At 64.3% G+C, this 56,574-nt stretch carries 59 protein-coding genes and 1 pseudogene (1 of these 60 only partly in view); 35 read left to right on the forward strand and 25 right to left on the reverse strand.

Translation table 11 applies throughout. The features are described from left to right. The first annotated feature begins 294 nt into the window (after window positions 1-294). The 11 genes from TL10_RS21335 to TL10_RS21385 all read left to right on the forward strand — a co-directional run bounded on the left by TL10_RS21335 (window position 295) and on the right by TL10_RS21385 (window position 8,875). The gene (locus TL10_RS21335) at window positions 295-846 is read left to right on the forward strand and encodes a YaeQ family protein (protein WP_043398062.1); all 552 of its coding nucleotides are present in this window, start codon (window positions 295-297) and stop codon (window positions 844-846) included. A 166-nt stretch (window positions 847-1,012) separates the two neighbouring features. Continuing rightward, window positions 1,013-1,582 (forward strand): DapH/DapD/GlmU-related protein, encoded by a 570-nt coding sequence (locus TL10_RS32030; RefSeq protein WP_043397942.1) that lies wholly within the window; start codon window positions 1,013-1,015, stop codon window positions 1,580-1,582. Between the two features lie 103 nt (window positions 1,583-1,685). Next, the gene (locus TL10_RS21345) at window positions 1,686-2,336 is read left to right on the forward strand and encodes a TetR/AcrR family transcriptional regulator (RefSeq protein WP_081936756.1); all 651 of its coding nucleotides are present in this window, start codon (window positions 1,686-1,688) and stop codon (window positions 2,334-2,336) included. Beyond that, window positions 2,329-3,216, forward strand: coding sequence for a metal-dependent hydrolase (locus TL10_RS21350; protein WP_043987214.1), 888 nt, complete (start codon window positions 2,329-2,331; stop codon window positions 3,214-3,216). The genes TL10_RS21345 and TL10_RS21350 overlap by 8 nt, the downstream gene beginning before the upstream one ends. 74 nt (window positions 3,217-3,290) lie before the next feature. Beyond that, the gene (locus TL10_RS21355) at window positions 3,291-3,500 is read left to right on the forward strand and encodes a hypothetical protein (protein ID WP_043397938.1); all 210 of its coding nucleotides are present in this window, start codon (window positions 3,291-3,293) and stop codon (window positions 3,498-3,500) included. A gap of 471 nt (window positions 3,501-3,971) precedes the next feature. Further along, window positions 3,972-4,658 (forward strand): class I SAM-dependent methyltransferase, encoded by a 687-nt coding sequence (locus TL10_RS21360; RefSeq protein WP_043397936.1) that lies wholly within the window; start codon window positions 3,972-3,974, stop codon window positions 4,656-4,658. A gap of 12 nt (window positions 4,659-4,670) precedes the next feature. After that, on the forward strand, window positions 4,671-5,039 hold the full coding sequence (locus TL10_RS21365; RefSeq protein ID WP_131630783.1) for a tyrosine-protein phosphatase: 369 nt from the start codon (window positions 4,671-4,673) through the stop codon (window positions 5,037-5,039). Between the two features lie 30 nt (window positions 5,040-5,069). Further along, a complete protein-coding gene (locus TL10_RS21370) occupies window positions 5,070-6,320 on the forward strand; it encodes a serine hydrolase domain-containing protein (RefSeq protein WP_234711507.1) in 1,251 nt (416 codons plus the stop codon). 218 nt (window positions 6,321-6,538) lie between these two features. Beyond that, the gene (locus tag TL10_RS21375; RefSeq protein WP_043397931.1) at window positions 6,539-7,000 is read left to right on the forward strand and encodes a MarR family winged helix-turn-helix transcriptional regulator; all 462 of its coding nucleotides are present in this window, start codon (window positions 6,539-6,541) and stop codon (window positions 6,998-7,000) included. Further along, window positions 6,997-7,986 carry a zinc-binding alcohol dehydrogenase family protein gene (locus TL10_RS21380; protein ID WP_081936755.1) on the forward strand — a complete coding sequence of 330 codons (990 nt, stop codon included), beginning with the start codon at window positions 6,997-6,999 and terminating at the stop codon, window positions 7,984-7,986. The genes TL10_RS21375 and TL10_RS21380 overlap by 4 nt, the downstream gene beginning before the upstream one ends. Before the next feature lie 79 nt (window positions 7,987-8,065). Further along, complete coding sequence (locus TL10_RS21385) at window positions 8,066-8,875, forward strand: LLM class F420-dependent oxidoreductase (protein WP_043397928.1); 810 nt, start codon at window positions 8,066-8,068, stop codon at window positions 8,873-8,875. Window positions 8,876-8,895: 20 nt separating this feature from the next. Here the strand turns inward: TL10_RS21385 and TL10_RS21390 are convergent, their stop codons facing one another. From TL10_RS21390 to TL10_RS30295, 3 genes are all read right to left on the reverse strand, one after another. Beyond that, entirely contained in the window at window positions 8,896-9,390 is a 495-nt protein-coding gene (locus TL10_RS21390) for an FBP domain-containing protein (RefSeq protein ID WP_043397925.1), read from the reverse strand. Window positions 9,391-9,641: 251 nt separating this feature from the next. After that, window positions 9,642-10,397 carry an amino acid ABC transporter ATP-binding protein gene (locus TL10_RS21395; RefSeq protein ID WP_043397922.1) on the reverse strand — a complete coding sequence of 252 codons (756 nt, stop codon included), beginning with the start codon at window positions 10,395-10,397 and terminating at the stop codon, window positions 9,642-9,644. Next, window positions 10,394-11,848 (reverse strand): ABC transporter permease subunit, encoded by a 1,455-nt coding sequence (locus tag TL10_RS30295; protein ID WP_318259822.1) that lies wholly within the window; start codon window positions 11,846-11,848, stop codon window positions 10,394-10,396. Before TL10_RS30295 ends, TL10_RS21395 begins: the two co-directional genes overlap by 4 nt. 151 nt (window positions 11,849-11,999) lie before the next feature. Between TL10_RS30295 and TL10_RS21410 the strand changes: the two genes are divergently transcribed. From TL10_RS21410 to TL10_RS21425, 3 genes are all read left to right on the forward strand, one after another. Then, the gene (locus TL10_RS21410) at window positions 12,000-13,136 is read left to right on the forward strand and encodes a beta-propeller fold lactonase family protein (protein ID WP_051954968.1); all 1,137 of its coding nucleotides are present in this window, start codon (window positions 12,000-12,002) and stop codon (window positions 13,134-13,136) included. A gap of 7 nt (window positions 13,137-13,143) precedes the next feature. Further along, window positions 13,144-14,829, forward strand: coding sequence for a GMC family oxidoreductase (locus TL10_RS21415; RefSeq protein ID WP_043397919.1), 1,686 nt, complete (start codon window positions 13,144-13,146; stop codon window positions 14,827-14,829). Between the two features lie 732 nt (window positions 14,830-15,561). Then, window positions 15,562-16,581 carry a magnesium and cobalt transport protein CorA gene (locus TL10_RS21425; RefSeq protein ID WP_043397916.1) on the forward strand — a complete coding sequence of 340 codons (1,020 nt, stop codon included), beginning with the start codon at window positions 15,562-15,564 and terminating at the stop codon, window positions 16,579-16,581. Window positions 16,582-16,603: 22 nt separating this feature from the next. Here TL10_RS21425 and TL10_RS21430 read toward each other — a convergent pair whose 3' ends face one another. The 4 genes from TL10_RS21430 to TL10_RS21445 all read right to left on the reverse strand — a co-directional run bounded on the left by TL10_RS21430 (window position 16,604) and on the right by TL10_RS21445 (window position 19,914). Further along, a complete protein-coding gene (locus TL10_RS21430) occupies window positions 16,604-17,206 on the reverse strand; it encodes an LGFP repeat-containing protein (protein WP_043397911.1) in 603 nt (200 codons plus the stop codon). 109 nt (window positions 17,207-17,315) lie between these two features. Beyond that, the gene (locus TL10_RS21435; RefSeq protein WP_043397909.1) at window positions 17,316-18,062 is read right to left on the reverse strand and encodes a dienelactone hydrolase family protein; all 747 of its coding nucleotides are present in this window, start codon (window positions 18,060-18,062) and stop codon (window positions 17,316-17,318) included. Window positions 18,063-18,298: 236 nt separating this feature from the next. After that, on the reverse strand, window positions 18,299-19,183 hold the full coding sequence (locus tag TL10_RS21440; protein WP_043987218.1) for a TIGR03560 family F420-dependent LLM class oxidoreductase: 885 nt from the start codon (window positions 19,181-19,183) through the stop codon (window positions 18,299-18,301). Next, window positions 19,180-19,914 (reverse strand): hypothetical protein, encoded by a 735-nt coding sequence (locus tag TL10_RS21445; protein WP_192830279.1) that lies wholly within the window; start codon window positions 19,912-19,914, stop codon window positions 19,180-19,182. Before TL10_RS21445 ends, TL10_RS21440 begins: the two co-directional genes overlap by 4 nt. A gap of 81 nt (window positions 19,915-19,995) precedes the next feature. Between TL10_RS21445 and TL10_RS21450 the strand changes: the two genes are divergently transcribed. The 6 genes from TL10_RS21450 (at window position 19,996) to TL10_RS21475 (ending at window position 25,068) form a co-directional block, all read left to right on the forward strand. After that, window positions 19,996-20,490 carry a MarR family winged helix-turn-helix transcriptional regulator gene (locus TL10_RS21450; RefSeq protein WP_043987220.1) on the forward strand — a complete coding sequence of 165 codons (495 nt, stop codon included), beginning with the start codon at window positions 19,996-19,998 and terminating at the stop codon, window positions 20,488-20,490. A gap of 78 nt (window positions 20,491-20,568) precedes the next feature. Further along, window positions 20,569-20,787 (forward strand): three-helix bundle dimerization domain-containing protein, encoded by a 219-nt coding sequence (locus TL10_RS32120; RefSeq protein WP_051954965.1) that lies wholly within the window; start codon window positions 20,569-20,571, stop codon window positions 20,785-20,787. Between the two features lie 14 nt (window positions 20,788-20,801). Then, entirely contained in the window at window positions 20,802-21,785 is a 984-nt protein-coding gene (locus TL10_RS21460) for an inorganic phosphate transporter (protein ID WP_234711508.1), read from the forward strand. Then, on the forward strand, window positions 21,782-22,396 hold the full coding sequence (locus TL10_RS21465) for a hypothetical protein (RefSeq protein ID WP_043987221.1): 615 nt from the start codon (window positions 21,782-21,784) through the stop codon (window positions 22,394-22,396). Before TL10_RS21460 ends, TL10_RS21465 begins: the two co-directional genes overlap by 4 nt. Before the next feature lie 154 nt (window positions 22,397-22,550). Beyond that, window positions 22,551-23,615: a cupin domain-containing protein gene (locus tag TL10_RS21470; RefSeq protein ID WP_043987223.1), complete on the forward strand. Its 1,065-nt coding sequence runs from the start codon at window positions 22,551-22,553 to the stop codon at window positions 23,613-23,615. A gap of 136 nt (window positions 23,616-23,751) precedes the next feature. Continuing rightward, entirely contained in the window at window positions 23,752-25,068 is a 1,317-nt protein-coding gene (locus TL10_RS21475) for a cytochrome P450 (RefSeq protein WP_043987224.1), read from the forward strand. Between the two features lie 57 nt (window positions 25,069-25,125). Here the strand turns inward: TL10_RS21475 and TL10_RS31010 are convergent, their stop codons facing one another. The 4 genes from TL10_RS31010 to TL10_RS21495 are packed head-to-tail and all read right to left on the reverse strand — an operon-like array spanning window position 25,126 to window position 27,902. After that, window positions 25,126-26,037, reverse strand: a complete 912-nt coding sequence (locus TL10_RS31010) for a GNAT family N-acetyltransferase (protein WP_131630785.1) — start codon at window positions 26,035-26,037, stop codon at window positions 25,126-25,128. Window positions 26,038-26,086: 49 nt separating this feature from the next. Then, window positions 26,087-26,752 carry a nucleoside/nucleotide kinase family protein gene (locus tag TL10_RS21485; protein ID WP_192830280.1) on the reverse strand — a complete coding sequence of 222 codons (666 nt, stop codon included), beginning with the start codon at window positions 26,750-26,752 and terminating at the stop codon, window positions 26,087-26,089. A 33-nt stretch (window positions 26,753-26,785) separates the two neighbouring features. Then, window positions 26,786-27,265 (reverse strand): GNAT family N-acetyltransferase, encoded by a 480-nt coding sequence (locus TL10_RS29750; protein ID WP_051954964.1) that lies wholly within the window; start codon window positions 27,263-27,265, stop codon window positions 26,786-26,788. A gap of 46 nt (window positions 27,266-27,311) precedes the next feature. Next, window positions 27,312-27,902 carry a GNAT family N-acetyltransferase gene (locus TL10_RS21495; protein ID WP_043397890.1) on the reverse strand — a complete coding sequence of 197 codons (591 nt, stop codon included), beginning with the start codon at window positions 27,900-27,902 and terminating at the stop codon, window positions 27,312-27,314. Window positions 27,903-28,035: 133 nt separating this feature from the next. Here TL10_RS21495 and hppD point away from each other — a divergent pair, with 133 nt between their 5' ends. The 3 genes from hppD to fahA are packed head-to-tail and all read left to right on the forward strand — an operon-like array spanning window position 28,036 to window position 31,876. After that, the gene (hppD, locus tag TL10_RS21500; RefSeq protein ID WP_043987226.1) at window positions 28,036-29,253 is read left to right on the forward strand and encodes a 4-hydroxyphenylpyruvate dioxygenase; all 1,218 of its coding nucleotides are present in this window, start codon (window positions 28,036-28,038) and stop codon (window positions 29,251-29,253) included. After that, on the forward strand, window positions 29,253-30,566 hold the full coding sequence (hmgA, locus tag TL10_RS21505) for a homogentisate 1,2-dioxygenase (RefSeq protein ID WP_043987227.1): 1,314 nt from the start codon (window positions 29,253-29,255) through the stop codon (window positions 30,564-30,566). Before hppD ends, hmgA begins: the two co-directional genes overlap by 1 nt. Beyond that, window positions 30,563-31,876: a fumarylacetoacetase gene (fahA, locus tag TL10_RS21510; RefSeq protein ID WP_043987228.1), complete on the forward strand. Its 1,314-nt coding sequence runs from the start codon at window positions 30,563-30,565 to the stop codon at window positions 31,874-31,876. The genes hmgA and fahA overlap by 4 nt, the downstream gene beginning before the upstream one ends. Here fahA and TL10_RS21515 read toward each other — a convergent pair. From TL10_RS21515 to TL10_RS21525, 3 genes and pseudogenes are all read right to left on the reverse strand, one after another. Then, window positions 31,863-32,762 carry a phenylalanine 4-monooxygenase gene (locus tag TL10_RS21515; protein WP_043987230.1) on the reverse strand — a complete coding sequence of 300 codons (900 nt, stop codon included), beginning with the start codon at window positions 32,760-32,762 and terminating at the stop codon, window positions 31,863-31,865. The genes fahA and TL10_RS21515 overlap by 14 nt on opposite strands. A gap of 120 nt (window positions 32,763-32,882) precedes the next feature. After that, window positions 32,883-34,202: pseudogene (locus TL10_RS21520) on the reverse strand (cytochrome P450); the annotation flags it as partial. A 189-nt stretch (window positions 34,203-34,391) separates the two neighbouring features. After that, a complete protein-coding gene (locus tag TL10_RS21525) occupies window positions 34,392-34,595 on the reverse strand; it encodes a hypothetical protein (protein ID WP_043987232.1) in 204 nt (67 codons plus the stop codon). Window positions 34,596-34,723: 128 nt separating this feature from the next. Here TL10_RS21525 and TL10_RS21530 point away from each other — a divergent pair, with 128 nt between their 5' ends. Together TL10_RS21530 and TL10_RS21535 are read left to right on the forward strand one after the other, a co-directional pair. Next, on the forward strand, window positions 34,724-35,395 hold the full coding sequence (locus TL10_RS21530) for a tyrosine-protein phosphatase (RefSeq protein WP_052506492.1): 672 nt from the start codon (window positions 34,724-34,726) through the stop codon (window positions 35,393-35,395). Window positions 35,396-35,465: 70 nt separating this feature from the next. Further along, window positions 35,466-36,476, forward strand: coding sequence for an AraC family transcriptional regulator (locus TL10_RS21535; RefSeq protein ID WP_043987233.1), 1,011 nt, complete (start codon window positions 35,466-35,468; stop codon window positions 36,474-36,476). Window positions 36,477-36,521: 45 nt separating this feature from the next. Here TL10_RS21535 and TL10_RS21540 read toward each other — a convergent pair whose 3' ends face one another. Next, a complete protein-coding gene (locus tag TL10_RS21540) occupies window positions 36,522-37,496 on the reverse strand; it encodes a prenyltransferase/squalene oxidase repeat-containing protein (protein ID WP_043987234.1) in 975 nt (324 codons plus the stop codon). 15 nt (window positions 37,497-37,511) lie between these two features. Next, entirely contained in the window at window positions 37,512-37,940 is a 429-nt protein-coding gene (locus TL10_RS21545) for a cellulose-binding domain-containing protein (protein WP_043987236.1), read from the reverse strand. A gap of 161 nt (window positions 37,941-38,101) precedes the next feature. Here TL10_RS21545 and TL10_RS21550 point away from each other — a divergent pair, with 161 nt between their 5' ends. Continuing rightward, window positions 38,102-39,286, forward strand: coding sequence for an MFS transporter (locus TL10_RS21550; RefSeq protein ID WP_043987237.1), 1,185 nt, complete (start codon window positions 38,102-38,104; stop codon window positions 39,284-39,286). Here TL10_RS21550 and TL10_RS21555 read toward each other — a convergent pair. Then, a complete protein-coding gene (locus tag TL10_RS21555) occupies window positions 39,255-39,809 on the reverse strand; it encodes a TetR/AcrR family transcriptional regulator C-terminal ligand-binding domain-containing protein (protein WP_043987271.1) in 555 nt (184 codons plus the stop codon). The two genes, TL10_RS21550 and TL10_RS21555, sit on opposite strands and share 32 nt — an antisense overlap. A 93-nt stretch (window positions 39,810-39,902) precedes the next feature. Between TL10_RS21555 and TL10_RS21560 the strand changes: the two genes are divergently transcribed. From TL10_RS21560 to TL10_RS21570, 3 genes are all read left to right on the forward strand, one after another. Beyond that, window positions 39,903-40,973 carry a saccharopine dehydrogenase NADP-binding domain-containing protein gene (locus TL10_RS21560; protein ID WP_043987239.1) on the forward strand — a complete coding sequence of 357 codons (1,071 nt, stop codon included), beginning with the start codon at window positions 39,903-39,905 and terminating at the stop codon, window positions 40,971-40,973. Beyond that, window positions 40,970-41,884, forward strand: a complete 915-nt coding sequence (locus TL10_RS21565) for an alpha/beta hydrolase (protein WP_052506494.1) — start codon at window positions 40,970-40,972, stop codon at window positions 41,882-41,884. The genes TL10_RS21560 and TL10_RS21565 overlap by 4 nt, the downstream gene beginning before the upstream one ends. Window positions 41,885-42,051: 167 nt before the next feature. Continuing rightward, window positions 42,052-42,753: a class I SAM-dependent methyltransferase gene (locus TL10_RS21570; protein WP_043987240.1), complete on the forward strand. Its 702-nt coding sequence runs from the start codon at window positions 42,052-42,054 to the stop codon at window positions 42,751-42,753. A gap of 30 nt (window positions 42,754-42,783) precedes the next feature. Here the strand turns inward: TL10_RS21570 and TL10_RS21575 are convergent, their stop codons facing one another. Beyond that, on the reverse strand, window positions 42,784-44,550 hold the full coding sequence (locus tag TL10_RS21575; protein ID WP_043987242.1) for a GNAT family N-acetyltransferase: 1,767 nt from the start codon (window positions 44,548-44,550) through the stop codon (window positions 42,784-42,786). Window positions 44,551-44,639: 89 nt separating this feature from the next. Here TL10_RS21575 and TL10_RS21580 point away from each other — a divergent pair, with 89 nt between their 5' ends. The 3 genes from TL10_RS21580 (at window position 44,640) to TL10_RS21590 (ending at window position 49,274) form a co-directional block, all read left to right on the forward strand. Beyond that, complete coding sequence (locus TL10_RS21580) at window positions 44,640-45,419, forward strand: alpha/beta fold hydrolase (protein WP_043987243.1); 780 nt, start codon at window positions 44,640-44,642, stop codon at window positions 45,417-45,419. A gap of 95 nt (window positions 45,420-45,514) precedes the next feature. Continuing rightward, window positions 45,515-47,692: a glutamine synthetase III family protein gene (locus TL10_RS21585; protein ID WP_043397845.1), complete on the forward strand. Its 2,178-nt coding sequence runs from the start codon at window positions 45,515-45,517 to the stop codon at window positions 47,690-47,692. A 112-nt stretch (window positions 47,693-47,804) separates the two neighbouring features. After that, the gene (locus tag TL10_RS21590) at window positions 47,805-49,274 is read left to right on the forward strand and encodes an FAD-dependent oxidoreductase (RefSeq protein WP_043987246.1); all 1,470 of its coding nucleotides are present in this window, start codon (window positions 47,805-47,807) and stop codon (window positions 49,272-49,274) included. A gap of 24 nt (window positions 49,275-49,298) precedes the next feature. On the opposite strand, the gene TL10_RS21595 is transcribed toward TL10_RS21590, so the two are convergent. Then, window positions 49,299-49,781 (reverse strand): DinB family protein, encoded by a 483-nt coding sequence (locus TL10_RS21595; RefSeq protein ID WP_043397840.1) that lies wholly within the window; start codon window positions 49,779-49,781, stop codon window positions 49,299-49,301. Between the two features lie 166 nt (window positions 49,782-49,947). On the opposite strand from TL10_RS21595, the gene TL10_RS21600 reads away from it, so the two are divergent. Together TL10_RS21600 and TL10_RS21605 are read left to right on the forward strand one after the other, a co-directional pair. After that, the gene (locus TL10_RS21600) at window positions 49,948-50,304 is read left to right on the forward strand and encodes a YciI family protein (RefSeq protein ID WP_043397837.1); all 357 of its coding nucleotides are present in this window, start codon (window positions 49,948-49,950) and stop codon (window positions 50,302-50,304) included. 17 nt (window positions 50,305-50,321) lie between these two features. Next, window positions 50,322-51,539 (forward strand): RNA polymerase sigma factor, encoded by a 1,218-nt coding sequence (locus TL10_RS21605; RefSeq protein ID WP_082068037.1) that lies wholly within the window; start codon window positions 50,322-50,324, stop codon window positions 51,537-51,539. Between the two features lie 14 nt (window positions 51,540-51,553). Here TL10_RS21605 and TL10_RS21610 read toward each other — a convergent pair whose 3' ends face one another. After that, window positions 51,554-52,219: an alpha/beta fold hydrolase gene (locus TL10_RS21610; protein ID WP_043987249.1), complete on the reverse strand. Its 666-nt coding sequence runs from the start codon at window positions 52,217-52,219 to the stop codon at window positions 51,554-51,556. 11 nt (window positions 52,220-52,230) lie between these two features. After that, window positions 52,231-52,965, reverse strand: coding sequence for a cutinase family protein (locus TL10_RS21615; protein ID WP_043987251.1), 735 nt, complete (start codon window positions 52,963-52,965; stop codon window positions 52,231-52,233). A gap of 176 nt (window positions 52,966-53,141) precedes the next feature. On the opposite strand from TL10_RS21615, the gene TL10_RS21620 reads away from it, so the two are divergent. After that, window positions 53,142-53,384, forward strand: coding sequence for a hypothetical protein (locus tag TL10_RS21620; protein WP_043397825.1), 243 nt, complete (start codon window positions 53,142-53,144; stop codon window positions 53,382-53,384). Window positions 53,385-53,401: 17 nt separating this feature from the next. Here TL10_RS21620 and TL10_RS21625 read toward each other — a convergent pair whose 3' ends face one another. The 4 genes from TL10_RS21625 to TL10_RS21640 form a co-directional block, all read right to left on the reverse strand. Next, window positions 53,402-53,863: a QcrA and Rieske domain-containing protein gene (locus TL10_RS21625; protein ID WP_043987252.1), complete on the reverse strand. Its 462-nt coding sequence runs from the start codon at window positions 53,861-53,863 to the stop codon at window positions 53,402-53,404. Between the two features lie 6 nt (window positions 53,864-53,869). Then, entirely contained in the window at window positions 53,870-54,187 is a 318-nt protein-coding gene (locus TL10_RS21630) for a hypothetical protein (RefSeq protein ID WP_131630786.1), read from the reverse strand. 106 nt (window positions 54,188-54,293) lie between these two features. Continuing rightward, on the reverse strand, window positions 54,294-55,703 hold the full coding sequence (locus TL10_RS21635) for a WS/DGAT/MGAT family O-acyltransferase (protein ID WP_082068034.1): 1,410 nt from the start codon (window positions 55,701-55,703) through the stop codon (window positions 54,294-54,296). Between the two features lie 62 nt (window positions 55,704-55,765). Beyond that, on the reverse strand, window positions 55,766-56,574 hold the 3' portion of the coding sequence (locus TL10_RS21640; protein WP_043987275.1) for an FMN-binding glutamate synthase family protein. Its footprint extends 715 nt past the window's final position; only the last 809 of its 1,524 coding nucleotides appear in the window; the start codon falls outside the window, past its right edge — the gene reads right to left on this strand; it ends in the stop codon at window positions 55,766-55,768.

Here is a 56,574-nt window from a genome sequence, read left to right on the forward strand (position 1 = left end):
GCCCAAAGGGCTTGCCAAGTGTGAGTCCATCACAGCTGCTGCCAGCCGCCCATCCCGAAACTGCCGACCCTATCGATATCAACAATCACCGGATTACGGCTGAATCGAATACTGAGGGTTACCAGTAATTTGGGGAGAAAGTGCTGCCCCCGAATCGCTTTCGCATTGGCCTGTCCTCCGCGGGCGCGAGGAAGACGACGGGCCCCGACGTCGGCTGCGACTCGAACTGACGGCTGGTGACCACTCAACGCGGCCCGACTGCTCGGGAGGCACCGCGTGGGTGGACACTATGACGTGGCCCTTTCTGCAACAGTATTCAAAGTCGAACTTGGCGTCTCCGATGTTGATCACGGTTACTACGCCGATCACGCGCTGACCGTGGCCCGTCATCCCAGTGAGACCGATGAGCGGATGGTGGTGCGGTTGTTGGCTTTTGGGCTTCGCGCACACCGGCTCAGCGACGTCGACGGCGAGTTGGCGTTCGGGCCAGGCCTGTCCTCCCCTGGTGTACCGGACTTGCGGCTCGCCGACTACACCGGACGGACCCTGGAGTGGATCAACGTCGGCCAGCCCGACGAACGCGCCTTGGGCAAGGCGGCCAGCCAGGCCGACCAAGTGCTGCTCTTCCCATTCGCCGCCGGCGTGGCCACCTGGTGGCGCACCGTCGGCCCCAAGGTGGCGGGACTGCCGAACCTGTCGGTGGTGCAGATACCGCACGCACCGGTGCAGCAACTGGCCCAGACTGTCGATCGGCGGGTCTCGGCGCAGGTGATGGTGATCGAAGGTCAGGTGACGATGACCGTGGGCGGAGTCGACGTCACCTTCACGCCCGAGCCATTGGAGTGACCGTCTGAGCCCGAGGTGCTAGTCGATGGCGTTGCCAGGTCTCATCGTTTTCGGTTGCCGTGTAGCGCTTTCCATCTACCACCACCGACGGTCGTTGTCACATAGCGGTATAGCAGTGAGGCGAGTCGCCACACGGGATGTCCGCGGCCGGTGCCAGGATCGAGACATGAAGAAGAACTCGGCGCGGTTGATCCCCAGGGGTACCGACGAATCGCGCCATGTGGTGGAACGGGTGCAGTTTGTCATGGACCTGACGTCGCAGCTGAATGTCCTCCGGCACTCCGATGTCGATGGTCGCAACTCCCTGCTGAAAGAAATCCTGGGGCAGCCGCTGCCTGAGACCTGCACAATCTACCCGCCGTTTTATTGCGACTACGGCCTAAACCTGCGTCTGGGTGATCGCGTCTTCGTCAACCAGAATTGCTCATTTTATGACCTTGGGGGCATCACAATCGGAGACCGCACAATGATCGGGCCAGGCGTCACGCTCTGTACCGCCGGCCATCCGGTCGACCCGGCGGAGCGGTTCGATGGCATCACTGTCTCCCCGATCAATATTGGGTCAAATGTGTGGATCGGGGCCAATGCAACTATCGCTCCTGGTGTCACAATCGGTTCAGGATCGGTCGTTGCCGCGGGCGCCGTCGTGGCAACGGATGTTCCGCCCGACTCACTCGTTAGCAGCGCTGGTCACATACATCGACGCGATCTTGGCGATGGCACCCGTTACGTGTGAGGGCTGGAACCCTGAACCGATCGTGGCGACCGTGCGGCTGAGCATCAAGATGATTTCACAGGCAGGCTTGCCTGTTTGTTGATTCGGGTCTACCGTCCCCCGTATGACCGCGAGAACGCGACGGCGGCACTCCAGCGAGCGGGTTCGAATCCCTCGTGCGGAGCGGGTGGAGACGATGCGGTTGCGACTCCTGGAGGCCACGCTGTGGTGCATCGTCGACAAGGGCTACGCGGCCACCTCCACGAATGACGTCGTGCGGCGAGCCGGGGTGTCTCGGGGCGCTCTCGCCCATCACTTCCCCACCAAGGCTGCGCTGGTAAGTGCTGCCGCCGGCCACCTGGTGGCCAAGCGCACTGTCGAATTCGAGTCGCGGATGGCCGGACTCGACCCGCAGCAGCGCACACCGGCCGCCGCGCTCGACATCCTGTGGTCGTTCTACGAACAGCCCGAATGCCGTGCCTTGGTGGAACTTTCGATCGCGGCCCGGCACGACGCCGAATTGCGTGCCTTGATGGCGAGGTGGGACGACAAGTACATCGAGATTCTGCACGCGTCGGCCACCGAATTCTTCGGCGAAGCAACCGCAGAGCCGTCGTTTGGGGTGCTGCTGCGCACCATCACCGCGCTCTTCGACGGTCTCGGTCTCTACGACATGACCCAGAGCGACCAGCGCCAGAAGGTCGCCGAAGTGCGGGCCTTCTTCACTGCAATGTTGACTCAATTGGCACCAACCATGGGGGAAGCACATGCCTGACACCGCGACACGGCCCGTCCGCGCCCGGCGCATCCACTTCAACTACCCCGAGGGTGGCCTCGAAAGACACTACGTCCAGGGCGATCTGGTCATGAGCCACGTCCTGGCGTATCTGTCCTCGACGTTCCCCGAGGGCGAGGATTTCTTCGTCCGGTCCGTGCGCCACTATGCCGATCAGGTCACCGACCCGGTTCTCAAAGAGCAGGTCAAGGGCTTCATCGGCCAGGAAGTGACGCACAGTCGTGAGCACGTCGCGCTCAACGAGCGCCTCGAGCAGATGGGCTATCCGACCCGGTACAACGACCGGTTCACCGCAAGGTCACTGCGTTGGGATGAGCGCCGATTCTCCCCGCTGACCTGTCTGGCGATGACGGCCGCATTGGAGCACTTCACCGCTGTCTTCGCCGAGTCGTTACTCGGCGACGAGGACGCCCAAGCCCTGCTCGGGTCGACCGAGGTGCGAAAGATGTTGCTATGGCACGCTTATGAGGAATCCGAACATCGTGCGGTCGCATTCGACGTGTACCGGACGGTGGGCGGCAGCGAGCGACGCAGGATCTGGACCATGCGCATGGTGACGCTCACCTTCTTCGGCAGCATCGTCGCGTTCACCACGCTGTCCATGCTCAGGGACCGCGCGACCTACAATCCCGTGCGCCTGTTCGGCAGCCTGTGGCGTCTGCGCCGCTCTCCCTTTCTGAAACGATCTGTGCTCCAACGGTTTCGGAAGTACAACACCGTAGGATTCCATCCGAACGATGTCGACAACACTGCGCTGCTGGAGCGTTGGCAACCGGAGCTATTCGGCGAGACCGGCCAACTGGCCCACAACATGGCCGACGCCGCGGTGTCTGCGCACTACAAGTCGGTTGAGAAATGACCGAGTCACGTGGCGCTGACCGATCCGAACTGACTGACGGAGTGATGCTTCCGTTCGCGCAGTAGGCTCACGGCGTGCACAACGTGACCTTGGCCAACGCCGCGTCGACGGCCACGCTGACGGTGGGGCTGGCGGTCTATGCAGCATTGATTTTGGCCGGCATTGCCGTGGCGATCTACGACGCTCGTCGGCACCGGCGGCGCCGGGCGATCGCCGCCGCGGTGATGGTCGGGGTGCTGACCCTGGGCGGGCTGGTTATCGCGATCGCCAGCAGTGTCGCGTGAACCGTCACAACGCGGCGGCGTGACCACCGGGCGGTTGGTGGGGTCGGGCAACTCTCGGCAATAGTCCTTCAAAGACAGTCCCCCACGACGCGTCGATTCCGCGAGCGACCCCCAGCGACCCTCAGACCGAAGAACCGGGCCGATGTTCTCTCCCTCAAATCCGCTGCGTCGATAGCCGAATCACGCATTCGGGGCAATACGGCCGAATCGAATACTGACGTTTGCCGGCAATTCTCGCCGTGTTCTTCCGATAATCGTGAAGATTATTGCACAACAGCGTGTTTCGCACCACGCCTCGGAAATCCGTTGCGCGACATCGATCTACGCACCGCGCTATTTCAAGTGTCGCAACGGATTCTGCGACCCGCCCGGGCAGATATATGACCGCACGCGCAGGCCATCGGCGATAGAAGATTGCCAAATCAGCAAACTGCATTGCCACTTTTGGGCCGACGAAGGGATGCTGAGGATATGAGTGAACGACCGAGCGGCTTCGGAGCCGCATCCCTGGTATCCACGTACGCTGAGCAGGCCCCGCAGACCGTGCCCGGCTATCACGACATCCACACCATGGCGTCGGTGTTGCTAGCCGAGGAAGCACCCGCAGACGCACAGGTCCTAGTGCTGGGCGCCGGGGGCGGTCTGGAGATCAAGGCCTTCGCCACAGCACACCCACGGTGGAAGTTCATGGCCGTTGACCCGTCTGCACCCATGATCGACCTCGCCAAGGACACCCTCGGGCCGCTCGCCGCACGCATGGACGTGCACGAAGGATACGTCGACGACGCCCCCGAAGGGCCGTTCGACGCCGCGACGGCGCTGCTGCTACTGCACTTGACCGAACCGGAGGATCGATTACGTACCGTCGCCGAGGTGCACCGCCGGCTACGGCCTGGCGCACCGTTTCTCGTCATGCACGTCAGCTATCCACAAGAAGACGATGCCAAACGTCAACGGTGGCTTGACAGACACGTCGCCTATCTTCTCGCCGCAGGCAACCAGCCCGCCTACGTCGAGATGGCCAGCGAGATGATCAACCAGCACATGCCTGCGCTGAGCCCAGACGAAGACCGTGCCATTCTCGAACGCGCCGGATTCACCAACGTCACTGAGTTCTTCTCGGCGTTCACTTTCCGCGGCTGGGTCGGCTACGCCTGACCGGACGTGATCGTGCGGTTCGGGTCCACGGGTTACGCCGCGCAGTGGTGGGAGTGCATGGCCTGCGGCGTGGTCGGCTGGGCCAGTGCAGTCCTGCAGACTCTGGTAGGCGTGTCGCCTGCCGACGTGATGAGCGACTACCTGCTCACCAATGAGTACTCAAAGAAGTCCATCGATGCCGGAGTAGCTGCCGCCACTGGGGCGCACGGACCAGAAGCCGGAGCCGGAACTCGGGTGATACTCGGTGTGTTCCCCGAGGCGTTGCAGTCCGGTCTGGACGAGGTGCGCACACGGTACGGCTCGATGGAGCGTTACCTGACCGACGGCGTGGGGCTGAGCCCCGCCACGATCGCAGCGCTGAAGACGACGCTGACCGCCTGACCCGCGCGGGGTGTCCCGCCACGGCGATCGATGGCGGCTCACAACCGGTTTGGACCGCTCGAGCTCAAACGGGTGTGCGGGATCTGCACTCGACCGATACTAGAACGTGTTCTAATTCGGTGCATGTCCGGTTCAGCGGAGGGGCACACTGACCCCGCGTTTGCGGAAGTGAAAGCCGTCTTTGAAGCAGGTTTGGCCAACGGCGATGACCTCGGCGCCTCGGTAGCGGTATTCGTCGACGGCCGTGCGGTGGTGGATCTGTGGGGAGGCATCGCCGACAGGAGGACTGGACGTCCATGGACGCGCGACACCGCTTGTCCGACCTTTTCCTGCACCAAAGGTGTCACGGCGACCGCGGCCCTCATGGTCGCCCAGCAATGCGGCCACGGCCCTGACGAACCGGTGAGCGCTTGGTGGCCGGAATTCGCACAACACGACAAGCACGAGACCACGCTGAGCGACTTGATGTCCCATCGGGCCGGATTGCCCGTGTTGGAGCGCCCGGTTTCGGCGGCCCAAACCACGGATCCTGCTGCGATGGCCGACCTGCTGGCGCGCCAATCCCCTCTCTGGCGGCCGGGGACCGAACATGGTTATCACGCTTTGACTTTCGGGTGGCTGGTCGGTGAATTCGTGCGCCGCCACACCGATATGACAGTCGGCGAGTTCACCCGGCGACACCTGGGTGATCGGCTGCTCATCGGCGCTTCCGGTGCGGCGGCACGCGAGGCTGCACGGATCAGTTCGCCACCGCCCGACCAGCGTGTCTGGAAGGCTGAGAACGCGCCGCCGATACCGGACGATGCAGTCGCCGAGATGGTGGCCGCGATCGCCGATTCGGAATCGCTGTTCATCCGGGCATCGTCGAATCCTGTTGCGTCCTATAATGATCCAGAAGTATTGGCGGCCGGTTGGCCTGCGGCTGGCCTGGTCACCACCGCTCGTGATCTGGCCAAATTCTATGGCGATCTGATCAGCGGAACCCTGATCGCCCCAGGTTCTCTGCGGGAAGCGATCATCGAACGCGTACGCGGCCGCGACCGGGTGCTGCGCTTGGAAAGTGCATTTGGGCTCGGCTACATGCTGCCGTCGCAGAACTTCGTGGTGCCCGAACCTGCGCGATGCACTGTATTCGGTCACCCGGGGGCCGGTGGCTCGGTGGGACTGGCAGATCTCGAACACAAGGTCGCTTTCGCTTTCGTGCCCAATCTGCGCCGAGACTGGCTGGCCGGCGATCGCCGCGCCTATCGGCTCGTCGCCGCGGTCTACGACGCGCTGTGACACCGCGACGCAACTGACGCGCGCGGCGCCCCCACACTCATATCTTTTCCATTCTACGGAAGCGATAACTGCTCGGGGCTACTGCAACAACATCCGACCAATCCGTCCTAGCAAGAGCATGAATCAACCAGGATTCGGCTACGGCCTGCTCCTCAGGGTGCAAGTACCCGTATCCAATAAGCATTACATGGAATGGAAATATCGCGTAGGGTGACATTGTGGCGGATGACGGGCCGGCGGAGGTCTTCGATCGACTGGTGCGGGTGCAGATCTTGCTCTGGAATGGGGTCGATGACCGGCTCCGCGAAGAGCATGACCTGCCGCTGACGTGGTTCGAGTTGATGCGCGTCGTCGCTCGGCTCGACCAGGCTCGCGTTCGCGACATCGCCGAGGCGTTGATCATCACCGAGGGCGGTGCAAGCAAGCTGGCCGACCGCATCCAAGCCGCCGGTTACCTAAGCCGGCAACAACACCCGGTGGACGGCCGTTCCTCGCAGGTCGTGCTGACCCCTGTGGGACGAGAAGTCCTGCGAGCGGCGGCAGCGACCCTCGACGACGAACTCAGCGACCGCATCGGAGCGGTCCTCACGAGCGATGTCATGGCGCGATTCAACGCCACCCTCGAACTGCTGCGGGTATCTAACCTGAGCAGCGACGAAACCAGGAGTGCATATCAATGACCGACCTACCTGACACGATGCGCGCGGTAGTCCTGGCTGCTCCCGGGCCACCCGAGGCACTGCACCTGCGCGAGCTACCGATCCCGACACCCGAACCCGGCCAGGTCCTGATCCGAGTAAAGGCCTTCGGGCTCAACCGATCCGAACTCCACACCCGACTCGGCCTGGCCGACGGCGTCACCTTCCCCCGTGTGCTGGGCATCGAGGCCGTCGGAGTGGTCGCCGCCTGCCCCGGCCGCGAGGTGGCCGTGGGGCAACAGGTGGCCGCCATGATGGGCGGGATGGGTCGCACCTACGACGGCGGCTACGCCGAATACACCTGTGTGCCCGTCTCGCAGGTCATTCCGTTCACCAGCACTCTGGACTGGGCAACACTCGGCGCGGTCCCGGAGATGCTGCAGACCTCGAACGGCTCGCTCACTGTCGGCCTCGACGCCCAACCGGGGCAATCGATCCTGATCCGCGGCGGCACTTCCTCGGTCGGCATGACCACCGCCATCCTCGCCAAAGGCCGCGGCATGACGGTGCTCGCCACCACCCGCAACCCTGACAAGTCCGGGGCGTTGGAACAGATCGGCGTCGACCACATCCTCATCGACACCGGCGAGATCGCAACACAGGTGCGCGAGATCATCGACGGCGGCGTCGATACCGCTCTCGAACTCATCGGCACTCCGACGCTGCCGGACACGCTGCGCGCCACCCGAATCCACGGCGTCGTCTGCTTCACCGGCATGCTGTCCAACCAGTGGATAGTCGACCAGTTCTACCCCATCGACTATCTGCCGCGCGGCGTCCGGCTGACCGCCTACGGCGGCGACGCCAACGACCTCTCCCCCAGAGTTCTGCAGGATTTCCTGGACGCCGTCGCCGCCGGTACGGCGATCGTCCCCGTCCACCGCATCTTCGGCCTCGACCAGATCGCAGAGGCTCACGCATACATGGAGTCCGGCAAGGCAACCGGCAAGCTCGTCGTTACGACCTGACACCGGACCGAACAAGGAATAACCCCGCCCGCGACGGACTTGCCTCAAGAGTCATCCTTTCCCTGACTCAGGAGCATCCATGACTCGTCCCGTCCGCGTCGCTGTGCAGATCCAGCCCGGCGGCACGCCTGACTACGCCACGTGGCGCGACGCCGTCCTGGCCGCCGACGACCTCGGCGTCGACGTGATCTTCGGCTACGACCACTTCCACCGCCCGGCGATGCAGGCCATCGTCGACGGCAAGCCCGTCCTCGAAGAGGAGCAGCCCGACGTCGCCAACTTCGAAGGTTGGACCGCACTCGCGTCATGGGGTGAGATCACCTCGCACGCCGAGATCGGCCTCCTCGTCACCGGCGTCGGCTACCGCAACGCGGACCTGCTCGCCGACATGGCACGTACCGTCGACCACATCAGCGGCGGCCGGCTCATCCTCGGCCTCGGTGCCGGGTGGTACGAAAAGGACTACACCACTTACGGTTACGACTTCGGCACCTTCGGCTCCCGCTTCGATCTGTTCGACGAGAGCCTGATCCGTATCGAGAATCGGCTTGCCGCATTGATTCCGCCGCCCATCCGGGAGATACCGATCCTCATCGGCGGCACGGGGCCCAAGCGCTCGCTGCCTGCCGTTGCCAAGCATGCCGACATCTGGCACGCATTCCAGGACCTCGATGCGTTCCGCAGGGCCAGCGACCGGGTCGACGAATTGGCGGCGACGTTCGGCCGCAACGGCGCCGACATCGAACGCTCGACGCTCTGGGCGAATGCCGAAACCGCTGACACTTTCCGCGAAGCAGGCGTCACGCTGTTCCAGACCGAACTCACCTCCGACAACGGCTACGACCTGGCGTCTCTCAAGGAGGTTGTCGCCTGGCGGGACAACGGGTGACGACGATCCCCCGCCTGGCTTCAAGCCTCGGTTGAGAGCACCTCATTGACGAATCCGTGCACCTTGCGCCGCAGCTCGCCAACTCGCTGTTCGCGAAGGCCGGCGAGATCGGTCCCCCGGTGATACGCGGGCGGTAGCCGCCGGACGTTTCGGGAACATTCGAAGTTCTCGCAGATCAGGGCTCCGATGGTGTCCCCCTTACGCCCTGCGGCACCGCCCCGGCGCACGGTGTACAGAACTGCCTCATCGGTGAGGTTCACATCGTTGCACCACGCGCACATGGCTCGGGCGCGTGGTTTCACCGCGGCCCTGTTCAAAAGTAGCGCGACTGGCCCCTCGGGTCGGTCGATGAGCACGTAGGCACGGCGCGGGATTTTCGGATCGGTCCAGCCGTAGAAGTCGAGCTTGTTGAAGTCGACGGCGTCGAAGTTCGCGGCGAAGGTGACCTTCTTGACCTCGCTGCGGGTGGCACCTCGAAAGGCGCCGAGGATCTGGTCGCGGGTGTAGGAGTCCATCGGTGAATCCATCCTGAAAAACGGAGCGCACGACGTGCGCACCGGCGAGTGAGGGCATGACTGTGCCGCCGACCTGAATGGGTCGGCGACGGAGCGCGGTCATCTGATGTCGGCGCGAGCGCCGACGACCTCCTCGACTCGGATGTTCACACCGGTGACGATAGCGGCACGACAGCGATGCGCGCCACTGCATTTCGGCGCACCTCGGTCCATCATCACTGAAACCCGCTCTGCGAGAGTATCTCTCACACCTAGAGCGGGTTGAGAATACGATCCAGGAACTGTCGCGTGCGCTCTTCCTTCGGGTCGCCGATCACCTCGTCCGGAGTGCCCCGCTCCAGGATGATGCCCTGGTCGGTGAACAGCACCTGATTGGAAACCTGTCTGGCGAACTGGATTTCGTGGGTGACGATCACCAGCGTCCAGCCTTCCACCGCGAGATCCTTGATCACAGAGAGCACTTCGCCGACGAGTTCGGGATCCAGCGCCGATGTCGGCTCGTCGAACAGCACCAACTTCGGCTTCAAGGCCAGCGCGCGGGCGATGCCGACGCGCTGTTGTTGCCCGCCGGATAGTTGATACGGGTACTGGTCCTTCTTGGCAGCGAGCCCCACCTGGTCGAGCAGCGCGAGGGCTTCGGCCTCAGCCTCATCTTTCGGCCGCTTCTGCACGATGACCGGCCCCTCGGTGACGTTCTGCAGGACCGTCTTGTGCGGAAACAGATTGTGGCCCTGAAAGACGAAGCCGCTCCGCGACTGGAACCTGCGCACCTCGGGTTTGGGTGTCGGCGTGGAGAAGTCGATCTCGATATCGTCCACACGGATTACCCCGGCGTCGGCCCGGTCGAGCGCGTTCAGCGTGCGCAGTAGCGTCGTCTTGCCGGACCCGGACGGCCCGATGATGGCCGTTGCCGTCCCCTGCTCGACGGTGAACGAAACACCCTTGAGCACTTTGTTGTCGCCGAAAGCTTTGTGGACGCCCTCGGCCACCACACGGTTCTCTGTCATCGCGCCACGTACCTTTCCAGTCGGCGTTCAATGCGACCCTGACCGAACGAGAGCGCCAGGCAGATGACCCAGTAATACACAGCGGCGGTGCCGTACAACGCGAAGAACTCGAACGTCGGCGCCGCGATGATCTGGGCTTGCCGCAGCAGTTCGGTGACCAAGATCGTCGAGGCGAGTGACGTGTCCTTCACCAGCGAGATCAACGTGTTCGAGAGCGGCGGCACCGCCACCCTGGCGGCCTGCGGCAAGATGATGCGCCGAAGCGCGCCAACATAATTGAAGCCGATCGTCTCGGCCGCCTCCCACTGACCCTTGGGGATGCTCTGGATGGCCGACCGGATGATCTCCGCCGCATAGCCACCAACGTTGAGCGAGAACGCGATGATGGCCGCGGGAAACGGATCGATCTTCACCCCCAGTTCCGGCAGCGCGTAGAACACGATGAACAACTGCACCAGCAGCGGGGTGCCGCGGATGACCGAGATGTAGAACCGCGCCACGTTGGTGAGCACCACATTCGACGACAGCCGTGCCAGCGCCACCGCGAGCGCCAGCACCAGGCCGATCGCGAAGCTGATGACCGTCAACGGGATCGTCTTGGTGATCGCGGCCTTCGCCAACGGTGCGAGGCTGTCCCCGATCAACTTCCATGTCGACCGTGGCGCATGCTGCGCCCCGTCGGCGTCCGGCCCGCCAGATGCGTTGGCCTTCAAATACTTCTGCGAGATGCTGGCCAGCGTGCCGTCGGCGCGAAGCGCATCGAGGGCCTTGTTCAGGTCGGGCAACAGTCCGCTGTTCTTGCGGGCCGCAAAGCCCTGCTCGCTCTTCTCGCCGGTGTTGGCGGCAATCTTGACTGACTTGTCCCCCGTCTCGGCGAGGTAGGCGTACACCGGGATGCTGTCGTTGATCACCACGTCGACGCGACCCTGGTTGAGCAGCTTGATGGCCTGGGTGAAGCCTTCGACAACCTCAACCTTCGCGCCGTGGTCGCGAGCGACCTGCGCCCAGTTGCTGGTTGCTGTTTCGCCCGCGACCTTGCCCTTGATGTCGTCGAGCGACTTGACGGCGTTGTCGTCGGCCCGAGTCACGATGACGCCCTCGCCGACCGAATACGGCTCGGACAGGTCGTACCTGGCCTTGCGCTCGGCATTGATCGTCACTTCGTTGGCGACGACGTCGAATCGGTTGGCCTCGAGCGCCGCGAAGATCGAATCCCATGGCGTCTCGACGAATTCGACTCTCACACCGACCTTGGCGGCGACCGCCTTGGCGACGTCGACGTCATATCCGACCAGTTCGCCCGTCGCAGGATCGTGATAGCTGAACGGTGAGTAGACGCCTTCGGTACCGACGCGCAGCACGCCCGCCGCCTTGACCGGGTTCTCGCCGTTGTTGCTGCCCGACGACCCGCATGCCGCGAGCAGCAGGGCGAAGAGCAGCAACACCGACACTCTGGCTCTTCGTGTGTAGCGCACTGGCGGAAGTTAGCAAGTCCCTGGCCGGTCACCAAGGGTTCTGCTCAATGCGGCTGATACGCCGTCGCCCTGTTGTAGCTTGGCTGCTGCTGGGTCAGGTCAATTTGATGCGACCGGAGGGCACACCATGGCGCTCGAAGTTCTCAAAACCATCCATGTTGGCGGTTCCCCGAGCCGGCTGGCAGTCACTCCCGATGGCGGCCGCGTCTACGTCCTCAACGGTGGCGGCGACACCATCTCGGTGATCAACACCTCGACCAACACGGTCATCGCCACCATCCCCGTCGGCGACCTCCCCGACTCGGTGGCGATCTCCCCCGACGGCGCGCGTGCCTACGTCACGATCGAGAACGCAGGCACGGTCTCGGTGATCAGCACCGCCACCAACACGATCACCGCGGACATTCCGGTCGGCGACTTCGCGGGCGGAATCGCGTTGACTCCCGACGGCACCCGTGCGTACGTTGCCGCGGCCAATAGCCCAGCCACGTCAGGAAACGTGGTGGTACTCGACACGGCCACCAACACAGTCAGCGCGACCATCCCCGTCGACGGACATCCCAACGCCGTCGCTGTCAGTCCGAACGGCACACGCGCCTACGTCACGAACTGGAATCTCGACGGCACCGTCTGGGTGATCAACACCGCCACGAATACCGTGATCAAGACCGTCCAAGTCGGCGATTTGCCCAGCGGTGTTGCGGTAAGCCCCAACGGCTCTCGCGTCTACGTCACCAATGCCGCGCCCAACGGCACGGTCTCGGTGATCAACGGGACGACGAACACCGTCACCACGACCATCTCGGTCGGCAACTCGCCGATCGGTGTCGCAGTCAGCGCCAACGGCGTCCACGTCTACATCACCAACCGTGGCTTCCCCGGGCCCGGCTCATTGCAGGTGATCAACGCCGCTTCCAACGACGTCACCACGACAATTGAAGTCGGCGAAGACGCGTGGGATGTGGCGGTGAGTCCTGACGAAAGCCGCATCTATGTGGCCAATCTCGGCGATGACTCCGTGTCGGTGATCGGTGAGAGCGTTCACCACATGCCCCATGTACCCGACCTGGTGGGTGAGATACTGGGCGGCGTCGCCGGCGACGGCGGCGGATGGCTGATCATCGGCAACCACTTCTACAAGATCCCGCCACGCCCCCTTGCGGTGGTACGGATCGCGCGGGCCATAGCGCCTTTCCTCGGTCGCCCGATCGAGAACCGTGAATTGGCCAAGCAACTGCGCAACACCCTGAATCGAGGCAGATAGCCCCCGCATGAGCCCCGCCACCGAATTCGACTTCATCATCGTGGGAGCCGGCAGTGCCGGCTGCCTGCTGGCCAATCGGCTCAGTGCCAACCCCGACCACCGGGTGCTGCTGATCGAGGCCGGCGGCAAGGACAACTGGTTCTGGATCAAGGTGCCGGTGGGCTATCTGTACACGATCGCCAATCCCCGCACCGACTGGTGCTTCGCCACCGAGGCCGACCCAGGTCTGGCCGGCCGCAGCATTCACTATGCGCGGGGCCGCGTGATCGGCGGCTGCTCGTCGATCAACGCCATGATCCACATGCGCGGGCAGGCAAGCGATTACGACCTCTGGGCGCAGGCCACCGGTGACGAGCGCTGGCGTTGGGGTGGCGCCGACCGTCCGGGCGAGACGCTGTCGATCTACAAGGAGTTGGAGGACTACTTCGGCGGAGCCGACGACTGGCACGGCGCCAGTGGGGAAATCCGTGTCGAGCGGCCCCGGGTGCGCTGGAAGATATTGGACGCCTGGCAGGCCGCCGCTGCGCAGGTGGGCATCGCCCCCATCGAGGAGTTCAACCGGGGCGACAACGCCGGCAGCGCGTACTTCCATGTGAATCAACGGCGTGGTCGCCGCTGGTCGATGGCCGACGCATACCTGCATCCCGTCGCCCGCAGGTCCAATCTGACCGTCTACACCAACGCCCAAGCCATGCAGCTGCTGATGGACGACGAGGTCCGCGAGGATCAGCGTCGCGGGGCCTGGACCACGGCTCAGCACCGCGCCACCGGCGTACGTCTCATCAAGGACGGACAGATGGTCGACGTCCAGGCCCGCCGCGAAGTGATCCTGAGCGCCGGAGCCATCGGGTCGCCGCATCTCATGCAGGTCTCCGGGCTCGGACCGGCCGGGCTGCTTGGCCAACATCAGGTGCCGGTGGCCGTCGACCTGCCAGGCGTGGGCGAAAACCTCCAGGACCACTTGCAGCTGCGGACGGTGTACCGGGTGCAGGGCGCACGCACCGTGAACACGCTGTATCGGAACTTGATCACCCGGGCGGGCATGGGACTTCAGTACCTGCTGCTGCGATCAGGACCCATGACGATGCCGCCCTCCACGTTGGGAGCATTCGCCAAAAGCGACCCTGCACTTGCCAGTCCCGATCTGGAATGGCATGTGCAGCCCTTGTCCCTGCCCAAGTTCGGCGAACCCCTACACCCATTCGGAGCCATCACTCCCTCGGTCTGCAATCTGCGACCGAGCTCGCGCGGCCATGTGCGCATGGCCAGTGCAGATCCGTTGACCTACCCAGAGATTCGCTGCAATTACCTGTCCACTGACGCCGACCTCCGAGCCGCCGTGACCGGCCTGCGGATGACCCGGCAGATCATGGCAGCGCCGTCTTTGGCCCACTACCGCCCAGAAGAGTTGCTGCCGGGCCCGCAACGGGTGAGCGACGACGACCTGCAGCAGGCGGCCCGCGAACTGGGTACCACCATCTTCCACCCGGTGGGCACCTGCGCGATGGGTTCCTTTGACGCACAGGGCCTTCCGCGGTCAGCCGCTACGGTGCTCGACACCGACTGCCGTGTGTATCGCGTCGCCGGCCTTCGCGTGGTCGACGCATCGGCGATGCCCACCATCACGTCGGGGAACACCAATGCGCCGGTGATGCTGATCGCAGAGCGCGCGGCGCGGGCGATCCTGGGATAAGCCGGATGCACCACGACCCGGTCCATGCGATGGTGCTGGCATGACAACTTTCGTCATCGATGCGCCCGTGGCCATCTCTCGCGCCACGAGCGGCGCTGGCGATATCGCTACCGGCAGGGCACCGGAATGAACAAGGACCAGCACATCCCCGGCAGCGGATTGGGAGCAGGACCTGCGGGCGGGTCGTCCTCTGGCGGATTGGGCCCATCCCAAACGTTCTGAGCCACGTTGCCGTGACCGAATTGCACCAAGTAGTAGCTGTGGCAGACGCTTTCGTCCCAAATCACCGGGTTCGTCACATGGTTGCCCGATATCCACATCGAGTCCCCGGGGCACCACCGATGAGGGCCGGTGACGGCCTGAGCGGTTCCGCTGCCGAGCGTCAATCCTGTCAGTGCGACGGCAGCGAAGACCGTTGCCGCAGTGGTCAGCCCGGCGACACCTCGCTTCATCATTTCGGTCCTGTTTCGCTAGTTCCGCCGACCTCATCTAGGGCCGTCGGGTAAACCATGCGCCGACGGGCTTGGCCAATTCTTGGTGAATTTCTTACGTCCTCAACTCGGCGATCGGGCCTGGTCCGTTGCAGCGGTTAACCCTGACGTCGCCGAGATAATTTGCATTCGCGTCGGGGTAGAGAATTCGCAGCCGAGTCACATCCTCCGTACAGGTTCACCGGATTAACTCCGTTCGGCGCCGCACCGGGCGCCGAGGCGAATTCGGTTGGGAGACGGCATGATCGTGGACTGCGCGCACTACCTGGACGGCGTGCGCCAAGGCGAGGCGGCAATGCCCATCGATGACGCGGCACGCCGGTGCCGCGAGGGCGGATTCGTCTGGCTCGGGATGTTCGAACCGACACCCGACGAAATGGCACGCGTCCGAGTCGCTTTCGATCTCCACGAGTTGGCGGTCGAGGACGCCGGGACGTTTCACCTGAGGCCCAAGATCGAGCATTTCGAACCTGACGTGCAATTGGTGATTCTGCGTACCGCCCGCTACGACGATGACCGCGAGGAAGTCGACTTCGGCGAGATCAGTATCTTCGTGGGGCCCAACTTCGTCATCACCGTCCGCCAGGGTGTCGCCAGCGAACTGCACGCGGCCCGGGCGCGCCTGCAGGAGCATCCCGAGCTCCTCAAAGTCGGCACCGCATCGGTGCTCTGGGCCGTACTCGACCAGGTGGTGCGCGCCTACGGTCCAGTGGTCGCGGGCCTCGAACACGACATCGAAGAGGTCGAAGGCACTGTGTTCTCCGGCGCGGTCGCACCCACCGAGCGGATCTACCTTCTGCGCCGCGAAGTGAGCAATTTCTACCGCGCGGTCCATCCACTGCTCTCGGTCCTGACCGCCGCCGAGCGCGATGCCACGGACACGCCCGTGGCGCACTACCTACGCGACGTCCACGACAGCCTCCAACTGATCAACGAAGAGGTGTCGGCGCAGCGCGACCTGCTCGCCACCATCCTGCAGGCCAATATCGCCGTCGTCGCGGTCGAGCAGACCCGAGTCAGCGTGCAACAAAGCAGCACCATGGAACGCCTCACGGTGCTCGCGACCATCTTCCTGCCGCTGACCTTCGTGACCGGGTTCTTCGGACAGAACTTCGACTGGCTCGTCAGCAACATCCAGGGCCCAACACGATTCCTCATCATGGGGATCGGCGGCCTTGTGATCCCACTGGTCGCACTCTGGGCATGGCTGCGGGCCATCCGTAAGCGTGGAAGCCAGAAGGAAGCGAAGGGCTCCGACTAAGGCAGACCGACGTCGCCGATGGCTACAGCCCGGACGGCACGACCTTGCCGTTGACCGTCACCTCGACCTGACCGGTCGTCGAGTTGTAAGCGATCTTGCCGTGTTCGAATGTCGTGACCAGCTGATCGCCGACGGCGTTCTCATCGCTGGTGGGTGCGCCCAGCGGACCTGCCGAACCGTTGGTGCCGGTGATCGCGGGCACGCCGTCCGGATCGCGTTGGATGTTCCACGCCTCCCGGATCTTGCCCGAGATGATGTAGGCGGGCGTACCGGCATCGTCGTTCTTTGCGACGATCGCGCCACCCTGGAACTGTTGGAACACCACACCGCTGTCCCTGGTGCCCGCGTTGTGGTCACCCGTCAACGGCTTGCCGAGAGTCGCCTTCTGGCTGTCGGTCGCCGAGGCGTACTTGGCCGCGATCGGGCCGGTGAGCGTGACCTCGACGTCCCTGTCCCCGATGAGTTTCACTTCGGCGGCCGGCGCCGGGACCTGGGACGTGACGATCAAGGCGACCTGAGGCTGCGCCGAGACATCGACACTCGTGCCACTGCTGCAGCCCGCAGCACTCAATGCGACGGCGGCCAGCCCGACGACTGCCGTGCGGCGATAGGTGCTCGTGCTCATAGGTGTTCCCTTGCGTCTTCCTGTGGTGTGCGTCAAGTTGCGGCTGACCCCCCGACCCGGTCACGACCATAGTCGAGCCGGTTCAGGGGCGCGCCCGACTGATCGACGGTCACTTCGCCCCGGCGGGTCGTCGGTCTGGTATCAGGTGCCGGGCGAAGAAGCGGGCCGCGTCCTCCCCCGCGTACGCCGGGACGCCGGTATGTCCACCCATGTTGGCGTGCAGCGTCTTCTCCGGGGAACCGAAGGCGTCGAACAGCTCCAGTACCTGCTGCCGGTTATCTACTTCGTCGTCCCACTGCAGCAGGACATGCAGCGGGATGGTGACCTCACGCGCTTCGGCGACCATGGCGCGGGGCACAAAACTCCCGGCGAACAACACAGCAGCCACGATTCGCGGTTCGACCACTGCCAGCCGGATACCCACGGCGATCACCCCGCCCGAGAAGCCAATCGGGCCGCTGATCTCAGGACGCGAAAGGAGTGCGTCGACGGTGAACTGCCATTCCGGTACTGCCTTCTCGACCAGGGGGACGACAAGCCGGTCGATGATCTCATCGACCGGCTCGCCGGCCGCCAGCGCGCGATGCAGATCGGCACGGGCCAGCTCTGCATCGGCAGACCGCGGGCGGTCGCCGCTACCGGGCAGCTCGATCGTGGCCGCGGCAAACCCGTCCGCCAGGCAGCGCCGAGCGCGGCTCGCCAGCCGCGGGTACATCGCGCGCAGTCCGCCGGGGTGGCCGAGCAGGATCAGCGGCGCTGGTGTCGAACCGGGCGTCCACAGGATGCCGGGGATGTCGTCAAGCATGAATTCACGTTCGAGGCCGTCCTCGAAACGCCGTTCGGAAATGAAGTGCATGGTCGTGCCTTTCGGGAGTGCTCGTTGAACGGCGCTCCCGGACGACCTATCGCCCGACCGTGACCCCGAACAGGAGCACCCACGTCGATACGTTCACGGGTACCACCTCCTCGCCACTTGCACGGTCTCCCAGAAGGTAACAACGGTCGCTGCCGGCCGCCAACTGTTTTTCAGGCGGGCTCTTCGGCCGGTGTCCGCAATCGAGATGATCTGCGACCCCGACCAGCTCGGGTTCCTCAAAATGACTGCGGTACAACGGACCTGAGTTGGGCCGTGGTGCTGACTAGGACGTCGAGCTCGGCGTGGGTCCACGCACGTCCGCGGGCAATCACCACGATGTGATGAATACCCAGTTCCGCCAACCTGCCGTAACGTTCGACCAACTGATCGGCGGACTCACCGGGCGTCAATGCGGTGGTGACGGTGTGTTCGATCTCCTGTCGCGGCCGCCCGAGCTCATCGCAGTGCCGCCCGAGCGCGTCGAGTTGACGACGAATCACCTGCTCCCCGTTGGGGATATTGAAAAGGTTGCAGGCGTCGGCGTATTCGGCCACCAGGCGCAAGGTTCGGCGTTCACCGGTTCCGCCGATCAGTATCGGCGGCCGGGTGATCGGCGTTGGCCGACCGATGGGGCGTCCGGCGCGATAATAGCGCCCCACGAACGGGGATTCGTCGCCGTCCCACATACGCCGCGCCAGTTGGAGCAGCTCGGCCAGGCGATCGAACCGCTCGCCGGTCGGCGGCAAAAACAGCCCGAGCGCGCTTGCCTCGTCGGCGTTGTAGCCGGCGCCGAGTCCCAACCACGCCCGCCCGCCGGACAGCACGTCCAAGGTGGTGACGGCTTTGATCAACACCGCAGGATCGCGGAACGTCGTTGCAGTTACCAGTGTGCCGAGCCGCAACTTCGCGGTCTTGGCGGCCAGGAATCCGAGGGTGGTGTACGCCTCCAACATCGGCTCATCGAGCCGGCTGGCCGGGTCGGCCTGCAGTAGGTGATCCGCCACCCAGAGGGTGTCAACGTCTGTGCCATCAAGGATTTCGGCCAGCAATGCCAGGTGTGCCCCGATCGCGGCCGTCCCCTCCGGCCACGAAAAGTTGGTGACACTGACGCTCAGCTTCATGCCGGCCCACTGGCGGTTGCGTGCTCCTGCCGGTTCCGGGCGGCACGGCGCTTCGGCAGCAGGACGCCGATGGCGACAAGCCAGATCAGCGCGGAGAACCTGGCGATCGGCAACAAGGGCGCGGCCTGGGGCCAGATGAGCACCACGGTGGTGAGCTCAGCGGCCACCGCGATCCCGAGACCGATCCACGCCAACGCCCGCGGCACCAGCTGCAGGATCAGCGCGGGGACCGCCAGGCCCGCCACCAACAGGCCGAGCATCACGACGTGCGCCACGCCGCCGGTGAGAAACGTCAAGTAGTAGAGCGCGTTGATCAGCGGGCCGTCGGTACTGACCTCGGGCCGCGACAGCGTCCACAGGAGCAGGCTCGAGAGCCCCAGTCCCCCGGCTGCAAGTACGCCGCCCGCGAGCGCGATGGTGGCTCCCGGTGCAGTGACGCCGAGCTGCCGCAGCCGCGCACTTGCCGTGGCCGCATAGATCAACAGTGGGACCGAGGACCCGAATACGAACACTGCACTCACCTGCGTGGCCGACGAATGCGCGCGGAAGTAGTCCAGCACGGCCGCTGAATTCTGGTATGGCAGAGGCGGTGTGCCGCCCAGCGCAGCGAGCATTGTGACGCCGACCAGGAGCAGGCCGAGCGAGATCGTGCCGAGCAGCCACAGCGGTGGCCCACCCGGCTGCGGCGGGCGGCTGCGGGTCGTCGGTCGATCGCCGATGTAATCGTTCATGCGTTGAACGATATTCCTACTGAATCAGATGCGTCAACATCATTCACAAAGAAAACGGTTGCATACGTGTATTGTTTGTCTATGCCGCCAGTGTCCAGTGCCCAGCAGCGGGGCGGAGTCGCGTTCTTGCTCGCTCAGCTCGGTAGCCACGCCGCTCAGTTGTTCGCCGAACGCCTTGCCGCGCTGAAGCTGACTCCCCCACATGCCGGAATCCTGCGCATGATCGCTACCCAGCCAGGACTCAGCCAGCAGGAGCTCAGTGGGCAATTGGGACTGTTACCCAGCCGAATGGTCACCTATCTCGACGAGCTCGAGACACGTGGTGAGGTCGAACGGCGGCGCAACCCGACTGACCGGCGGCTGTACGCGTTGTACCTGACCAAGTCGGGTGAGAAATTGATGCAGACGATTTCCGAGCTTGCCCGCGAGCACGAACAGGCGCTGACCGCCGGCTTGACGGGCCAACAACGCAAGACACTCAACGAGCTGCTCGCCGCCGTCGCCGAGCAGCAGGGCCTGGCGCCGGCGGTGCACCCGGGCTACCGGCAACTAGGCCGCCGACGGGGCGAAGCCTAGACCGTCGGGACTAATGTCCTCTCGCCCGATGCCTTCGGTCCGTGGCGAACGTGATCCTGGGGGCCGAACATTCCAGGTATGGACGCACCGCGAACCGCTTTCGCGGTCGATGAGCTGGATGCGATTTCCCGAACGTTGACCGCACGTTTCCCGGACATCGATCCCGGCGAAGTACGGCGCGTCGTTGACGACACATATCGGCACATTGCTGCCGGGGCGCGAATCTCCGCGCACCTGATTCCTCTGACTCTGCACCGTGCTCGTGAGGTTCTCGCCGGTTCGACAGCGGCGCGATGAGTGCCCTGATTTTCGTGATCGTCCTGGCCTTCGCGTTCGATGTCACGAACGGCTTCCACGACTCCGCGAATTCGGTGGCGGCGCTCATCTCGACTCGGGCCGCTACCGCGGCTCAGGCACTGCTCATCACGGCGCTCGGCAATCTGACCGGTCCCCTGCTGGCAGGTACGGCTGTAGCCAATACGGTAGGCGGAGTCGTCGATGTTCCGCTCGCTGAAACGGTGCCAGTCGTGGGCGCCGCCCTCACCGCCGCGATCCTGTGGAACTTGGTCACCTGGCGGTTGGGGTTACCGTCGAGTTCCTCGCATGCCCTCATCGGCGGCCTCGTCGGCGCCACGCTACTCCGCGGCTGGAATGGAGTCCATTGGGGCGGGTTCGACGGCTGGCGCCCTTATGGCGTCGTGGGTGTTCTTGCGGGCCTTGCGATCTCCCCGATTCTCGGGGCTATTGTCGGCGGCGCTGCGAGCTCAATTGCCTGTCGGGCCTTGCGGCGAACGCGACGAAGGGTGAACTCGGTCATACGGCGTGGCGAATGGGTCACCGCGTCCGCTCTTGCCTTCAGCCATGGCGCCAATGACGCGCAGAAGACCATGGGCGTCGTTGCGCTGCTCTTGGTGGCCACTGGGCATCTCCACCAGTTTTACGTCCCGCTCTGGGTGCGGATCGCCGCGGCTACGGCTTTGACGATCGGCACGATGCTCGGCGGTTGGCGGATCGTTCACACCGTCGGCCACGGCATCTATCGGATGCACCCAATCGACGGATTGGTCAGCCAAGGAAGTTCGGCGGCGGTCATCCTTGCTGCAGCCGCGGTCGGCGCTCCGGTCAGCACCACGCACGTTGTCGCATCCGGTGTCGTTGGCGTTGGCGCGCAGCGACGGTTGCGCCACGTGCACTGGGCTGTTGTCCGCGAAATCGGCGCCGCCTGGGTGATCACACTGCCGGTGACCGCGTTGGCCGCTGCGGCCCTACTGCCCGTCTGGAAGGTCGTGTTGTGAAGCATCTCCGTGCATGGTTTCTCCCACGCAACCTGGACACCCTCGCCACCCTCGTAGCTCAACTCGAAGTGGTTGAGCACATGCTCGCGACGCTCTCAGCGTGGATTCGCGGCAAGCCGTCAGACACGTCGGTAATCGAGTTGCGAGAGTTCGCAGAAGCCGAGCAGAACTTTCGGCGGCAGTTGAACACTGAGGTCAGGCAAAGCTTCAGTACCCCGCTTGAGTCCGAAGACTTGTTTGAATTCGGTGAAGCCCTCGGTGAAATTGCCGCCTGCACGTATGCCCTGGTGCGGGAAGGCGACCTATCAAATACCGGGCCCGACGGGTGTTTGCAGGACATTGTCGAGGCGATCTCGAACGCATTCGTGTCGCTGGCATCGGCGATTCGCGCGTTGCCGCACGCGCGCGCCGCAAAAATGGCGGACGAAACACTGAGACGGTTGACCGTCGTCGAGCACTCGTACCGAGCAGCCATCGAGGATCTGGAGAATGAACCCAACCTGCACCATGAGCTGCGCCGCCGCGAACTCTACCGTCGCAGTGAGCATCTCGCGGCAGCGGTGCAGGCCCTGGCTCGTCGGGTGTCGTACGCGGTATTCAAGACCGAGTGAGTGGCGTGCACGGTGAAACGCATTGCGCGTTACCGCTAGCAGGGGGGACGAAGTAGTGCTGCCGGCAACTCGTGATTGCCGCCGCCGTCCATGACGGCAGCCTCCCAGCCGACGAGACTGACATCTAGCGGCTTGACCAACCAGGAGGCTTCTAATGACCAAGTCCATTGCCCGCAGCAGCCACACCGTTTCACTACTCAACGGCGAGATTGTGGAGGAATCCGAACTGGGCTCGATGCGCCGAGTCACCGTCGATTCCTTGCCGATTCTCAAGAACCTGTCGATCAAGCGCCTATTGCTCAACCCCGGGACCATGCGCACACCACACTGGCACGCAAACGCCAACGAACTCACCTACTGCGTGTCGGGGACCGCATTGGTGTCCGTCCTGGACAACCACAGTGTGTTCTCAAACTTCATCGTCACCGCAGGGCAGATGTTCCACATCGAGTCCGGTGCGCTGCACCACATCGAGAACATCGGTACCGACGTCGCCGAGTTCATCATCGCCTTCCGCAACGAACGTCCCGAGGACTTCGGCCTGGGAGCTACCTTCGGGGCGTTCACCGACGCCGTGCTGGGCAACACGTACGACCTACCGTCTTCCGACATTGCCAAAATCCGCCGCAGCACCGTCGACCACAAACTGGCAGCTCGCAGCGGCAAAGCGGACGTCCCCTCTGCAGCCCATTTCAACAGTCCGCACAAGTTCGACATCGAAGCCCAGGCCCCTGGTCTCAACTTCGCCAGCGGTAATGCCCGCTTCGCCCGCGACCAGTTCTGGCCCGCCCTGAAGGACATCTCGATGTACTCGCTGCGTATCACTGAAAACGGTATGCGCGAACCACATTGGCATCCGGTCACCGCCGAGATGGGCTATGTGCACTACGGCGACGCCCGCATGACCATCATGAACCCGGACGGCACTCTGGACACTTGGAACCTCACCACCGGCGACATGTACTTCATCCCCCGCGCCTATCCCCATCACATCGAGAACATCGGTACCGACGACTGGCATTTCCTGATCTTCTTCGACCAGCCGTTCCCCGCCGACATCGGCTTCAAAGCCTCTGCAAGCGCCTATTCACAAGAAGTCCTCGCCGCCACGTTCAACACCCACATCGATGATCTGCCGACGTTTCCATTCACCCCCGCCGACCCACTGGTGGTCGCCCGTGTCAACCCGGTCGACGCACACGGAGTCGGCCGACTCTGACCGCCGTTAGTGGTCAACCAGGGTATGCCAGCGACAGTTATCACCGCTGAATACCTTCAGAGCGACGCACCCGGTGGGCACAGCCGATATTCACGGCTAGCCTTAGTGCTAGTCAATCCGCCGGGGGGCGAAAATCGTGAATGTGGACATCAAGACTCGGACCCACTGGCTGTTGGGGTACGGACTTCCCCGCGCGACGCTCAAAGTGCTGGCACGTCGCGGCGACCCTTTCGCTCAGCTACTTCTTGATGACGACCAGCATGACCGCGCCTACGACCTGATCGAGCAGATTCGTCAGCAGGGGCATATGTCGACAGTGTTCGGTGGCAACGCGTGGGTGACCGCCGATCTACAACTCGTTCGAGACATATTGCGCGACAGCAGACTCCGCACCGCCAAGCCGTGCGACCGGTCGCCCTTCCGTAGTGTTCAGCGACTGTTCGCCAAAACCAATCCCGGCGTGATCAACCCCGTGGAGCCGCCGTCGCTGCTGATGGTCGACGCACCCGAGCACGTGCGGCTGCGCCGCCTGGTGTCGCGGGCGTTTACCCCGAAAGCGATCGAGGGGCTTCGAAACCGCATTGATGAGGTCGCCGACGGCTTGCTGAACGAGCTGGGCGAGACCAGTAACTGCGATTTGGTCGCGGCCTACGCCTCGAGGATTCCCATCGAGATCATTGCCGAGATGTTGGGCATTCCCCGCGGAGACACGTCCTACCTCTACGGAGTCGGCGAAACGGTCTCCAAGTTGATCACCACGACCGCGCCGTCCTGGCGCAACTTCGCAACCGCGATCGACGGGTTACGTGAGTTCGAAAGCTACCTCGCCACGCATATCGAACGACTCCGGGGCGGAAGCGCCGACGACAGCATCCTGTCCGCCGTTATCCAGGACACCGAACTCTCCGACTTTGAAGTCAGGACCTTCGCCGGTCTGCTCCTGGGGGCCGGATTCATCACTACGGCACATCAATTCGGCACTGCAGTCGTGGCGCTGGTCAATCATCCAGACCAACTGGCCACGCTCCAGGCGCACCCCGAGGGCTGGGCCAATGCCGTGGAAGAGGTGCTGCGCTACGACTCCGTCTCCCAAATCGGAGTCAGGGTGGCCACCGAGGACCTTCAGGTCGGCGGCTACACCGTGCGGGAGGGCGCGGCCGTCTTCCTGCTCCTTGCCGGCGCCAATCGCGACCCGGCGGTTTTCGAGCGCCCCGATGAATTCGACACCGCCCGCGCCAACGCTCGTGAGCACATCAGCTTCGGCACCGGGAGCCACGTCTGCCTGGGCGCTCCGTTGGCCCGCATGGAACTGCAGCTCGGCCTGCAAGCGCTGTTCGACCGGTTCCCCCGGCTGTGCCTGGCAGGCGTTCCGACCATGAACGACAGCACGCTGTTGCGAGGAATCAGCCATCTCCCCGTCGCGCTCGGACCCTCGCGGGTCAGCCCAGGTTGACGTTCGGGCGTTGGTCGGACAGGCGAATCTGGATCGCCTAAGCAGGCGCCGCCCTGCTCACGTGATTTCGATGAGGTAGAGCGGATCATTTCTCACACGAGGTAGGTCAGCCAACACCGGCTGCAGATGCGGATCACTCACGTGCGAGTCGAACGAGACGAGTACGCCGTCGTGGCGTCCGGCTGACCGGATCACCGTCGCAACGGCGTCGGCCACCGCGTCGATTCCGCTAGGTTCGCCACGCCGGATTGTCTCGGCGACCACCTCGATGCCCTCTGCCGACGGATACGCGAACGCCACCGCCGCCAAACGGCCGCCAAACCACGTCCCTGCGCTACAGGTGAGATCGGCCGCTGCCGCCTCCGTCGCCGCGACCTCCAGCAGTAGGCTCTCGTTGGTTATTGGCGACCAAGGGGCATGAATCCATTCGTAGACCGCAGCAAATGCCTTACCCACCTCGGTGAGGTCCATGCCCTCCAGGCTCCGACAATTCTGGACCGATCGTGTTGCGACCCAACGCTGGACGCCAAGTGCCTGGGGATCGACAATAATGCCTGGACTGCATTGGTATTCGCGGCCGCCGACAGTAGACACGAACGCTATTGCGGCCCTGTTTCGCTGCCGCAACTTGGTCGACAACGGCAGCGACCTGTCAGGACGCAACGCTTTCATCTCTTCGGCCAACTTCGTGCCGATGCCGAGCCGGCGCGCGCGGGCGCAAACCTCTACCACGCACGGAAACCGACCACCGTGCAGCAAGCTCTTCGCCACCGTTGCGCAACCAATCATCTGGTCGCTGGCATCAACGGCAACCCGTGTTCGTCGCCATCCGGGGCCGTCGCAATCAGGTCCGTGCAGCGCATGAAACTGCTCTACCCAAACTGGATCCGCATCTGCATCCAACAAGCTTGTCAGCTGCAACGCATCATCCCCTTGCCACTGGCGCAGCCGAACATCCTCGTAGTTCATGCGAATTCTATTACCAATCAACATCTTTGAGTATCGGCAGGAAACACTGCTAGTCAGCCGCGGCTATCGATGGACGGCCGAGCGCGGCGTTGTCGATCAGCATCCTTGCTCGTTCGTGTGGTCTGCATTCTCGGAAATATCGCCGTTGAGCTTCGACGTAGCGCCGCATGCTGGGATGGTCCGGATCCGGGTCAGTTCCGTCTCGCAGCGCCATCCGTCGCGCTGTTTCGATGAATGGAACATCGAGGAAGACCGAGAAGTCCCAGATCGCAGCGAGTTCGTTGCGGTGCAGGAAGATTCCATCCACGATGAGTACGGTCCCCGGCGCCGCTGTGCGTGGTGCCGGGTTCAGAACCGCATCGGTTGTGAGGTCATGAGCGGCGACTCGGTACTCCCGCGATCCGCCCGGCGAGAACGGTGCGAGGACATCCGCGTGGAAGCGTTCGTAGTTGTAAGAGTCCAACCAAAATCCCTCTGGGGAGTCCCGGCCGAGTCGGTAGCGCACGGCCCGAGTGTTGTGGAAGTCGTCGAGTGACACTCGCACCACAGGTCGTTGCTGCGTGCGCAGGAGTGCGGCGAGTTCGTCGGCGAAGTAGGTTTTCCCGGCTCCGTCTGGTCCGTCGATCGCAACCCTCGGGCAACGCCCGTTCTGGGAGGCGGGTATTCGCATGGCGATTGAACACATGACGTCCGCGGGGCCGGCGGTAGCACCCATTCAGCAGCTCCTCCTCAGTCGTCGAGTCGACTATCAGCGCAGAACTTTGACCATTGCCAGTCCGAGCGGACCATGGCCCTGGCCGACCACATGAAATCCTTTGCGCTCGTAGAGGCGTTGGGCTGGGTTGCGTACGTGCACGTTGGTGCACATCGATGCGGTGACATGTTCCAGATCCGCAAAAAGCGCATCCAACAACAAGCCACCAATGCCTGTCCCGCGCCGGCCAGGCACGACACCGATACACAATTCACGCAATGGCACGCCGCGGGCATCGACGCGTAGCGGCGGATCGCTGAGATACGTCCACACTGCACCGACCGGTGCGCCGCTGTGCTCCTCGGCGATGATCGGCACCACACCATGAGGTGGCAGCAGTTCGAGTACTTCTTGGTCATCAGGATCCGGAAGCGGCCAGTCCTCGATGACGCAGGCGTGGCGTGCCATCTCGATGACGAAGCCCGCATCGCCAAAGGTCGCTGCGCGCAACCGCACTGCGGGTTCGGGGGCCATGTTCAGATTCTTCCAGTCGCGATCTGCGAACGCATCAAGATTTCAGTCAGGGCCGTTCGTCGGTCGCTAGCAGCGCGTGGACATGCATGTCGTGCCACCCATCAACGTGCAATGCCGCACTGCGACGGATCCCTTCTTCTCGGAACCCTGATTTCATCGCAACCCGGCACGACGCCTCATTTCTCATCGAGTGATCAACCTCGATCCGATGAAATCCCGCTTCCTCGAATGCCCATCTGCAGACCATCTTCACCGCAGTCGTGCAAAGGCCGCGACCGCGTGCTGCTGGCAACATCCAGTACGCCACCCCAGCCAGTCCGTCGCCGCGGTCCAGCACCTTGATTGATACTCGTCCAAGCAGCTCGTCGCTCTCCATGTCGGCAAGCGCCCAGCTGGCTTGCGACTCCTCGGCCCAGCCGCTCTGACACGCGCTGATCCATTCGTGAGCTTCCTCAAGCGTGTCGACGACGCGAACGTGCCAACGCTGAATGTCGGGATCCGCGAAGGCTTGCATCACCGCAGGCGCGTCGGTGAGTTTCCATGGTCGCAGGACCGCCTCGTGCCCGACGGGGATCGAGGGATGCTCCGACTTGGACAGCGAACCGGGCGCGATGGTCGGCGAGGTCAACGGCGGCACACGAACATCCTCGCGCAGAGCGCTAGTAAGCGACGCTGCTAGATCGCTGGTGTGTTGGACTGCAGATTCGTGAATGCGAACTCGTTGCGCAATCTCAACACCGGGATGATGCGCAAGAGAGAAGAATGTCTCTATGGCGAACCAGAGCGCCCTGACCGACCAGGAGAAGCAGGCCCGGCTCGACGTCAACCAGCTCAAGCAGCTGGTGGGCCTGGTGGAGTACGACCCGAGCGACGATCCCTTCCCGGTAACTGGTTGGGATGCCATCGTTTTCGTGGTCGGCAATGCCACCGAGGCGGCGAGCTACTTCCAGTCCACGTGGGGCATGGAACTGGTCGCGTACTCGGGGCCGGAGAACGGCAACCGCGACCACAAGGCGTTCGTCCTGCGTTCGGGCTCGGTCCGGTTCGTCTTGAAGGGCGCGGTCAGCCCCGAGAGTTCCCTGGTGGCACACCACGCCAGCCACGGTGACGGCGTCGTCGACATCTCGTTGGAGGTGCCCGATGTCGACCGGTGCATCGCGCAGGCCAAGAGCGCCGGTGCCACGGTCCTGGAAGAACCGCACAACCAGTCGGATGAGCACGGCACCGTGCGCGTCGCGGCCATCGCGGCCTACGGGCAGACCCGCCACACACTGGTGCAGCGCGAGATCGCCGGCACCCGCTACAACGGCTCCTACCTGCCGGGCTACGAACCGGCGACGAGCGGCTACGTCAAACGTGACGACGCTCCCCCACGCCTGTTTCAGGCTTTGGACCACGTCGTCGGCAATGTCGAGCTCGGCAAGATGGACGAATGGGTCGGCTTCTACAACCGGGTCATGGGGTTCGTGAACCTGGCCGAATTCATCGGCGACGACATCGCCACCGACTACTCGGCGCTGATGTCGAAGGTCGTGGCCAACGGCAACCATCGGGTGAAGTTCCCGCTCAACGAACCAGCCGTCGCCAAACGCAAGTCCCAGATCGATGAGTACCTGGAGTTCTACCGCGGTCCCGGAGTTCAGCACCTCGCACTCGCCACCAACGACATCCTGAGCAGCGTCGATGAATTGCGCAGAGCGGGAGTGCAATTCCTCGACACCCCGGATGCCTACTACGAGGCACCGGAACTGCGTGCCCGCATCGGTGAGGTGCGCGTTCCGGTGGAGGAACTGCAGCAGCGCGGCATCCTGGTCGACCGTGACGAAGACGGGTATCTACTGCAGATCTTCACCAAACCGTTGGGTGATCGGCCGACGGTCTTCTTCGAGCTCATAGAGCGCCATGGCTCACTGGGTTTCGGGAAGGGCAACTTCAAGGCCCTCTTCGAGTCGATCGAACGTGAGCAGGAAAAGCGCGGGAATCTGTGATGGCCGAATACCAGTCCGGCTTCGGCAACAGCTTCGAAAGCGAGGCGCTGCCCGGCGCGTTGCCTGTCGGCCGCAACTCACCACAGCAATGCGCCTACGGCCTCTACGCCGAGCAGCTCAGTGGTTCACCGTTCACCGCACCCCGCGCCGCCAACAAGCGGTCCTGGCTGTACCGGATTCGGCCGAGCGTGGCCCATTGGGGCCCCTTCACTCCTGTTGACGCCGAAGGGATTTCGTACTGGCGCTCGGCGCCCGACGACGCGCTCCCGGTTCCCATTGCCCAAATACGTTGGAACCCATTGCCGCTGCCGGATCCTGCGGTCGAGGACACCACGTTCATCACGGGCGTACGCACCATCACGACCGGCGGAGACGTCAACACCCGAACCGGATTCGCCAACAGCATCTACTCCATCACGTCGTCGATGGTGGACTCGTACTTCTACAACGGCGATGCGGAGATGCTGTTCGTCCTGGAGCACGGCGATGTGCGGTTCTGCACCGAATTCGGGATCATCGACGTCGAACCCTGCGAGATCGTCGTCATCCCGCGCGGCGTGAAACTGCGCGTCGAGGTGCCTGGCGGTCCGGCCCGCGGCTATCTGTGTGAGAACTACGGCGGTGTTTTCACTCTCCCTGAGCGCGGCCCGATCGGCGCCAACTGCTTGGCCAATTCGCGTGACTTCCTCACCCCCGTCGCGAACTACGAAGATCGCGAGGTCCCGTCGACGATGTACGTGAAATGGGGTGGCACGCTGTGGCAGGCCGATCTGGCCCAGTCACCGCTGGATGTCGTTGCCTGGCACGGAAACTACGCACCATACAAGTACGACATGCGGCGCTTTTCCCCCGTCGGCCCCGTGCTGTTCGACCATGCCGACCCATCGATCTTCACGGTGCTCACCTCGCCCAGCGAGACGCCGGGAACCGCCAACGTCGACCTCGTGTGCTTCCCCGAGCGGTGGATGGTCGCCGAGGACACCTTCCGACCGCCGTGGTACCACATGAACGTCATGAGCGAGTTCATGGGACTTGTGCGCGGTGTATACGACGCCAAACCTGACGGCTTCGTTTCGGGCGGCGTCAGCCTGCACAACTGCATGACCCCACATGGCCCTGACACCAACGCATTTCACGCCGCCAGCACCGAAGAGCTGAAGCCGGTCAAACAGGAGAACACGCTGGCCTTCATGTTCGAAACCCGGTTCCCACAGAAGGTTACGACGTACGCGGCGAATCTGCCCCAGCGGCAACAGGACTACGCAGACTGCTGGAGCGGCCTGATCAAGCGATTCGACCCGGACAAGCCGTGACCGCACTGGATTTCACTCATGACCCGAGCCGGCGAAGTTGGGTCACCACCGCGAAAGCCGGCAGTGGGTTCCCCCTGCAGAATCTCCCGTTCGGCGTGGTGGCGGGTGCCGCCGGCGAACCTCACGGCGTAGTCCGCATCGGAGATGATGTCCTGGATCTGGGCGGACTGGCCACGTCGGGGTTACTCACCGACGAGGCTCACGCGGCGGCCGAAGCGGCCGCACATGGAACGCTGAATGCTCTGTTCGCCTTGGGTTCTGGACCGCGGACCGCGCTTCGCAGGGAGCTGCATGCACTGCTGGCGGAGGGCGCACCGCACCAGCAGACCGTCGCCGGTCTACTCACCCCGCTCAAAGAGGTCGACGTCCTACTGCCCGCCCGGATCGGGGACTACACCGACTTCTATGTCGGCATCCACCATGCCCGCAACATCGGTGCCCTCTTCCGTCCGGACAGTCCCTTGCTGCCCAACTACAAGTGGGTTCCGATCGGCTATCACGGTCGTGCCTCCAGCGTGCGGGTCAGCGGCACCCCGATCACGCGCCCGCACGGCCAACTGAAGGCCGGCGATGCGTCGGCTCCGGAGCTGGAGCCAACCCGGCGAATGGATTTCGAGCTGGAGCTCGGCGTGTGGATCGGTCCAGGAAATCGCCTCGGCGCGCCGGTGAGTCTCGATGATGCCGAATCTCATGTCGCTGGTTACTGCCTGCTCAACGACTGGTCCGCGCGCGACGTCCAAGCCTGGGAGTACCAGCCCCTCGGCCCGTTCCTGGCCAAGAGTTTCGGCACCACGGTCTCCCCCTGGGTGATCACCCCAGAAGCGTTGGCGCCGTTCCGGATTCCGGCTGCGCGCCTTGAGGAGGACCCCGCTCCGCTGCCGTACCTCGACAGTCCCCTGCACCGGGCGCAAGGCAGACTCGATATCGAGCTGCAGGCCCTCATCTGGACGGCGCGGATGCGCGAAGTCGGGGACGCACCGCAGCTGATCTCACGTTCATCGAGCCGTCACATGTACTGGAGCGTCGCGCAGATGGTCACTCACCACACCAGCAACGGATGCAACCTCCAGCCCGGTGACCTGCTCGGCAGTGGCACGCTGTCCGGGCCCACTGCAGGCTCCGAAGGCAGCCTGATGGAAGCCAGCCATGGCGGGAAAGAGCTAATCACCCTGCCCAACGGCGAGACTCGCACGTTTCTCGAAGACGGTGACGAAGTCATGCTGACTGCCAGAGCGCATCGCCCGGGCGCGGCCAACATTGGTTTCGGCGAATGCGCCGGTGTCGTGGAGCCGGCGATCACCTACCCGTGACCTGAGCAGCATCATGCATCAGGCGCTCCACCATATCGTCGTCCACTGTGGCGAAGAACCCACCGACGACGTCTTCGATCTCGTTGAATCCTCTGGCGCAGAAGAGAACTGGCTGATAGTGCGTGATGTCGTAGGTTTGCACACCCATCCGGCCGATGTTCAGTGGCCGGAGGTCGGCCACATCGATCTGCTGAATCTCCCCATATGACGACAGCAGACCGGCGCCGTAGGTCCGCACTTCCCCATGCTCGCGGACCACCCCGAATTCGAGGGAGAACCAGAAGACCTTCGAGACAAATTCCAGCGCCTCAGTCGTTTTCACGCGCTGCGCCGCCTGGCCGGCCAACCGGTACAACGCCGCGAAACGATCGTGTGCCAGGCAATTGCCGTGGCCGACCACCTCGTGGATCAGGTCGGGCTCGGGCGTGTAAAGCGGCACGGAGTGGTGCCGGATGTACTGGGTGGAGTGGAAGATGCCGTCCGCGAGCAGTCCGTAGAACTCGCGCAGTGGCACCAACCCGGCGGCCGGCACGTACTGAAAGCCGGTGAGCGGCCCCAGTAATTCGTTGACCTCGACGAGCTGCGGGATGCGGTCCTCGGGGAGCCCGAGCCGCTCCCGTCCCTGCAGATACACGGCGCACGCCCGGCGCTGGTGTAGCCGGTGCAGCTCGGCGCACGCGATGCGCCAGACCTCCTGCTCGTCGTCGGTGTAAGACGCGATGGGTGGTGGTGTTCCGGGCTGCCAGTCGATGGCGAGCGCGGCTATCGCGTTGCGGCGGGCGCGGTATTCCGGATCGACGGCACCGGGATGGTCGGCAGCGAGGTGAACGGTGACGCCGTCTTCCGAGCGCGTCACCGGCGCATATAGCTGCGCTTCTTCGAACATCGCTGCCTCCCGGAGGTCCGGGCGTCGCACTGAGCGGCGTCTACAAACCAGGATATGCGCCCTGGTTGCGTGCGACCGCCTATGCGTCGCCCGGGAGTTTCGCCGTCAGGGCTACTTCCGGGTGACCTTGACCATCATCTTGGAGTAACCCTTCACGAAGTTGGATTGCGTGTACTCGGGCTCCCCCACGACCTCGATGTCCTCGAATCGCGCCAGCAGCTCCTCCCACAGGATCTTGAGCTGCAACTCGGCGAGACGGCTGCCCATGCAGCGGTGGATGCCGATGCCGAACGCCAGGTGATGGCGGGCGTTGTGGCGGCCGATGATGAAGTCGTCCGGTTTCTCGAACTTGCGCTCGTCGCGGTTGGCCGAGGCGTACCACATGACGAGCTTGTCGCCCTTCCGGATGAACTGCCCGCCCAGAATGGTGTCTTGCTTGGCGACGCGGCGCATGTACGCCAGCGGTGTCTGCCAACGAATGATTTCGTGGACCGCCTTGTTGATGAGTGCGGGGTCCGCCTTGAGCCGCGCGAACTCCTCGGGGTTCTGGTTCAGGGCGAGCACGCCACCCGTCATCGAATTACGGGTGGTGTCGTTGCCGCCCACGATGAGCAGAATCAGGTTGCCGAGGAACTCCATCGGCCGATCGATCAAGTCCTTGGTGTCCTCGGACGACTGCATCAGCGTGATGAGGTCGAAACCGGGCTTCTCACCGGCCGCCAGCCGCGCCTTCTTGTCGTGCCAAAGGGCGCTGAAAGCGCGCGCCATATCGGCCGCCGCTGCGAACATCTCATCCATGTCGGCCTCGCCACCGGTGGCCGAGGCGCTGCCTGCCACGGTGTCGGTCCAGTACACCAACTTGCGGCGCTGGTCATACGGGAAGTCGAGCAGGGTCGCCAGCATGCGCGACGTCAGTTCGATCGAGACGGTATCGACCCAGTCGAACGGCGTACCTTCCGGCAGCCCGTCGAGCACCTCCTGCACCCGGGTCCTGATGAGCGCTTCCATTTCCTGCAGGTTCTGGGGTGCTACCACGCCCTGAACTGCTCCGCGCTGCTCGTCATGACGCGGCGGATCCATCGCGATGAACATCTCGACGTCCAAGCCCTCGGGCGGGTCGCCGATGATGATCTGCGGCTCAGCGGAGAACCGGTCGTGGTCCTTGTCGACGGTGACGATGTCGTCGTACCGGGTGATCGACCAGTAGGGCCCGAACGGGCTGTTCGGCTGGTAGTGCACCGGCGCCTCGTCACGCAGCCGCTTGAAGTAGGACTGCCAGCGACCCTGGCGGAACATGAACGGGTTGCTCATGTCGATCTCGGCCAGGGGCACATCCGCGGCCTCGGGAATCGGGGATTCGACGAAGACGGGCGACTTGTCGCCGACGACCGACTTCTTCGTCTTCTGATAGAGGTGCATTCCCTTGATCTGCAGGGGCATCGGGATTGTCGATTGCGCCCGGTTGAGCACCGGATCGAGAATCGCTTCCTGCGCCTTGGTGATTGTCTGATCGAGAATGTTCACGAGTTTCTCCGTCTTGTCAGATCTGGAATTTCGAGTAGTGGATCGGCAGGTGACCAGTTCTCGTGCCGTTTGCTGCGCGGCCATGCGGGAATGGTCAGTTCTGAGTCATGTGCGCACGGTGTGGTTCCCGTGATCGATGCCAAAGACGCGGGGCGCACCGTCGAAGCCGACGGCTTCCAGGTGCTTGAGGAGTTCGTGCACCGCCGGTGTCCAATGGCCGGTCGAGCGGCGGACGGTTCCTCGGGTTCGAAGGACAGTGCCGCCCCAGCCGCCGGCCAGCCGCTCCGCGTGGTCTGTGACTGCAACCATGGGACCCTCCTCGCATCGACTGTTCGTTGACAGCAACGCTACGAATGAAAAGGTGCAGCTGGGAGACTCTAAGCGGCCGAATACTTACTCGAAGTGGCAATGCTGAGAGCGGATGTAAGCTACCGGCCGTGGCCGTCCTCGATCAGTACCACCTCTCCGGTGCCTGGAACTTCCGAGACGTCGGCGCACTGCGGACCGACGACGGACGCGAGATCCGACCCGGAGTTCTCTACCGATCGTCGGAGCTGTGTGCGCTGGACGCTGACGGTCAAAGCAACCTCCGCGACCTGGCGATCACCGACGTCATCGATCTGCGTAGCCAAACTGAAATCGCCTGGAATGAACCCGGGCGCGTGGTCATGCCGGTTCTGTTCGAGGCGGCCATCGAGCATGCGTACAGCCGCTTTCCGCTGCTGCCGACCGGCCAACACGCGCTCGCGTACACAATTCGCGTGGTGGCCGAAGCATCCGGTGGCGTCCTCATTCACTGTGCGGCGGGCAAGGATCGCGCCGGCTGGATTGTTGCCGCGCTACTGCGCGCCGCCGGTGTCTGCGGGTCGGACATCCTGGCCGACTACCTGCGGAGCAATGAGTCCGTCGAACCGCTGCGCAGGCACGTGCTGGCCCGCAACGGTGATCTCTCCCAACTCTCGGACAAGACCCTGGGCGTCCACGACGATTTCATCGCCGCATCGTGGCGTGCGGTTGATGAGCAGTACGGCACCTTCGACGCGTACCTGAGCCAGATCGGCGTCGACGAGACCATGGTCGCCGCACTTCGCCGCCGGTTGCTCAGCTGAAACCGAAACGCGCACAACCAATTCGACGAACCAAACGATCTCCGTGCAGCGACTTACTAGATTTGGCAACGTGGTTGATTGGGATATCCCCCGTACACCGGCAAGCGTCGGGGTGCTGCTCGGCCTGGCCGGCGAACGGGGCGTCACCCCGGAAGCTTGTCTGGCCGGCTCCCGCCTGACCGTTCGCGGTCTGCAAAGCCCGAGCGCCGAGGTCACCGCACGCCAGGAATTGACTGTCGTCGCGAATCTGCTTGAAGCGCTTGACTATCCCGACGATCTCGGTGTCGAAGTGGGACTTCGCTATCGCCTGGCCACCTACGGAATCTTCGGATTCGCATTGATCAGCAGCCCGACCTTGCGCAGTGCGATCGATGTTGGCGTGCGGTATCTCGATCTCACGTTTGCCTCATCGCGGCTTGGCACCCGGGTGGTCGACGACGAGTTGCAGTTCGTCCTGGAGGCGCCAGGGACACCGGACCGCATCCGCAGGTTCGATATCGACCGGTTGGCCACGGCCATCGCCGTGATCAAGCGCGAACTATCCGCGGACCTGCCGCCCTTCGGGGTTCGTTTCACTCATCCGCGCCCGGCCAGTGTCGACCGGTACGTCGCCGCGTTCGATACCGAGCCAGAGTTCGATGCACCCGAGAACCTGCTGATTCTGCCCGCCGGCTTGCTCGACCTCCCACTGCCACAGGCCAACGCCTACAACTCCGCTGCCACCCAGGAGCAATGCCGCAATCTCCTCGAAGAACGCCGCAGCCGGACCGGGCTCTCCGGTCAGGTTCGCGACCTGCTCCTCGCGTCGCCGGCGCAACCGCCGAGCGCGGACGAGATCGCCCACGCCCTGCTGATGAGCCCGCGGACGCTACGCCACCGACTCGGCGCCGAGGGAACTTCCTATCGCGAACTGCTCGACGAGATTCGGCAGCGGCTCTCGGAGGAAATGCTGATCGGCGGCCGCTTGACGGTCGCCGAGACGGCTAGCCGACTTGGGTACGTCGAGTTGTCGAGTTTTTCGCAGGCTTTCCGCCGCTGGCACGGGATGAGTCCGCGCGCCTTCCGCGCTTCCCGCAGCTGAACCCGAGGAAGCGAAAAGTGTTGCGCCCAATGGACGTCGCAGTGCCTATGTCGCGGTGTCCCACCAGTTGAGCACCCGGGTCCCGTACAAGGTGAGCCACTTCGACGGCTGTCCGGGTGGTACGTCGACTTCGAACCACACTCGACCTGGTTGCCGGCCGGTCTGCAACCACGTGCCGTCGGGCTGCCTGGCAGCCCGAACGATGGCCATCGCCTCGCTGATCCGAGGATCGGGAACTGTGCCCTCGTGTAGTGCGGCGAGGCGGAAATACTCGCAGGCGTTGAGGGCGCTGTACGACCAGCGAATGGGATAGCCGAAATCGTTGATCCATTGCCCCACTGGCTGATTCGTCGTGATCCGGTTGATCAATCGGCGTTCGAGTAGGTACTCCTCGCCGCGACGGCGCGCAGCCCGGATCTCGGTGGTACCACCAGTGGCTGCCTCGAACGCGAGCAGCCCTTTCAGCGAGTTCAGCGTGGAATGAAACGACGATCGGTGCGATCCCTCGACCCACTCGCAGTTCCACCCGCCGTCAGGCAGCTGATGTTCGAGAAACCAGTCTGCGATGCCGTTGACGTTCGCGCCCAGCCACAGCCCGTTGGCCAGGGTCCAGGCATTGATGCAGCAATCCACTTCGCCCGCCCAGTAAGGCAGGTTGTCGTACTCCCAGCGGCAGTGTTCGTCGAGCAACTCGGCGGTCCGGCGTTCCCGCAACACCGAGGCGTCAAGGCCCCACTCTCGCAGTGCGTTCAATGTCCACGTTGTGGCGGTCCACGGCTGTCCATCATCGGAGCCGGCGGGGTCGTCGAAGTCGTAGTCTGCCGGGAAGAAGGCGCCGCCGGCCCACTGGCCGTCGGCGTCCTGCAGAGTGAGCAGACGCGCGCCGAAGCCCTCGGTCGCGATCCGCGACCGCGTCGCCTCCCATACCTCAGGCGGGGCATCGAGCAGATCGCGCTCGACTTGCCAGCGCAACGTCGGGTCGGATTCCAGCAGCCAGTCCTGCAAGGCCCCGCTCGTCATCCGACCGCCATCACACTACGAGCAATAAACTTGGCCGTTGAGAACACAATTCGACGGTGGCGTGTAGGTGCCACTCAGCACGCCCCGAATCCCACCGTTGGCTGAACCACCCGGCGGGATCACCCGATTCCAGCTCGCGGGGCTGATCACGTAGTGCGTGCCGTACTGGGTAAAGGTGCTGCTCCACGCGTGCGAGATGGACTGCCCCATCGGCATATCGAACTCGAGCTTCCAATCCGTCATCGGCACCGTGCTGTAGTTGGTGATGACGTAGCGCGCGATGAAGCCGTCCTGCCACGTGTGTTGCACCACCAGCCGCGCTCCGGCCGCAGCCGCGTGAGCCACCGCTGTGCCGGCAAGTCCGAGAACGACGACCGCCAGTGCGGACACGACAATGTGAAGCGCTGTGCGCCAGCGCTTCACATGAGAGCCCAGTCCAGTCATTGCATCCAAGGTTAGGCCCGACGAGGAACGCCCTCGCCAACGGCGCAGGTGAGCAGCCAGACCTTTGCGCGATTGATACCGTCACGAGATTTTCGCCGCAGTTGACTGCGATGGCGGATTTCCGCCAGCACCCCATGCCATACGACCAATAGCGTCGATGCGTGACCACAACTGCACAACGCAATCCGGTAATCACCGGAACCACAGTCCTTTTCATGTCGCTGGCCGCGGCCTTGGGTACCGCGACGATCTACCCGCTGCAGCCGGCCATCACCGACATCGCGCGATCGCTGGAGTCGGGGCCGGTTGCAGTCGGTGCGGCCTTGGCCTGCGGTCCGATCGGCTATCTGCTCGGTCTTGCTCTGCTGGTGCCCTTGGTGGACAGATTCTCGCCGCGGCGCGTCATCGCTGTGCAGTTCTTCGCGTTGGGCGGCGCACTCGTGTTGACCGCCGCCGCCGACGCCGTCTGGGTGATCGGCGTTGGATTACTACTGACCGGCGCCTGCTCCTCCGTGGGTGCGGGCTTGAGTTCTGTCGTCGGACGGCTCGCACCCGAGCATCGGCGTTCGACCATTCTGGGTATCGTCACCGCCGGGATCTCCGCGGGCATCCTGGCCGGTCGCATCGCCGGTGGCTGGTTGACCGATGCGATCGGCTGGCACGCAATGCTTCTCGTTGTCGCCGCAGCCACCTTGGCTGTCGCGGGTGCGTGTCTGATGTTCCTGCCGACCGAACCCGGAACGGTCGGGCAGAACTACCTCGCCGGATTGGCGTCGGTGCCGGGACTGCTGGTGCGAGACCGGGTGCTACGCCGTGGTGCCGTGCGCGGCGCCCTGTGGTTCTTCGCGTTCTGCGCGGTGTGGTCGGGAATCGCCATCGCGTTGTCGCAGATGCCATTCTCATTGTCCGCAAAAGAGATCGGACTCTATGCGCTGGCGGGCATCGCCGGTATCTTCGCGACACGCATCGCGGGCGGATGCACAGACCGGTTCGGCTTCCGGCCGGTGCTTCTTGTGGGTCTCGCGGCCGCAGGCGCCGCATGCCCGGTTCTTGCGTTCAGGTTGGACAGTCCTGTGGCGACGATGGTCGCTCTCGCAGTGTTCGATGCCGGGCTGTTCGCGGCGCAGGTCGCGAATCAGACCACCATCTTGGCGATCGATCCGTCCGCGCCAGCCCGCTTCAACAGCGCGTACATGATGGTCTACTTCGTCGGCGGGAGCCTCGGGACCGCGTTCGGTGCGGCCGCAGTCACCTCATGGGGTTGGCCGGCGACTGTCGGCGCTTGTGGTGCAGCACTTCTCATCGCCGCGCTGCTCAGTGGCGATCGACTGCGGCGCATGCCGTGAGTGCCGCCTCGATGGTGGCGTCGATCAGGACGTCATCGATGGGCCCGATCGGCGGTAGCGCTGCCCGCAGCAGCAGTGGACCGGTCAGCAAGTCGGAGATGACGTCCGGGTGCGCGGACGGCGCGATCTCGCCGCGGTCGGCGGCGCGGGCGAGCAACGCGGCGACCGAGCGGCGGCGTGGTTCCATGAACCGCGCGTAGAACACCTCGGCCAGCTGCTCGTCGTTCCTGAGGTCGCTCAAGACGCCGGCCAAGCCCGCCTGCACCATCGGATCGGTGAAAAAGAAGCGCTGAAGTTCCTGAATCGCCCGCAGGTCATCCCGCAGATCGCCGCTGTCGGATGCGGGGTCCAGCCCGAAGCGGCTCACCAGCAGCGTGACCACCAACTCCCCCGGCGTCTTCGCCCGACGGTAGATCGCCGCCCGGGTGGTGCCTGCCATCTTGGCGATCCGGTCGATGTTCACCGCTGAATAGCCATGCGAAAGCAACACCGCCTCAGTCGCATTCGCGATGGCGGTGTCCAGGACAGTGTCGCGTGGACGACCTCGAAGACCAGACATGTGCTCGTCCGAACTTTAGCGTTGACCGATTAACGATGCAGACTGTACCGTAAATGAATGCAGACAATCTGGATCCTCGGTGCGACCGGCAAGGGCGGCCGTGCCATCGCTTCTGAACTGATCGGCGCCGCCGGCGCCGAAGTTGTTCTCGTCGGACGTGACCACGACCGGCTCGCCGCAGCTGCGGCATCGTTGGGCGGCCAGAGCCGGATCGTGGTGTCCGCCGGCCCGTCCGAGTTGACCAAGCTGATCGCAGCCGAAAAGCCGACCGTCGTGGTGAACACCATCGGCCCGTTCGGTGAGACCACGGCCCCGCTGGCCCGCGCCTGTCTGGCCGCCGGAAGCCACTACGTGGACCTCGCGAACGAGCTGCCGCCGGTACAGGAATTGCTGGGCATGGATGCTGGCGCGAAGCGGGCGGGCGTCACGTTGGTCACCGGCGCGGGATTCGGTGTGCTCGCGACTGAGGCGCTGGTCCTCGAGTTGGCCGACGGTCGGCCGGCGGCGGCCCGCGCGACGGTGGCGGCCATGCCGACAGTCGATGGCTTGGGTTCGGCGGTACTGGCCAGCGTGGTCGATGCGCTCGCCAACGGCGGCCGGCGCTACCGCGACGGGCAGCTGCAGCGGACCCGGCTGGGCGCCGACCACGCCTGGATTCCCTTGCCCGACTTACCCGCAATTCAAGCCCTCGCGGTCCCCACCGGCGAGCTCGAAGCGGCGCGTCGCGCATCCGGTGCCGGAGACGTGCTGGCCTTCTCCAGCGAAGTGCCCAGTGGACGCGCCGTCCGCGCCGTCCTCCCCGCGGTGTCGGCTCTGCTGTCCGCGCGCCCGGTCCATGCCGCGGTGCAGCGTCTGATCAGCCGGACCAAGATGACTCCCCCAGCCAAGTCCGGCGACGTCTCCTGGGCGTACGCCCGGCTCGAATGGCGCGACGGCACATGGGGTGAGGCGTGGCTGCGAACCGGCGAGGGCTACGGCTTCACTGCCCGCGTCGCCGCGTTGACTGCCATGCGGTTGAGCGAAGGGCAAGGCCGCCCGGGCGCGCTCACCCCGGGCGCGTTGTTCGGCGCCGACCTGGCTCGGGACGCGGGCGCGCAGATCATCGTCGCGGGTTCGGTGGCGTCGTGAGCGACCACACCATGAGCCGGCGCCAGTTGCGGATCCCGGCACGCGGAGGCGAGGAGCTCGACGCCTGGGTGTACGTGCCCGACCGGTCCGGCCCGGTTCCCGTCGTCGTCATGGCGCACGGGATCGGAGGCATCAAAGCCGGCGGGCTGGCGCCGTTCGCAGAACGATTCGCCGCCAGCGGTTTCGCCGCGGTCGTCTTCGACTATCGCCATTGGGGTGAATCCACCGGCGAGCCAAGGCAATTCCTCTCCATCCGCCGCCAGCGGGACGACTACCGCACTGCCCTCGCGTGGGCTCGCGGCCAAGAGGAGTTCGACTCGACGCGAATGTTCGTGTGGGGTACGTCATTTGCGGGCATGCACATAGTCGAGCTCGCCGCGAGTGAGCCCGGCCTGGCCGGCGCCATCGCGCAATGCCCATTGGTAGACGGGTTCGCCGGGCTGACCAAGATCCCGCCCCACCGCGCACTCCGCCTGACCGGATACGCCCTGGCCGACCTCGCCGGCTCTGTAATTGGCTCGCGCCCAGTGTATTTGCCGATCAGCGTTCCGCCTGGCCAGCTCGGGGTGATCGCAACTGAAGACGCGATAGTCGGCATGGACAGACTCGACCCAGGCGACGGTTCCTGGTCCAACGACATCACCGCGCGGTCGTTGCTCGACATATCGGTGCATCGCCCGGTGCGCCGAGCCCGGCACGCTCAGTGCCCGCTGCTCATGGTTGTCGCCGAGCAGGACACCATGGCCCCCACCGGACCGGCGCTGACGGTGGCCACCAAGGCGCCGTTGGGCGAGCTGTATCGCAGCCGCGGCGGACATTACGACGTCTACGCCGGCGGGATCGATCACGAGAACGTAGTGCGCGTCGAAATGTCCTTCCTGCAACGGCATTCAGGGATTCCCGACCGTTGAGCGCGGTAATGAACCGTTCCAGACACAAATTTTCGAGGCGATCGTCACGCGTTTGTCAAGGTCGGCGAGGGCGGGCTTCGAGCAGGACTCAGCCGGGTTGACAAGGTGAGAAGGTCCACACCGAAAACCGGCTCTAGCTGCGGAAATACGGCGGTACCGTCGAATTCATGACGATCGACACGATGGACTGGGACGGCGCATATCGAGAGGACGGTTTCTTCGAGGGTCCGCCGCCGTGGAACATCGGCGAGCCCCAACCCGTGATCGCCGACCTGATCCGATCCGGCGCGTTCCGAAGCGACGTGCTCGATGCCGGCTGCGGGCACGGCGAAGTGTCCCTCGCGTTGGCCGGGGCCGGCTACACCGTCGTCGGTCTGGAGCTTTCCGATACCGCTGTCGCATGGGCCCAACGGTCGGCGGCCCAACGCGGCCTGCTCAACGTGACCTTCGCCCAGGCCGACATCACCGCTTTCACCGGGTACGACGACCGCTTCTCCAGCGTCGTGGACTGCACCCTGTTCCACGCGCTACCGGTAGACAAGCGTGACGCTTACTTGGAATCCGTGCACCGCGCCGCTGCGCCGGGCGCCGATTACTACATTCTGGTCTTCGCCAAGGGTGCCTATCCAGCAGACATGGCGTCCAAGCCCAATGAGGTCGATGCCTACGAACTACACGCCGAGGTCGGACGCTACTTCGACATCGACTTCATCCGCCCGGCACCGATCCTGGCCAAAGTCCAATCCCTGCCCGGACTTCCAGATCTGGCACTGCCCTTCGAACGAGACGCACTCGGGCGTCTGCAATTCCCCGGATACCTCCTGCACGCCCACAAAGCGCTGTCCGCCACGACCCGAGACGAAACGTAGCGAGCCACTTCGAACGCCGCCCGGCGATGCTCAGATGGTGCGTTTCAGGCCGACGTGAGCGGCGTGGTACCCAAGCCGGTCATAGAACGCACGAGCCTGTTCGCGCGCTTCGTCCGTGGTCACCTGCGCCAACCGAGCACCGTGCGCCCGGCCGTATTCGTGTGCCCACTGCACCAGGGCTGTACCCAAACCCTGTCGACGCTCGGCAGCGGTAACGCGCAATCCTTCTATCTGCAGTCGGGTCGAACCACCACGGGACAGCCCGGGAATCACGGTCAACTGGACGGTCGCGACGATCACGTCAGAACCGTTACGGACCACCCCGAGATAGTTGGAATGGTCACGGACTAGGACGTCATACGCCGCCTCGTAGTCTTCCAGGTCCGCGGTTTCGCGATCCTGACCGAATTGGTCGTCGGATAGCAGCGCGACGATCGACGCGACATCGTCACGGCCCGCCCGTTCCACCCGGAAACTGCGGTCCCCCACGTGCAGCAGTCCCCGAACCGACGTTCGTGCCTGCGCCTGCAGACGCGTCACCAACAGGTCGAGCCAGGCCCCGACATTCGTTCGGGCTTCACGGGTGTCGGGGTAGCGACACCGCAGATGCAGGCCTGACTCGTCCAGGATGAACCAGAGCATGACTCCGTCGGTCTGGATGGCGGCGCTCACGTACTGAGCATCCAGCCCGACGTCGTCGATGCGGACCGGAAGCCGCCGCAGGTCCAGCCAGGAGATCGCGAACATGCCGGGCGACATCGGCATGCCGCCCCACGGGGACAGCACGTCCGCCAGTGGCCAGGACCCGAGCTGCACTGCCTCTTTGACGGCGTTGGCCGCGGCGAGTGGTTCGGCGACGGTCGACTCCAGTACCGAGTTGGTGATGAACCAACCCACCGAGTCGTGCCAATTGGTATCGAAGCGACTGTGCACCGGGAAAACGGCGCGCAGCGGCGCGTCCGCCAGCTCCCGGGTCACGGATGTCATCGCAGCCACGGCCAGCGCCAGCGTCGACACACCGTCGTTGCGGGCCTGCACGGCGAACGCCGCACCAGCATCGACATCGAACACATCCCGGACCTCGACGCGCTCTGGACCCAGCTCGGGCTCGCCCAACGGCAGCGGAAATCGCGGCATCACCCCTCCGCTGTCGGCGATGATGCGTGCCCAGGTCTCCCGGACGTGGTCTGGCGCCGCGGGACGGTCGAGCAGCGCCTGGGTGTGCTCAACAAATGCGGGTGCCTGCGGAAGCGACACAGTACGTCCGATTCGCGCGTCGGTGAGCAGTGCCAGCAGATCCCGAGCAATCACCAGCATCGACCACATGTCGACGTGGCTGTGGTCGGCGGCAATCACGACGGTCAACCCAGCCGCGGTTTCCAACAGGCACAACCGGTGTGAGGGCCGCTGATACGGCGAGCAGGCCGCATCCAGAACACCTTGCAGCGCATCGTTCACCGCCTGGCCGGCAGCTATCTCGTGCTCGACCCATCCGCCGGGACTGACATCGATCTCATGTAGTTCCGGATCGCCGTTCGGACCCGCCGAGAATGCGGTCCGCAACGTGCCATGGCGGGCTACCACCGCCAGCCACGCGTCGGCCAGCGATTCCCGGCTCACCCGCGCCGGCAAGCGAATGGACAACGCCATCCACGAACCGGGCCGGGCCCCGGCCGATACGTGAATCCGCTGGTCGAAGGACACCGGAAGGCGCCGACCCAGTGCGGACACCGTGATGTCATAGCCCCAGAGGCGCCCGAACGGTAGTCGCAAGTGCGAGACGTTCGTGAGCCGCATGGCGGTACCCTAGCGCCCCGGTTAGCCTGAATGCTCAGTCGGCGGGTCGACTCCGCAGCGAGCCGATCGGTTACGGAAAGAGTTGCCTGATGCCTACTTTCGCAGTTCCCGGAGCCGAGCTTGCGGTCGAACTGAGCGACGAAGGTGGTCACCCCGTCGTCCAGTTACACGGACTCACCTCCAGCCGGGCACGCGATCGGGTGCTCAATCTCGACCTCGGCCGGGGGCTCAGCGGGACGCGGTTGCTGCGCTATGACGCACGCGGACACGGCAAGTCGACGGGTCAGAAGGTACCCGAGGACTACCGATGGGAACAGCTCGCCGATGACTTGCTGCAGCTGCTCGACCGGTGGTTTCCCGGTGAACCAGTGCACGGAGTCGGGCCGTCGATGGGCACCGGCACGCTGTTGCATGCGGCTTCCCGCGAGCCTGAACGGTTCGCGGGTCTGACGCTGATGGTGCCGGCCACTGCGTGGGAGACGCGGCGTGCACAGGCCGCGAACTACGAGGTGGCGGCCACGTTCATCGAGACCGAGGGGGTCGGGGCATTCATTGCCGCTGCCCGTGGTGCGCCGCGGCCGCCGGCCACTGTGGGAGCGCCCGAAACAGTTCCCGACGTCGCAGACGCCCTGCTGCCGTCACTGCTTCGGGGTGCCGCGCTGAGCGACCTGCCGGCTCCCGAAGCCATCGCGCGAATCGATGTGCCGACAACCATCCTGGCCTGGATCGACGATCCGGCCCATCCGATCTCGACCGCGGAATCCCTTGCCGCCCTGATGCCGAGGTCGACACTGACGCTGGCTTACACGCCGGAGGATGTCGAGACCTGGCCCAAGATTCTGAGCCAGGATGTCGGCCGCCGAAGTTGACCTCGACTGAACGCCGCCTTTGACATCGACGTAACACTGCTGCCATGAGGCGTCCCTAGTGTGAAGCGGTCATTCACGTAGGGAGAGGAATTCCATTGAGCGGAAATGCCACCCGCTTGCGAGCGATCGCCGGCGTCCAGGCCTATGCGCCCCCGGCGTATACCTTCGACCCTGCTGAAGCGCCCGGTGAGATCTTTGGCACGAACGTATTCACCAAGGCCGAGATGCAGGCACGCCTGCCCAAGGCGATCTACAAATCGGTGGTGGCCACCATCGAGAAGGGCGCCAAGCTCGATCCGGCGGTCGCCGATGCCGTCGCGGCCGCGATGAAGGACTGGGCGCTGGAGAAGGGCGCGACGCACTACGCGCATGTGTTCTATCCGATGACGGGCCTGACGGCTGAAAAGCACGACAGCTTCCTCGAACCGGTCTCTGACGGACAGGCGCTGGCCGAATTCGCCGGCAAGACACTGGTGCAGGGTGAGCCCGATGCATCGAGCTTTCCGTCCGGCGGCCTGCGGTCCACATTCGAGGCTCGCGGATACACCGGCTGGGACGTAACCAGCCCGGCGTACATTCTGGAGAACCCGAACGGCAACACCCTGTGCATCCCAACGGTGTTCGTGTCGATGACCGGTGAGGCGCTGGATTACAAGACCCCGCTGCTGCGCAGCCAGCAGGCCATGGGCATCCACGCAGAGCGCATCTTGACGCTGTTCGGCCACAAAGACCTGGAGAAGGTCGTCTCGTTCTGCGGTCCCGAGCAGGAGTACTTCCTGATCGACCGGCACTTCTTTCTCGCCCGGCCCGACCTGATCAACTCCGGTCGCACCCTCTTCGGAGCCAAACCGCCCAAGGGCCAGGAGTTCGACGACCACTATTTCGGCGCGATCCCCGACCGAGTGCTGGGTTTCATGATGGACACCGAGCGAGAGCTGTTCAAGCTCGGCATCCCCGCCAAGACGCGCCACAATGAGGTCGCCCCCGGACAGTTCGAGGTGGCCCCGATGTTCGAGCGGGCCAACATCGCGTCCGATCACCAGCAGTTGCTGATGACCGTGTTCAAGACCATCGCCAAGAAGCACGGCATGGAATGCCTGTTCCATGAGAAGCCATTCGCCGGAGTGAACGGCTCGGGCAAGCACGTCAACTTCTCGGTCGGCAACGCCCAGTTGGGGTCGTTGTTGGTACCGGGCGACACGCCGCACGAGAACGCTCAGTTCCTGGTGTTCTGCGCGGCCGTCATCCGTGCCGTGCACAAATTCGCTGGGCTGCTTCGGGTTTCGGTCGCGTCGGCGACAAATGATCACCGTTTGGGTGCCAATGAGGCGCCGCCCGCGATCATCTCGATCTTCCTGGGCGATCAGCTCGCCGACGTCTTCGAGCAGATCGCCAAGGGTGCTGCGACATCGTCAAAAGGCAAGGGCAGCATGATCATCGGTGTCGACACCCTGCCGGTGTTGCCGACCGATCCCGGCGACCGCAACCGAACCAGCCCGTTCGCGTTCACCGGCAACCGATTTGAGTTCAGGGCGCCGGGCTCGGGGCAGACTGTGGCGGTCCCGATGATCGTCCTCAACACCATCATGGCCGACTCGCTGGACTACTGCGCGACCGTCCTGGAGCAGGCGATCGCCGACGGTGAGGAGTTCGACACCGCGGTGCAAAAGCTGCTGACGGACATCGTCACCGAGCACGGTGCGGTGGTCTTCAACGGCGACGGTTACTCGGAGAACTGGCAAGCCGAGGCAGCCGCCCGCGGGCTACCGAATCTGAAGACCACGCTGGACGCCATCCCGGAACTGATCAAGCCCGAGGCAATCGCGGTCTTCGAGAAGTACGGCGTTTTCAACGAGCGGGAGTTGCACAGTCGGTACGAGGTACGTCTGGAGCAGTATGCGCTGACGATCCGCGTCGAGGCCAAACTGGCGCTCGAGATCGGTTCCACCACCATTCTGCCGGCCGCCCTGCGCTACCAAACCGAACTCGCGCAGAACGTCGCGGCGTTGACGGCGGCTGGTATGACACCGAGTTTGACGCTGCTGCAGTCGATCTCGGAGCCGATCAGTGCACTCAGCGACGCCTTGGCAACGTTGACGACGGCGCTGGCAGATCATTCGGCAGCGTCGGCCTATGACGAGGCCAAGCACGCCCAGGTGGCGCTGTTGCCCGCGATGGACGCAATCCGTATCGCGGCCGACGCGCTGGAGAGCGTCGTGGCCGACGACCTGTGGCCGTTGCCGACGTATCAGGAGATGCTCTACGTCCTCTAACTGACGTCCGACCGACCCGGTTTGCAGAACACCAGCAAACCTTTGGCCACCAAGCGCATACTCGACGCGAGATCGTTTCGGCGGCCACAGGGAAGCGGTGGTGAATCTTGCCATGACTGGTTCACAGCACGCCGATCAATGCGAAGTCTGCATTCTCGGCGCCGGTATCGCCGGCCTCAACGCGCTTGTCGTTGCTGCCCAGTACCTGGGCAGCAACGACAAGGTGGTGCTCGTCGATCGGCGGCCACGCGTCGGTGGGATGTGGGTCGACACGTACGACTATGTGCGACTGCACCAGCCGTATCAACTGTTCACCGCAGGCAACATCAAATGGACGCTGGGCAAGGAACGCGGTTACCTGGCAAGCAAGCCGGAAATCCTCGACCACTTGCAGCACTGCCTGAACGTCGTGTCCCGACAGGTCGACGTCGACGAGCGCTTCGGTTGGTCCTATGTGTCGCACGAGGAGACCGACCGCGGAGTTCAGGTGACTCTGCAGGACCCGGCCGGACAAACGCGATTGGTCGAGGCCAAGCGATTGATCAAGGCGTTCGGCTTCCAGGTCGACCCGAACCCGCCGCTGCCGGTCTCCAGCAAACGAGTCCGGTCGACCACACCCAACGACCTCGGCCAGGTCGTCGAATCCGATGCGCCGGTCTGGATTATCGGCGGAGGCAAAACCGGCCTCGACACCGCGCACCTGCTCATCACCCGGTGCCCCGGACGCGAGGTGAACATGGTGGTCGGCCGCGGGTCGATCGCGCTACGACGTGATGTCCTGCTACCAGCAGGATTCCGTGGGCGCTGGTTTGGTGGCATGCCGTTCACCACCCTCGGCGCTCAACTCGCAAAGCGATACGACGGCACGAACGAAGACGAGTTGCTCCGCTGGTACTACTCGGCGCTCGGCACCGGCCCGACAGGCGAAAAATGCGACTTCGCCTATGGCTTTGGCGGCGTGACGTCCGACGCGGAGATGGCAGTCATCACGGGCGGCCTGCGCCGAGCCGACAACGAGCGTTTCACTGACGCGGTCGACCGCAACGGTTCACCAGAGCTCGTGTTCCGCAGCGGACGAACCGAGAAAGTGCCCGAAGGCACCTGGTTGGTCAACTGCACGGGATTGTTGCTGCGTAGTTCGCACCCGTATGAGCCCTTTGTGTCCCCGTCAGGCCGCACACTGTCGATACAACAGCGGTCGACAGCCATCCCCCTCACGCTCCAAGCCGCCTACTTCCTGAGCCACCTGATGTTCACCGGCGGACTGCACACCCTGCCGTTGTATGAGCTCGATGCCGAAGGTCTGCGCGACAAATTGGGACGGTCGCCGCTACCCGCAGGATTCCCCCTGACGCTCTACAACCTGAGTCTCGCATTCGACCATCTGCCGGCCAAAGTGTTCGCGGGTTTCGGCTCGGACCTGCTGCTCTGGTATCCGCTGCCCCGACGGCTGGCCGCCATGCTGCGATTTCAGCGCACCCACCGTCGGGACCGGGAACACCATCGGGCCACGCTGGACACGATCCGCGAGCGGTACGACGTCCGCTGCGGGCCGCTGGAGCATCTCGCCGGCCGGGCGTGAATCGCGCTGCGCGCCTCTGTCGATTCAGACGCCCGTCACACCGTCGATACGTTCGCGGAGGACGTCGGCATGTCCGCAGTGGCGGGCGTACTCCGCGATCATGTGCGTGTAGATCCAACGCAGGCTGACCTCGCTGTCCATGAACGGGCTGACCTCATCGAGCCGACGAGCCGCGCAGTTGGCACGCGCATGGGCAATCTCGTCCTGCCAGATCCGAAATGCGATCTGATACGACGACTCCGCCGACAGCTCGAAGCCGCCGTCGTGGCCCGCAGGGTGATCCGTAGGCCCGAAAATCGGTGGTGCCTGCTCGCCGGCGAGCACCCGGCGAAACCAGTTCCGCTCCACTTCCGCGGCGTGCCGCATCAGCCCCAGCAGCGTCAGCTCGGACGGCGGCGCTGACGCGCTGCGCAACTGGTCGTCGTCGAGACCCTCGCATTTCAGTGCCAACGTCGCACGGTAGAAGTCCAGCCAACCTTCGAGTGTGGTGCGCTCGTCGGCGCTCATGGGCGGTACTGGCCGCTGCACGGAAGTCACGCTTCTCGATGGTGCCAGCTCACCCCGACATCCTGCTGATCGCGAGCGACAATCCCCGGTCTGTCGAAATCCGGGGTCGCCATTCGTGTAGAAGGTGAAAGGTGGCATCAGGCCGCCCCCTGCTCAAGGAGTACAGGTGACTTACTACTTGCTTGCGATGCATCAGCCGGTCGGCGATCCACCTCCGCCGGACGTGCTGGGACCGATCATGGATGCGCTCGACGCGGTCGAGGACGACATGCGGTCAGCCGGGGTGTGGGTGTTCTCCGGCGGTCTGCACGGTCCGGAGGCGTCAACCGTCGTGCGAGTTCATGATGGCGCAACAGTGACGACCGACGGACCGTACGTCGAAGGCAAAGAGCACCTCGGCGGGTTCACCATCATCGACGTGCCGGACCTGGACGCCGCCCTCAGCTGGGCACACAAACAGGCAGAAGCCGTGCGACTCCTGCCCATCGAGGTACGCCCGTTCCGGGGCGATCTGAGGGGCTGATCGCGACCGTGCCCCAGCTGCCGCCCACCGAGATCGCCGATGTGTTCCGGCGCGAGTACGGACGGGCAGTGGCAGTCCTGGTCCGTCGCTTCGGTGATATCGACCTCGCCGAAGAGGCGGTCCAGGACGCCTTCACCAAGGCGCTGGACCGCTGGCCGCACACAGGGACCCCGCCGAGCCCTGCCGGCTGGATCATCACGACCGCGTCGAACTCGATCATCGACCGGTTCCGGCGAGAGTCGGTTCGCGATGAACGGCACGCCCAAGCGGTACTGCTCTATCCGGAGCCCGACGACGAAGTGATCGAAGGGGGTCCCGTGCACGACGACCGCCTGCGCTTGATTTTCATCTGCTGCCACCCGGCGCTGTCCATCGAAGCCCGGATCGCCCTGACCTTACGGTTGCTCGGGGGCCTGTCCACGGGCGAGATCGCTCGCGCGTTCCTGATCTCGGAATCGACTGTCGCCCAACGGCTCGTCCGCGCCAAGCGCAAGATCCGGGACGCGCACATCCCCTATCGCGTGCCACACGATGCCGACCTGCCCGAGCGCGTGCACGGCGTGCTCGCCGTGGTGTACCTGATCTTCAATGAGGGGCATACCGCAAGCTCCGGCGCGGATCTCGTGCGCGCCGATCTCACCGACGAAGCACTACGTCTCGGCCGGCTGCTGGCGGAGTTGATGCCGGACGAACCCGAGGTCCTGGGGCTGCTCGCCCTGATGCTGCTGACCGACGCGCGGCGCGCAGCACGCACAGATGCAGAAGGGAATCTGGTCCTGCTGGCCGACCAGGACCGCAGCCGGTGGGACCGCGGTCTCATCGCCGAGGGGCAGACGCTGGTCCGCACGTGCTTACGGCGAAATCGACCGGGGCCCTATCAAATCCAGGCGGCCATCAACGCCGTACACAGTGACGCGTCGGTCGCATCCGCCACCGACTGGCGTCAAATCCTCGCGCTGTACGACCAACTGATGGCCATCGCCCCGACTCCCGTCGTCGCGCTCAATCGTGCGGTGGCAGTGGCCGAGGTGCAGCACCCGCGGAGGGCCTTGGATCTGGTGGACGAGCTCGAGCTGCCGGACTATCACGTCTACTACGCGGTCCGTGCGTCGCTGCTGTCTCGCCTCGGTCGAACAGCCGAAGCGGCCGAGGCCTATGACCGGGCCGCCGCGCTGGCGGCGAACCCCATCGAAGAGGCGTACCTGCGCGGCGCTCGTGATGCCGTGGACGGTTGAGCGGATCTCGGCCGTCATCGCGGCGTCGTGAGCATGTCGACGAGCTCGACCGGATGCGACAGCATCGCCATGTGACCGCCGGGCATGACCTCGGGCTCTATCCCGAGGCGGTCGGCGACCACACCCCGCATGAATCGCTCGGGAAAGAACCGGTCGTCGCGGAACAGGATGAAACGCGTCGGCACATTCGGAAGGGCTTCTGCCGGCCATGGTTTCAGCGACGGGGTGTCCGATTGTGCGCGTTCGATCTCCGCGTCGATCACAGCGCGGTCGACTCCGTTGTAATACAAGGCGACGGGATCGTCGACTTCATACCCTCCGGCGGCCGCCGCTTCACGTTGTGCGTCAACGCATCCCGTGGCACTCCACCAATCGCCGGGGCACTCGCCCGGACGGGGAATCATCGCCGAAACATAGATCAGTTCCGCCGCATCGACCAGCGGACAGGCAAGCGGTGCCGTGAAGCCCCCGAACGAATGCGCGACGACGACAGTCCGCTCGCCATCGTGGTGATGCTGAGCCGCGACCGCACGGGCATAGGTGTTCAAGTCAGCCGCATCATCGTCGCAGGGCAGGTCAATCGCAATCCCACGATGCCCGCGAATCGACAACTCGCGCACGACAAATCGCCAGTACACGGGATCGCATCCGCCACCCGGTACGAGCAGGAACGTCGTCATGGGCGCTGTCGTCACAGCCTTCCGACGACGAAAGTCGCGGCCTGATCAGCCATCCCGTTCGATCCGTACGTGATGTGGGCGAACGACGGCCCGCCGGCCGGTGCCCCGTTGCAGATGGTGTCGTCAGGCACGCACAGTTCGATCGTCTTGGCCACGTACGCGGGCCCGATGGCAATCGGTGGCGCGCCGATGTCCGCCATGAACTCCGTCGACGGCTTTCCGAAGAGGACAAGTGCCGCAACGTGGTTCGCGACCGAGGGCGGCATCGGCTTGGGCGCGTACCAGGCGTACTCCGCCAGATCCGCCGGGATCTCTGTTGGTACCGCGTTCGCGGTCGTGAATCCCGCCACGACCGCGCCCTGGGAGTACCCGCCGAGCACGATACGGGTGTTCGGACAGTTCGCGGCGGTGGCCTGGACGTGGTTGGCGGAATCTTTTACTCCGTCGACCACGCTCTGCACGAAGTCCAGGCGGTTCCCGAAATCGCTGCTGGCGGCGTAGTTGACCGGATACACCGCGACCGACTTGTTCCCCACCTGCGCCTGCAGGGCATCGACGAACGCCCGTCCGGCCATGCCGACGCCCGGCGGTTCGCTGGTGCCGCGGGCGAACACCACCTCGACATCGGGACACGGCTCAGCGAACGCCGGCTGTGCCGGTGCGCTCACAAAAGCGGAAGCGACGACCGTGGCGGCCCCGGCGAGGCGGGGTAACCGCGTGACTCGGAACAGCTTGATGACATCCATATCAGCTCCAGCGTCTTGCGCCAGCGAACTGCTACCGGCCTTTTCCATGCTGACACACAGCGGGTGGCGGCGATACCCGTCGGCCGCAGGAATCTGCCAAGAATCCGCCAAGGTCGGCACCCCACCATTGCTGTCAACGGTCGACGCAGGCCGAACCAGCGAAAGGGAGAGACGCCATGATCACCACCAACATCAAGAAGGCCGCGGGTACGGCGCTCCTGTCGGGCGGTCTGACCCTGATCGGCTTCGGACTGGCATCGGGCACGGCTCAGGCCTTCAACCCGCAGCCCGAACCTCCGACCAAGCCCAGTGTCTCGGTCCAGACACACATCACCTCACCGACCTCTATCGGTGGCGTCAACTCCACATCACCCAAGGTGGCGACCGGCGGTGTCCGCGGCTGCGACGGTTCGGTGTAGCGCAGGACCAGTGGAGGTCAGGCGACGGTCAGCGTGTCCCCGGCTAGTGTCACCGTCTTCGGGGCCAGTGGCTGATCCGCCGGACCCTGGACGACCGAGCCGTCGACGGCACTGAATTTGCTTCCGTGACAAGGACAGTCGATGGTGCCGTCGGCGACCTTCGACACCGTGCACTGCTTGTGCGTGCAGATCGCGGTGAACGCCTTGAATTCACCCGCCTTCGGCTGAGTGACAACGACTTTGGCCTCCTTGAGGACCGCGCCGCCGCCGACCGGCACGTCAGCCGCCTTCACCGAGTTCGATGCCGCCGCAGTGGTTTCACCACCCGAGGACGGGCCGGCCGAGGTACCTGACTCTTTACCACCGCAGGCCGCAAGCACCACCCCCGCGCCGACGGCGCCGGCGCCGAGGAGAACTCCACGACGGCTCGCCACGGCGGGACGTCGGTGAAGTCCGTCAGAGTTCTCGATCTCGGCCATGAGCCGCTACCGGTGGCCGCCGCCTCCGGCGTTGTATCCGGGCGACGCCACTTCGCCTTCAGTGAGCTCGAAGGGCGGCGTGAACAAGCTGGGATCGTCGAGCGACGATTCCGGCGCACTGAAGGGGCCTTGTGCCGCTTCCGGCGCCGCGGGGCCATCCGCTGGGGGCACGCAGGTGCCTTCGGACGCGACCAAGCCGTCCGAGCATGTGAGCTCGTCGGCATGCGCGATCGGCATGCTGATCAAGCCAGCCACCGCCGACGCGACGCCAAAGGTTGCCGCCCCCACTGACATGCGAGCCAAAAGCGACGTTGTTGCGCTCATTGCACACCCACTTTCCGGTGCTAGCTGGTCCGGTGAAAGTAGCACCATAGCGCCCGCGGTGATGGGTCGTTTCAGCACTTGAGTCAATTGCGTTTACATACTGTTTTCACGCCAGGCCATAGGCGCTCTCCAAGGTGGCCAATGCCTCACCGGTCTTGATGGCGAGCTTCTGCATGTGCGGCATGGAGTCGCGGCAGCCGGTGAAGCCGAAATTCAAAGTGCCCGAGTAGCTTTGGCACGTGATGTTCAGGCCGACACCGTGGACGGGAATCGACACCGGGAACGTGGACACCAGCTCATTGCCTCGGAAGTACAGCGGGTAGTCCGGGCCGGGCACATTCGACAGGATGACGTTGTAGGACGCCGGGGCCACCTTCGGTGCGCCCACCGTGGCCGCACCTGTCTGCACGAGGAACGGTGCCATCAGTGCGGCGGTGTACGCGAGGATCGCGTTGCTGGTCATGCCCGACAACTGATCTTTGGCGGCCTGGGTGGACGCGCTGATCGCTTCGATGCGCTCGCGGGCGTCGGCGATGTCGGTACCGAGCGTCGCGAGGATGGCGCCAACGGCATTACCGCCGCCGGGATCGTCTTTCGGCCGAATGTTGACCGGCAGCATGGCAATCAGCGACTTCTCGGGCAGGGCGTCGAGTCCCAGGAGGTAGTCACGAAGTCCGCCGCCGCAGATGGCGAGCGCCACGTCATTGAGTGTTGCGCCGGCGGCGGCGGCAACGGCGCGCAAGCGCGCGATGTCGTACTGCTGCGTGGCGAACCGGCGGCTTCGACCGATCCGACCGTTGAAGATGGTGTGCGGCGCCTGGCCGGGCCCGACGAGCGGATTGCTCTTGCTGACCGCGGTCACTGCCAGCTTGGCAAACGCGGCAGGCAGATCGATGATGGTCGACAACTCCGAGGTGACGGACCGCAGTAGCCCGCCGAGGTCGGGGATGAGGCCGCTGTCCTTCTCGTCTTTCTTCTGTTCCCGCTTGGGCACCGGGTTCCGGAAGAACAACGGGGTGTCGGCATCGGCCGGGTCGGTCGACATCGCCCGGATGAGCGTCTTCATCGCGGTGTAGCCGTCGACGAGCGAGTGGTGCATCTTCACGTACAACGCGACGTTGCCGTCGTCCAGGCCCTCGATGATGTGCAGTTCCCATGGCGGCCGGGTCAGGTCCAACTGGCGGGCATGCAAGCGGGAGATCAGGATTCCCAACTCGCGCTGATCGCCCGGACGTGGCAACGCAGAGCGCCGGACGTGATACATGACGTCGAACTTGGTGTCCTCGACCCACCGCTGCAGCGGATTGAGCAGGAACCACGGCGTCTGCAGCTTCATGTTCCACGGGGGTTCGATCTCGTTCGACCCGTAGATTTCGTCGCGCAGCTGATCCAGAATGTCGCCCGCGTCGCCCGATGTCGGGCGGAACTGCATCAGTCCCGCGACATGCATCATCGTCTCGGGCGATTCGGCCGCCAGGAACATCGAATCGAGCGGGGACAGTCGTTTGCCGGTCACTCCGGTGAACTTACTGACCGCATGCGACTTCGACCGCGAAACGGGTGAACATCGTCGCGCGTCTACTGATCTGCTGTCATCAACTCGGCGATCGCGGTCCGATCGGCCAGCGACGGTACGCCCCAACCTCTTTCGTACCCATAGACTTCGCGCAATGGGGTCTTCGACCCGACGCCCTCGAGTATGTCCAGGTCGTCGGTCGAGATCAGGCCCGGATGCTCGACACCACAGGCCTCCGATACCTTCAGCAGATCTCGGCGCAGTGTCATGAGGTAGTTCGCTGCTCGCTCCGATTTCAAGGTGGGGTCGAGTCCCCTTGCCAGCCAGGCATTTTGGGTGGCGATTCCCGTCGGGCAGGAATCGGTGTGGCATTTCTGGGATTGGATGCAGCCGATCGAGAGCATGATCTCCCGACCGACATTGACCATGTCGGCACCGAGCGCAAAGGCGACAACGGCGTTGTCGGGCAACCCGAGCTTGCCCGATCCGATGAATGTCACGCGGTCGCTGATCCCTGCCGCGGCAAAGCGTTTGTACACCTCGGAAAACCCGATCCGGAACGGGTAGGCCACCGACTCACTGAAGATCAGCGGCGCGGCGCCGGTGCCGCCCTCGCCCCCGTCCACCGTGACGAAATCGACCCCACGTTGACCGTCGGCCATGTGCTCCACCAGCTCGTCCCAGAAGTCCATGTTGCCGACCGCGGACTTGATGCCGACCGGCAATCCCGTTTCTGATGCGACGAATTCGACCCAGTCGAGCATGCTGTCGATGTCATGGAATTCGGTGTGCCGGGACGGACTCTTGCAATCGACACCTACCGGGATGCCACGGATGGTCGCGATCTCGGCGGTGACTTTCGCGCCCGGGA

The organism is Mycolicibacterium llatzerense, assembly GCF_000878195.1.
Taxonomy (GTDB): domain Bacteria; phylum Actinomycetota; class Actinomycetes; order Mycobacteriales; family Mycobacteriaceae; genus Mycobacterium; species Mycobacterium llatzerense.

Bases quoted from the DNA above. Each gene is read 5' to 3' on its own strand.
- TL10_RS21485 (WP_192830280.1), bottom strand. From the start codon at position 26,752: ATGGGTGCTACCGCCGGCCCCGCGGACGTCATGTGTTCAATCGCCATG.
- TL10_RS21515 (WP_043987230.1), bottom strand. From the start codon at position 32,762: ATGTTCGAAGAAGCGCAGCTATATGCGCCGGTGACGCGCTCGGAAGAC.
- TL10_RS21570 (WP_043987240.1), top strand. From the start codon at position 42,052: ATGACGATCGACACGATGGACTGGGACGGCGCATATCGAGAGGACGGT.
- TL10_RS21370 (WP_234711507.1), top strand. From the start codon at position 5,070: ATGGCGGCTCACAACCGGTTTGGACCGCTCGAGCTCAAACGGGTGTGC.
- TL10_RS21410 (WP_051954968.1), top strand. From the start codon at position 12,000: ATGGCGCTCGAAGTTCTCAAAACCATCCATGTTGGCGGTTCCCCGAGC.
- TL10_RS21625 (WP_043987252.1), bottom strand. From the start codon at position 53,863: ATGGCCGAGATCGAGAACTCTGACGGACTTCACCGACGTCCCGCCGTG.
- TL10_RS21540 (WP_043987234.1), bottom strand. From the start codon at position 37,496: ATGACGAGCGGGGCCTTGCAGGACTGGCTGCTGGAATCCGACCCGACG.
- TL10_RS21440 (WP_043987218.1), bottom strand. From the start codon at position 19,183: ATGAAGCTGAGCGTCAGTGTCACCAACTTTTCGTGGCCGGAGGGGACG.
- TL10_RS21610 (WP_043987249.1), bottom strand. From the start codon at position 52,219: ATGACGACGTTCCTGCTCGTACCGGGTGGCGGATGCGATCCCGTGTAC.
- TL10_RS21575 (WP_043987242.1), bottom strand. From the start codon at position 44,550: ATGCGGCTCACGAACGTCTCGCACTTGCGACTACCGTTCGGGCGCCTC.
- TL10_RS21415 (WP_043397919.1), top strand. From the start codon at position 13,144: ATGAGCCCCGCCACCGAATTCGACTTCATCATCGTGGGAGCCGGCAGT.
- TL10_RS21470 (WP_043987223.1), top strand. From the start codon at position 22,551: ATGACCAAGTCCATTGCCCGCAGCAGCCACACCGTTTCACTACTCAAC.
- TL10_RS21630 (WP_131630786.1), bottom strand. From the start codon at position 54,187: ATGAGCGCAACAACGTCGCTTTTGGCTCGCATGTCAGTGGGGGCGGCA.
- TL10_RS21380 (WP_081936755.1), top strand. From the start codon at position 6,997: ATGACCGACCTACCTGACACGATGCGCGCGGTAGTCCTGGCTGCTCCC.
- TL10_RS21615 (WP_043987251.1), bottom strand. From the start codon at position 52,965: ATGGATGTCATCAAGCTGTTCCGAGTCACGCGGTTACCCCGCCTCGCC.
- TL10_RS21445 (WP_192830279.1), bottom strand. From the start codon at position 19,914: ATGAACGATTACATCGGCGATCGACCGACGACCCGCAGCCGCCCGCCG.
- TL10_RS21595 (WP_043397840.1), bottom strand. From the start codon at position 49,781: ATGAGCGCCGACGAGCGCACCACACTCGAAGGTTGGCTGGACTTCTAC.
- TL10_RS21345 (WP_081936756.1), top strand. From the start codon at position 1,686: ATGACCGCGAGAACGCGACGGCGGCACTCCAGCGAGCGGGTTCGAATC.
- TL10_RS21525 (WP_043987232.1), bottom strand. From the start codon at position 34,595: ATGGTTGCAGTCACAGACCACGCGGAGCGGCTGGCCGGCGGCTGGGGC.
- TL10_RS32120 (WP_051954965.1), top strand. From the start codon at position 20,569: ATGGACGCACCGCGAACCGCTTTCGCGGTCGATGAGCTGGATGCGATT.
- TL10_RS21560 (WP_043987239.1), top strand. From the start codon at position 39,903: ATGCAGACAATCTGGATCCTCGGTGCGACCGGCAAGGGCGGCCGTGCC.
- TL10_RS21395 (WP_043397922.1), bottom strand. From the start codon at position 10,397: ATGACAGAGAACCGTGTGGTGGCCGAGGGCGTCCACAAAGCTTTCGGC.
- TL10_RS21545 (WP_043987236.1), bottom strand. From the start codon at position 37,940: ATGACTGGACTGGGCTCTCATGTGAAGCGCTGGCGCACAGCGCTTCAC.
- TL10_RS21390 (WP_043397925.1), bottom strand. From the start codon at position 9,390: ATGGACTCCTACACCCGCGACCAGATCCTCGGCGCCTTTCGAGGTGCC.
- hmgA (WP_043987227.1), top strand. From the start codon at position 29,253: ATGGCCGAATACCAGTCCGGCTTCGGCAACAGCTTCGAAAGCGAGGCG.
- TL10_RS21580 (WP_043987243.1), top strand. From the start codon at position 44,640: ATGCCTACTTTCGCAGTTCCCGGAGCCGAGCTTGCGGTCGAACTGAGC.
- TL10_RS21360 (WP_043397936.1), top strand. From the start codon at position 3,972: ATGAGTGAACGACCGAGCGGCTTCGGAGCCGCATCCCTGGTATCCACG.
- TL10_RS21435 (WP_043397909.1), bottom strand. From the start codon at position 18,062: ATGCACTTCATTTCCGAACGGCGTTTCGAGGACGGCCTCGAACGTGAA.
- TL10_RS21620 (WP_043397825.1), top strand. From the start codon at position 53,142: ATGATCACCACCAACATCAAGAAGGCCGCGGGTACGGCGCTCCTGTCG.
- TL10_RS21350 (WP_043987214.1), top strand. From the start codon at position 2,329: ATGCCTGACACCGCGACACGGCCCGTCCGCGCCCGGCGCATCCACTTC.
- hppD (WP_043987226.1), top strand. From the start codon at position 28,036: ATGGCGAACCAGAGCGCCCTGACCGACCAGGAGAAGCAGGCCCGGCTC.
- TL10_RS21385 (WP_043397928.1), top strand. From the start codon at position 8,066: ATGACTCGTCCCGTCCGCGTCGCTGTGCAGATCCAGCCCGGCGGCACG.
- TL10_RS21425 (WP_043397916.1), top strand. From the start codon at position 15,562: ATGATCGTGGACTGCGCGCACTACCTGGACGGCGTGCGCCAAGGCGAG.
- TL10_RS29750 (WP_051954964.1), bottom strand. From the start codon at position 27,265: ATGGCCCCCGAACCCGCAGTGCGGTTGCGCGCAGCGACCTTTGGCGAT.
- TL10_RS21590 (WP_043987246.1), top strand. From the start codon at position 47,805: ATGACTGGTTCACAGCACGCCGATCAATGCGAAGTCTGCATTCTCGGC.
- TL10_RS32030 (WP_043397942.1), top strand. From the start codon at position 1,013: ATGAAGAAGAACTCGGCGCGGTTGATCCCCAGGGGTACCGACGAATCG.
- TL10_RS31010 (WP_131630785.1), bottom strand. From the start codon at position 26,037: ATGAACTACGAGGATGTTCGGCTGCGCCAGTGGCAAGGGGATGATGCG.
- TL10_RS21430 (WP_043397911.1), bottom strand. From the start codon at position 17,206: ATGAGCACGAGCACCTATCGCCGCACGGCAGTCGTCGGGCTGGCCGCC.
- TL10_RS21450 (WP_043987220.1), top strand. From the start codon at position 19,996: ATGCCGCCAGTGTCCAGTGCCCAGCAGCGGGGCGGAGTCGCGTTCTTG.